The 57,671-nt window shown below is 52.0% G+C and carries 49 protein-coding genes, 1 tRNA gene, 3 rRNA genes, 1 pseudogene and 1 other annotated feature (2 of these 55 only partly in view); of the genes and pseudogenes, 34 read left to right on the plus strand and 20 right to left on the minus strand.

The window, feature by feature from the left end; all coding sequences use genetic code 11:
- Together SK35_RS06155 and SK35_RS06160 are read left to right on the plus strand one after the other, a co-directional pair.
- Nucleotides 1-219, plus strand: a pseudogene (locus tag SK35_RS06155) (tyrosine-type recombinase/integrase) (its annotated part extends 201 nt beyond the left edge of the window); the annotation flags it as partial.
- Nucleotides 212-1,390 carry a hypothetical protein gene (locus SK35_RS06160; RefSeq protein WP_048215753.1) on the plus strand — a complete coding sequence of 393 codons (1,179 nt, stop codon included), beginning with the start codon at nucleotides 212-214 and terminating at the stop codon, nucleotides 1,388-1,390. The pseudogene SK35_RS06155 and the gene SK35_RS06160, both read left to right, overlap by 8 nt.
- 264 nt (nucleotides 1,391-1,654) lie before the next feature.
- On the opposite strand, the gene SK35_RS06165 is transcribed toward SK35_RS06160, so the two are convergent.
- From SK35_RS06165 to SK35_RS06180, 4 genes are all read right to left on the minus strand, one after another.
- Nucleotides 1,655-2,137 (minus strand): OmpA family protein, encoded by a 483-nt coding sequence (locus tag SK35_RS06165; RefSeq protein ID WP_003826447.1) that lies wholly within the window; start codon nucleotides 2,135-2,137, stop codon nucleotides 1,655-1,657.
- A gap of 12 nt (nucleotides 2,138-2,149) precedes the next feature.
- Entirely contained in the window at nucleotides 2,150-3,376 is a 1,227-nt protein-coding gene (gene dgcN / locus SK35_RS06170; RefSeq protein ID WP_003826449.1) for a diguanylate cyclase DgcN, read from the minus strand.
- Nucleotides 3,369-3,887, minus strand: coding sequence for a YfiR family protein (locus SK35_RS06175; protein WP_003826451.1), 519 nt, complete (start codon nucleotides 3,885-3,887; stop codon nucleotides 3,369-3,371). The genes dgcN and SK35_RS06175 overlap by 8 nt, the downstream gene beginning before the upstream one ends.
- 158 nt (nucleotides 3,888-4,045) lie before the next feature.
- Nucleotides 4,046-4,420 (minus strand): DUF2799 domain-containing protein, encoded by a 375-nt coding sequence (locus SK35_RS06180; RefSeq protein WP_048215754.1) that lies wholly within the window; start codon nucleotides 4,418-4,420, stop codon nucleotides 4,046-4,048.
- Nucleotides 4,421-4,635: 215 nt separating this feature from the next.
- Here SK35_RS06180 and aroF point away from each other — a divergent pair, with 215 nt between their 5' ends.
- Together aroF and tyrA are read left to right on the plus strand one after the other, a co-directional pair.
- Nucleotides 4,636-5,706 carry a 3-deoxy-7-phosphoheptulonate synthase AroF gene (gene aroF, locus SK35_RS06185; RefSeq protein ID WP_048215755.1) on the plus strand — a complete coding sequence of 357 codons (1,071 nt, stop codon included), beginning with the start codon at nucleotides 4,636-4,638 and terminating at the stop codon, nucleotides 5,704-5,706.
- Between the two features lie 10 nt (nucleotides 5,707-5,716).
- Entirely contained in the window at nucleotides 5,717-6,838 is a 1,122-nt protein-coding gene (gene tyrA, locus SK35_RS06190; RefSeq protein ID WP_003826456.1) for a bifunctional chorismate mutase/prephenate dehydrogenase, read from the plus strand.
- Nucleotides 6,839-6,934: 96 nt separating this feature from the next.
- Here the strand turns inward: tyrA and pheA are convergent, their stop codons facing one another.
- From pheA to bamD, 4 genes are all read right to left on the minus strand, one after another.
- Nucleotides 6,935-8,095 carry a bifunctional chorismate mutase/prephenate dehydratase gene (gene pheA / locus SK35_RS06195; protein ID WP_003826458.1) on the minus strand — a complete coding sequence of 387 codons (1,161 nt, stop codon included), beginning with the start codon at nucleotides 8,093-8,095 and terminating at the stop codon, nucleotides 6,935-6,937.
- A gap of 22 nt (nucleotides 8,096-8,117) precedes the next feature.
- Nucleotides 8,118-8,243: a sequence feature (Phe leader region), on the minus strand.
- Nucleotides 8,195-8,242 carry a pheA operon leader peptide PheL gene (pheL, locus tag SK35_RS06200; protein WP_100250063.1) on the minus strand — a complete coding sequence of 16 codons (48 nt, stop codon included), beginning with the start codon at nucleotides 8,240-8,242 and terminating at the stop codon, nucleotides 8,195-8,197. (Overlaps the previous feature by 48 nt.)
- Nucleotides 8,244-8,345: 102 nt before the next feature.
- A complete protein-coding gene (gene raiA, locus SK35_RS06205) occupies nucleotides 8,346-8,684 on the minus strand; it encodes a ribosome-associated translation inhibitor RaiA (protein ID WP_003031244.1) in 339 nt (112 codons plus the stop codon).
- A 269-nt stretch (nucleotides 8,685-8,953) separates the two neighbouring features.
- The gene (gene bamD, locus SK35_RS06210; protein ID WP_003826460.1) at nucleotides 8,954-9,691 is read right to left on the minus strand and encodes an outer membrane protein assembly factor BamD; all 738 of its coding nucleotides are present in this window, start codon (nucleotides 9,689-9,691) and stop codon (nucleotides 8,954-8,956) included.
- 131 nt (nucleotides 9,692-9,822) lie between these two features.
- Here bamD and rluD point away from each other — a divergent pair, with 131 nt between their 5' ends.
- The 8 genes from rluD (at nucleotide 9,823) to SK35_RS06250 (ending at nucleotide 21,559) form a co-directional block, all read left to right on the plus strand.
- Nucleotides 9,823-10,803 carry a 23S rRNA pseudouridine(1911/1915/1917) synthase RluD gene (gene rluD / locus SK35_RS06215; RefSeq protein WP_003826464.1) on the plus strand — a complete coding sequence of 327 codons (981 nt, stop codon included), beginning with the start codon at nucleotides 9,823-9,825 and terminating at the stop codon, nucleotides 10,801-10,803.
- A complete protein-coding gene (gene yfiH / locus SK35_RS06220) occupies nucleotides 10,800-11,531 on the plus strand; it encodes a purine nucleoside phosphorylase YfiH (protein WP_008785512.1) in 732 nt (243 codons plus the stop codon). Before rluD ends, yfiH begins: the two co-directional genes overlap by 4 nt.
- Nucleotides 11,532-11,660: 129 nt before the next feature.
- Nucleotides 11,661-14,234: an ATP-dependent chaperone ClpB gene (gene clpB, locus SK35_RS06225; protein ID WP_048215756.1), complete on the plus strand. Its 2,574-nt coding sequence runs from the start codon at nucleotides 11,661-11,663 to the stop codon at nucleotides 14,232-14,234.
- Between the two features lie 443 nt (nucleotides 14,235-14,677).
- Nucleotides 14,678-16,219: ribosomal RNA gene (locus SK35_RS06230) — 16S ribosomal RNA — on the plus strand.
- Between the two features lie 85 nt (nucleotides 16,220-16,304).
- A tRNA-Glu gene (locus tag SK35_RS06235) sits at nucleotides 16,305-16,380 on the plus strand.
- A gap of 221 nt (nucleotides 16,381-16,601) precedes the next feature.
- Nucleotides 16,602-19,508, plus strand: a 23S ribosomal RNA gene (locus tag SK35_RS06240).
- A gap of 100 nt (nucleotides 19,509-19,608) precedes the next feature.
- Nucleotides 19,609-19,724, plus strand: a 5S ribosomal RNA gene (gene rrf / locus SK35_RS06245).
- Together the 16S, 23S and 5S rRNA genes with 1 tRNA gene alongside form the textbook arrangement of a ribosomal RNA operon.
- A gap of 536 nt (nucleotides 19,725-20,260) precedes the next feature.
- Nucleotides 20,261-21,559 (plus strand): MFS transporter, encoded by a 1,299-nt coding sequence (locus SK35_RS06250; RefSeq protein ID WP_008785510.1) that lies wholly within the window; start codon nucleotides 20,261-20,263, stop codon nucleotides 21,557-21,559.
- Here the strand turns inward: SK35_RS06250 and SK35_RS06255 are convergent.
- From SK35_RS06255 to trxC, 5 genes are all read right to left on the minus strand, one after another.
- Complete coding sequence (locus SK35_RS06255) at nucleotides 21,556-21,891, minus strand: YfiM family lipoprotein (protein WP_153687927.1); 336 nt, start codon at nucleotides 21,889-21,891, stop codon at nucleotides 21,556-21,558. The genes SK35_RS06250 and SK35_RS06255 overlap by 4 nt on opposite strands.
- A 32-nt stretch (nucleotides 21,892-21,923) precedes the next feature.
- Complete coding sequence (gene pssA / locus SK35_RS06260; protein WP_003835350.1) at nucleotides 21,924-23,279, minus strand: CDP-diacylglycerol--serine O-phosphatidyltransferase; 1,356 nt, start codon at nucleotides 23,277-23,279, stop codon at nucleotides 21,924-21,926.
- A gap of 114 nt (nucleotides 23,280-23,393) precedes the next feature.
- Nucleotides 23,394-26,054: a bifunctional acetate--CoA ligase family protein/GNAT family N-acetyltransferase gene (locus tag SK35_RS06270; protein ID WP_048215757.1), complete on the minus strand. Its 2,661-nt coding sequence runs from the start codon at nucleotides 26,052-26,054 to the stop codon at nucleotides 23,394-23,396.
- Between the two features lie 36 nt (nucleotides 26,055-26,090).
- Nucleotides 26,091-26,789: a tRNA-uridine aminocarboxypropyltransferase gene (gene tapT / locus SK35_RS06275; protein WP_003835347.1), complete on the minus strand. Its 699-nt coding sequence runs from the start codon at nucleotides 26,787-26,789 to the stop codon at nucleotides 26,091-26,093.
- A gap of 69 nt (nucleotides 26,790-26,858) precedes the next feature.
- Nucleotides 26,859-27,278, minus strand: coding sequence for a thioredoxin TrxC (gene trxC, locus SK35_RS06280; RefSeq protein WP_008785506.1), 420 nt, complete (start codon nucleotides 27,276-27,278; stop codon nucleotides 26,859-26,861).
- Between the two features lie 207 nt (nucleotides 27,279-27,485).
- Here trxC and SK35_RS06285 point away from each other — a divergent pair, with 207 nt between their 5' ends.
- Complete coding sequence (locus SK35_RS06285; protein WP_048215758.1) at nucleotides 27,486-28,565, plus strand: tRNA/rRNA methyltransferase; 1,080 nt, start codon at nucleotides 27,486-27,488, stop codon at nucleotides 28,563-28,565.
- 33 nt (nucleotides 28,566-28,598) lie between these two features.
- Here SK35_RS06285 and ung read toward each other — a convergent pair whose 3' ends face one another.
- Nucleotides 28,599-29,288: a uracil-DNA glycosylase gene (ung, locus tag SK35_RS06290; protein ID WP_008785504.1), complete on the minus strand. Its 690-nt coding sequence runs from the start codon at nucleotides 29,286-29,288 to the stop codon at nucleotides 28,599-28,601.
- A gap of 317 nt (nucleotides 29,289-29,605) precedes the next feature.
- On the opposite strand from ung, the gene grcA reads away from it, so the two are divergent.
- A complete protein-coding gene (gene grcA / locus SK35_RS06295; protein WP_003037563.1) occupies nucleotides 29,606-29,989 on the plus strand; it encodes an autonomous glycyl radical cofactor GrcA in 384 nt (127 codons plus the stop codon).
- A 79-nt stretch (nucleotides 29,990-30,068) separates the two neighbouring features.
- On the opposite strand, the gene eamB is transcribed toward grcA, so the two are convergent.
- The gene (gene eamB, locus SK35_RS06300; RefSeq protein ID WP_048215759.1) at nucleotides 30,069-30,656 is read right to left on the minus strand and encodes a cysteine/O-acetylserine transporter; all 588 of its coding nucleotides are present in this window, start codon (nucleotides 30,654-30,656) and stop codon (nucleotides 30,069-30,071) included.
- Nucleotides 30,657-30,758: 102 nt separating this feature from the next.
- On the opposite strand from eamB, the gene SK35_RS06305 reads away from it, so the two are divergent.
- Nucleotides 30,759-31,655, plus strand: a complete 897-nt coding sequence (locus SK35_RS06305) for a LysR family transcriptional regulator (RefSeq protein ID WP_103015202.1) — start codon at nucleotides 30,759-30,761, stop codon at nucleotides 31,653-31,655.
- Between the two features lie 17 nt (nucleotides 31,656-31,672).
- Here the strand turns inward: SK35_RS06305 and srmB are convergent, their stop codons facing one another.
- Nucleotides 31,673-33,001, minus strand: a complete 1,329-nt coding sequence (gene srmB, locus SK35_RS06310; RefSeq protein ID WP_003835340.1) for an ATP-dependent RNA helicase SrmB — start codon at nucleotides 32,999-33,001, stop codon at nucleotides 31,673-31,675.
- Nucleotides 33,002-33,131: 130 nt separating this feature from the next.
- On the opposite strand from srmB, the gene trmN reads away from it, so the two are divergent.
- Nucleotides 33,132-33,869: a tRNA(1)(Val) (adenine(37)-N(6))-methyltransferase TrmN gene (gene trmN, locus SK35_RS06315; protein ID WP_048215761.1), complete on the plus strand. Its 738-nt coding sequence runs from the start codon at nucleotides 33,132-33,134 to the stop codon at nucleotides 33,867-33,869.
- Here trmN and nadB read toward each other — a convergent pair.
- Nucleotides 33,854-35,476 carry an L-aspartate oxidase gene (gene nadB, locus SK35_RS06320; RefSeq protein WP_003037572.1) on the minus strand — a complete coding sequence of 541 codons (1,623 nt, stop codon included), beginning with the start codon at nucleotides 35,474-35,476 and terminating at the stop codon, nucleotides 33,854-33,856. The two genes, trmN and nadB, sit on opposite strands and share 16 nt — an antisense overlap.
- 263 nt (nucleotides 35,477-35,739) lie before the next feature.
- Here nadB and rseD point away from each other — a divergent pair, with 263 nt between their 5' ends.
- From rseD to acpS, 12 genes are all read left to right on the plus strand, one after another.
- Nucleotides 35,740-35,904, plus strand: coding sequence for a rpoE leader peptide RseD (gene rseD, locus SK35_RS06325; protein ID WP_122973798.1), 165 nt, complete (start codon nucleotides 35,740-35,742; stop codon nucleotides 35,902-35,904).
- Entirely contained in the window at nucleotides 35,901-36,476 is a 576-nt protein-coding gene (gene rpoE / locus SK35_RS06330) for an RNA polymerase sigma factor RpoE (protein WP_003037573.1), read from the plus strand. Before rseD ends, rpoE begins: the two co-directional genes overlap by 4 nt.
- Before the next feature lie 31 nt (nucleotides 36,477-36,507).
- Nucleotides 36,508-37,158 (plus strand): anti-sigma-E factor RseA, encoded by a 651-nt coding sequence (gene rseA, locus SK35_RS06335; protein ID WP_008785497.1) that lies wholly within the window; start codon nucleotides 36,508-36,510, stop codon nucleotides 37,156-37,158.
- Nucleotides 37,158-38,114, plus strand: coding sequence for a sigma-E factor regulatory protein RseB (rseB, locus tag SK35_RS06340; RefSeq protein ID WP_003835334.1), 957 nt, complete (start codon nucleotides 37,158-37,160; stop codon nucleotides 38,112-38,114). The genes rseA and rseB overlap by 1 nt, the downstream gene beginning before the upstream one ends.
- The gene (rseC, locus tag SK35_RS06345; protein WP_003037576.1) at nucleotides 38,111-38,575 is read left to right on the plus strand and encodes a SoxR-reducing system protein RseC; all 465 of its coding nucleotides are present in this window, start codon (nucleotides 38,111-38,113) and stop codon (nucleotides 38,573-38,575) included. The genes rseB and rseC overlap by 4 nt, the downstream gene beginning before the upstream one ends.
- 270 nt (nucleotides 38,576-38,845) lie before the next feature.
- Nucleotides 38,846-40,645, plus strand: coding sequence for a translation elongation factor 4 (gene lepA, locus SK35_RS06350; RefSeq protein WP_003037577.1), 1,800 nt, complete (start codon nucleotides 38,846-38,848; stop codon nucleotides 40,643-40,645).
- Between the two features lie 15 nt (nucleotides 40,646-40,660).
- Nucleotides 40,661-41,635 carry a signal peptidase I gene (lepB, locus tag SK35_RS06355; protein ID WP_003835329.1) on the plus strand — a complete coding sequence of 325 codons (975 nt, stop codon included), beginning with the start codon at nucleotides 40,661-40,663 and terminating at the stop codon, nucleotides 41,633-41,635.
- A gap of 269 nt (nucleotides 41,636-41,904) precedes the next feature.
- Complete coding sequence (gene rnc / locus SK35_RS06360) at nucleotides 41,905-42,585, plus strand: ribonuclease III (RefSeq protein ID WP_003037579.1); 681 nt, start codon at nucleotides 41,905-41,907, stop codon at nucleotides 42,583-42,585.
- The gene (era, locus tag SK35_RS06365; RefSeq protein WP_032937937.1) at nucleotides 42,582-43,487 is read left to right on the plus strand and encodes a GTPase Era; all 906 of its coding nucleotides are present in this window, start codon (nucleotides 42,582-42,584) and stop codon (nucleotides 43,485-43,487) included. Before rnc ends, era begins: the two co-directional genes overlap by 4 nt.
- 200 nt (nucleotides 43,488-43,687) lie before the next feature.
- Nucleotides 43,688-44,398: a DNA repair protein RecO gene (gene recO, locus SK35_RS06370; RefSeq protein ID WP_008785495.1), complete on the plus strand. Its 711-nt coding sequence runs from the start codon at nucleotides 43,688-43,690 to the stop codon at nucleotides 44,396-44,398.
- 15 nt (nucleotides 44,399-44,413) lie between these two features.
- On the plus strand, nucleotides 44,414-45,145 hold the full coding sequence (pdxJ, locus tag SK35_RS06375) for a pyridoxine 5'-phosphate synthase (protein WP_048215762.1): 732 nt from the start codon (nucleotides 44,414-44,416) through the stop codon (nucleotides 45,143-45,145).
- Nucleotides 45,145-45,525 carry a holo-ACP synthase gene (gene acpS, locus SK35_RS06380; RefSeq protein WP_003037588.1) on the plus strand — a complete coding sequence of 127 codons (381 nt, stop codon included), beginning with the start codon at nucleotides 45,145-45,147 and terminating at the stop codon, nucleotides 45,523-45,525. The genes pdxJ and acpS overlap by 1 nt, the downstream gene beginning before the upstream one ends.
- A gap of 106 nt (nucleotides 45,526-45,631) precedes the next feature.
- On the opposite strand, the gene SK35_RS06385 is transcribed toward acpS, so the two are convergent.
- Both SK35_RS06385 and SK35_RS06390 read right to left on the minus strand, forming a co-directional pair.
- Nucleotides 45,632-45,892 carry a YfhL family 4Fe-4S dicluster ferredoxin gene (locus tag SK35_RS06385; protein WP_003037590.1) on the minus strand — a complete coding sequence of 87 codons (261 nt, stop codon included), beginning with the start codon at nucleotides 45,890-45,892 and terminating at the stop codon, nucleotides 45,632-45,634.
- Nucleotides 45,893-45,947: 55 nt separating this feature from the next.
- The gene (locus SK35_RS06390) at nucleotides 45,948-46,796 is read right to left on the minus strand and encodes a MurR/RpiR family transcriptional regulator (protein ID WP_048215763.1); all 849 of its coding nucleotides are present in this window, start codon (nucleotides 46,794-46,796) and stop codon (nucleotides 45,948-45,950) included.
- Between the two features lie 117 nt (nucleotides 46,797-46,913).
- Here SK35_RS06390 and murQ point away from each other — a divergent pair, with 117 nt between their 5' ends.
- The 4 genes from murQ (at nucleotide 46,914) to tadA (ending at nucleotide 50,385) form a co-directional block, all read left to right on the plus strand.
- On the plus strand, nucleotides 46,914-47,807 hold the full coding sequence (gene murQ, locus SK35_RS06395) for an N-acetylmuramic acid 6-phosphate etherase (RefSeq protein ID WP_048215764.1): 894 nt from the start codon (nucleotides 46,914-46,916) through the stop codon (nucleotides 47,805-47,807).
- Between the two features lie 9 nt (nucleotides 47,808-47,816).
- Complete coding sequence (locus tag SK35_RS06400) at nucleotides 47,817-49,181, plus strand: PTS transporter subunit EIIC (protein WP_008785492.1); 1,365 nt, start codon at nucleotides 47,817-47,819, stop codon at nucleotides 49,179-49,181.
- A gap of 3 nt (nucleotides 49,182-49,184) precedes the next feature.
- The gene (gene yfhb / locus SK35_RS06405; protein WP_048215765.1) at nucleotides 49,185-49,820 is read left to right on the plus strand and encodes a phosphatidylglycerophosphatase C; all 636 of its coding nucleotides are present in this window, start codon (nucleotides 49,185-49,187) and stop codon (nucleotides 49,818-49,820) included.
- A 100-nt stretch (nucleotides 49,821-49,920) separates the two neighbouring features.
- Complete coding sequence (tadA, locus tag SK35_RS06410) at nucleotides 49,921-50,385, plus strand: tRNA adenosine(34) deaminase TadA (protein ID WP_229235875.1); 465 nt, start codon at nucleotides 49,921-49,923, stop codon at nucleotides 50,383-50,385.
- 40 nt (nucleotides 50,386-50,425) lie between these two features.
- Here the strand turns inward: tadA and mltF are convergent, their stop codons facing one another.
- Nucleotides 50,426-51,976: a membrane-bound lytic murein transglycosylase MltF gene (gene mltF, locus SK35_RS06415; RefSeq protein ID WP_008785489.1), complete on the minus strand. Its 1,551-nt coding sequence runs from the start codon at nucleotides 51,974-51,976 to the stop codon at nucleotides 50,426-50,428.
- Between the two features lie 257 nt (nucleotides 51,977-52,233).
- On the opposite strand from mltF, the gene purL reads away from it, so the two are divergent.
- The gene (gene purL, locus SK35_RS06420; RefSeq protein WP_048215766.1) at nucleotides 52,234-56,121 is read left to right on the plus strand and encodes a phosphoribosylformylglycinamidine synthase; all 3,888 of its coding nucleotides are present in this window, start codon (nucleotides 52,234-52,236) and stop codon (nucleotides 56,119-56,121) included.
- Between the two features lie 649 nt (nucleotides 56,122-56,770).
- Nucleotides 56,771-57,671, plus strand: the 5' portion of a protein-coding gene (gene qseE / locus SK35_RS06425) for a two component system sensor histidine kinase QseE/GlrK (protein ID WP_103286014.1). It continues 530 nt past the right edge of the window; the window shows 901 of its 1,431 coding nt (coding positions 1-901); it begins with the start codon at nucleotides 56,771-56,773; its stop codon lies off the right edge, out of view.

Here is a 57,671-nt window from a genome sequence, read left to right on the forward strand (position 1 = left end):
GTGTTGGCTGAAGGGCAGAAGACGCACGTGCTACGTCATACTTTTGCGAGTCATTTTATGATGAATGGAGGTAATATCTTGGTACTCCAACGGATTCTTGGCCATGCAAACATAAGAGAGACGATGCGATACGCACATTTTGCTCCTGATCATCTTGAAGAAGCTGCTCTTCTTAATCCGATATCACTATACAGGCATGAGGAAATTACAAGTGAGTAGTAAGGCAAACTGCGTTTTTTGTGGGCGTAAACCTGAAAAGAAAAGTAGAGAACATATTATTCCACAATGGTTGATAAAAAAAACAGGAGATCCAAAGAGACAGGCTTTTTTTGGGATGCCCATTTGTGATCGTGATGAAGAGGGTGTGTATACTAAAATAAATGCACCAAATTCTGATAATGTCGATACGAAAGGACGCGTATTTTCATTTGACAACTTCACGTTTCCTGCTTGTGAGAAATGCAATGGTGATTATTCTAATCTTGAAGCTAAAGTTAAAGATGTTTATGAACGCATGTCTGATAATAAGTCTATAGACAGAGAGCAAATTAATTTATTCCTTGACTGGATGGATAAAGTAAGAGTCGGTGTGTGGCTGGGGTTGCGTCAATTAGATAAGAATGTTGCTGATATTGAGCCAAATTTTGCCATTTCTCATCGTATGGGATGTTATGACAGAATTTTAATGATTAAACGTTTTGAAAATCAACCGCAAGGTGTGAATTTTATAGGTTCAGAAAATTTTTCCTTTGCAATTATGCCAAGCGTTTTTTGTCTTAGGATTAATGATTTATATTTCTTTAATGTCTCATCGATGTTTTTGGTTTCACATGGATTAGGCTTTCCTTATATAGACGGGATGAAATTAGATAACAACAGTGATAGGTTGATTGTGGATCCACTCCCAGGAAAAGAAAAAATTACCCAGCCTATATTTGGAAGAGATGTGTGGGGAGGTGCTGTATGTATAATTCAACCAATGTTCAAAAATTCTTTGGTTGAGGAAAATGCTGATAGTGAACTTTCAAAATTATATGAAACAGATTACATCCTAGAAAACAGCTTGGAACCTAAAGAAGGAAAAGGTGCCATATTCATTAGACAAGTTGATGGAAGTGTTAAAAAAATGGAGGTTGATGAGGGGTTAAAGATTGATTATTCAAAAGGGGCAAAAGACCCACGCCATGATCCCATAAGAGTTTATATAGAAGTACTGAATTGGCAGAATTATCTCATAAAAGAACAACTTCAAAATATGAATCTTGACTTATTATCTGAAGAGCAAAAAGCGTATGTCAACGAAAAGTATGGTTTCGCTCAACGTACAAATGATGTGCTCATACAGCATGCTCAGAATTCTTTGTATAAGGATATGATGCTTTCTTGGTAAGAAGGGTGTCCACATTCTGTCCACGCAGCATGTTTTTGGTTGCACTTGATTGCACTAGAGATACATATAACTAACTGTTTATAATCAAAAATTTATGATTATCAATGGTGTCAGGTAAAAGCGTCTTAACTAAGATTCGCGCAAGCGACATCCTGTTAGAAAAGGGCTGGCCGAAAGGCTGGCCCTTTTTTTATCCCGACGTTTACTCTTTTGTTCTTTATGGCAATGGAAGGACTGCGCGGCGCGCAGCCAGTTGGGGGACGATTATGGTGTCGTGATCACGACCGCCACGCGGCGGTTTTCAGCGCGACCTTTTGATGTCTGGTTGCTGGCAATGGGATATTTCTTCCCGAGTCCCTGAGTAGTCAGGTTGGTGCGGGGAATATTAGCGCCCTGCGCCCAGGCATCGGCAACGACATTAGCGCGTTTGAGTGACAGAGCTTCGTTATAGCTGTCTTCACCGTAGTTATCAGTATGACCATCCAGGCGAGCATGATTTAGCCCGGTAGCTGCCAGTTTGGATGCCATTTCCTTGATCTGTTTTTCACTTTCAGGACGGAGTTTATAGTCATTTTTGTCAAACAGGATAGTGTCAGACAGGCCGAGAGACCAGTCTCCTGATGCTTCAGTAAATCCGTATGATTTCATGGCTGCAATTTGCTCTGGGGTAAATTTTCCCTGAGGTGCCTGACAGCCAGCCAGAATCAGTAAAAGCAGAAGAAACGGGGATAATAAACGTTTTAGCATGTGTGTAATTCCTTATTTTTTAATAATGCGTTCAGAACGCAAATGTTTAGCCTGATACATATTTTGATCGGCAAGTTCTTGTAATTTTTCGGCAGAAGCATGTTCCCACGTCAGCGCAAACCCAATACTGAGCGTCATGCTTGCCAGATGACCATTATGCAGGTCAAAAGGTCGGTTAAACTCTTGTGACAGTGCCGCGCAGATCCGCTGAACCTCATATTCAGAATGAACGCTGTACAGCACCATAGCGAACTCATCGCCGCCAAGTCTGTATGGGTAATGGCGACTCCCCCCAAACTCGGATAACCTTTTTGCGACTTCAATCAGGACCCGATCCCCCGCTGCGTGGCCCCAGGTATCATTAATAAATTTAAAATTGTCGCCATCAAGGAATAATAATGCCGAGCTGCTGTGGGCGGCATCATCATTCATTAGGGCATTTATGCTGCTGCGAAATGCGGCGCGATTTGCCAGACCCGTCAGAGGATCATGTAGTGCAGTACGCAACAGCTGAGCGTTTTTTGCCTGCAGTTTAAGTTGCCACTCCTCCATCTCGTCCAGCAAACTATTAAAGTCCAGGGCGAAGAGATGAAACTCTTCAATGCGTTCCTCTGATACGCGCCGTGAAAAGTTACGGTTGGTACGAACATCATGTACCACCTCGGTAATGTTTTGCAGTGCATCCACAACGCCATTGTGTAAATAGCGAGTGAGCATTAATGCAATTCCGGATGCCAACAGAATGCACCCGGTAAGGACGGCCAGCGACAAATAGATGAAATGACTGATAACGCTATCGCGCGCAGTCAATCGTACTTCACCGATGACGTTGCCATTGTGCAAAATCGGCTGAGTGACCGGTTGTGGGAACAGCCAGTGGCTGATCATCCCGCTGATCTTTTCAGTGGTATCCTGCGCGTTATAGCGCCAGGTGGCGATCACCTTCTGGTTTTTATTACGAACTTCTGCAACGGAAAATTGCCCCTGCTGACCCAGTGCCGCCAGCGTTTCAGTTGCTGCAACACTATCAGAAAAGACTAATGCAGCTTCGAGCGTACGGGTCATGGTAGCGGCAGTCAGATCCAGATTCTTTTGCGCATACTGTCTTAATGCCAGCACGGAAGAAATGCTGAGCAGCAGCCAGATCAGCATCATGGTTACCAGAACGCTGATTATGCTGATACGCCGTAATGTTCGCTTAAACGTCGGGCGTGCTATGGGAGAATGGCCCTTATCCATGCTTATTATTCCGTGCAAGCATCAATACGTCTGGACTGACCCTTACGCCGCTGCGTGAAAGGGAATCCATATTTACGGAAAATCTCACATCTTCGTCTTTAATTATGAGGCAAAAGGCGCTGCCAATAACGCATTCGGGGTTCTGTTCAGCAATTAATAACAATGCCTTAGTCGGATATTTATTCTTTAATTCCACCTGATAAGTAGGGGATTCTTTTCCAAAATAAAAACCGTCACACTGCGAAACTAATATTTCTTGTTCCGTACGGATGATGACGGGAAGATAGGGTAATGCGCCTGCACTGGTATCTTTCAGGACACTGGAAAAACGCGATGAAGAGAAAATACACAGTTTTGGGGGCCCGGAAAGTGCAGGCCAGCGTGTATAACTGACGATGCCGGAAACCATAGCGCGTACCGATTTTGCTTCTTCCGTAACGCTTTGGGCATACAGCGGTAATCCGGTCAGGAGCAGTGCCAGTAGAAGTATGAGTCGGTAAGAATAGCTCATGAATAGTTACCTACCAGCGTTTGCTGTAAAACGTCGAAATACATTCAAGATTGTTTGCAACAAAATAACATTATTTTCCTAAGCCGTCATTATTCCTGGAATAATGCTATTGGTGATTTAAGTTAAATCCTAATGGTTTATAAAATATAAACCATTGTTTAATTTAACCTTATCGAGGCAGCACCCTCGTTTGCCCCTTGCTGCCAGGCGCTGTGTAACTGGTCAACATTTTCGACAGTATCGCAACTGGGCGGAAAAGTTTTCCCGGTCAGGCCTCTGGCATAAACAAAATCCTGCTGGCAGGTTTTACGTTGTCCCTCGGCGTAACCCTTAAGGTATTCCGTACGATCGACGTCGGGGTCATTGTAGTTGTCGGCAAGCGTTTCATTATCTTTAACGGCATAACCCGAAATGGCATCTTGTATCCCGGCGTCGTACCAGTCGGTACCAGTCCAGGTAGGGGCATAGGTGTAGGGGTCTATCTGACATCCGCTAAGAAGTAATAGAAACAAGATGCTGATGAGTTGCTTCATTGCCTGTGCTCCTTCGTTTTTTTAAGCATAGTGGATCTGAAAATTCAGTGGTGTAAATTTAAATGTACATTTGCAAGGGCTGTTTTTGCCTTGAAATAACATAATGTAAATTAAAATTTACGGATTGTGGATTGAAATCTTTACCTGTTGTGATATCGTTATTTCCTCCTCGCTGAGGATCAACTATCGCAAACGAGCTAAACAGGATCACCATCATGCAAAAAGACGCGCTGAACAACGTACATATTACCGACGAACAGGTTCTGATGACTCCGGAGCAGCTGAAAGCTGAATTTCCGCTGAGCCATGAGCAAGAGGCGCAAATCGCCCAGTCGCGTAAAACCATCTCAGATATTATCTCCGGTCGCGATCCGCGCCTGCTGGTCGTATGTGGCCCATGCTCCATTCACGATCCTGAAATGGCTATTGAGTATGCTCGTCGATTTAAAGCCCTTGCCGCAGAGGTCAGCGATAGCCTCTACCTGGTGATGCGCGTCTATTTTGAAAAACCCCGTACCACTGTCGGCTGGAAAGGGTTAATTAACGATCCTCATATGGATGGCTCTTTTGATGTTGAAGCAGGTCTGAAAATTGCGCGTCAGCTGCTGCTTGAACTGGTAAATATGGGACTGCCGCTGGCAACTGAAGCGCTGGATCCAAATAGCCCGCAATACCTGGGCGATCTGTTTAGCTGGTCCGCAATCGGTGCCCGTACTACGGAATCGCAGACTCACCGTGAAATGGCTTCCGGTCTTTCGATGCCGGTTGGCTTTAAGAATGGTACCGACGGTAGCCTGGCGACCGCCATTAACGCCATGCGTGCGGCTGCGCAGTCGCACCGCTTTGTCGGTATTAACCAGGCCGGGCAGGTTGCACTGCTGCAAACACAGGGGAATCCGGACGGTCACGTGATCTTGCGCGGGGGTAAAGCGCCGAACTACAGCCCGGCAGATGTCGCCCAGTGCGAAAAAGAGATGGAGCAGGCGGGACTACGACCTTCTCTGATGGTAGATTGCAGTCATGGTAATTCAAATAAAGATTACCGCCGTCAGCCTGCCGTGGCTGAATCCGTGATTGCACAAATCAAAGATGGCAATCGCTCGATCATTGGCTTGATGATTGAAAGTAATATTCACGAAGGCAACCAGTCTTCCGAACAGCCGCGCAGCGAAATGAAATACGGCGTATCCGTAACTGACGCCTGCATTAGCTGGGAAATGACGGATGCGCTGCTGCGTGAAATTAGCCAGGATTTAAGCGGCCAGCTGTCGGCGCGTGTAGCATAAGAGGTTGGTTATGGTTGCTGAATTGACCGCATTACGCGATCAAATTGATGAAGTCGACAAGGCGTTGCTGGATTTACTGGCACGCCGCCTGGAGCTGGTTGCCGAAGTAGGTGAAGTAAAAAGCCGCTTTGGGCTGCCGATCTACGTGCCGGAGCGGGAAGCCTCTATGCTGGCCTCTCGTCGCGCGGAAGCGGAAGCCCTTGGCGTGCCGCCGGACCTGATTGAAGATGTGCTACGCCGCGTTATGCGTGAGTCCTACTCCAGTGAGAACGACAAAGGGTTTAAAACGCTTTGTCCTTCTCTGCGGCCGGTGGTGATTGTCGGCGGCGGCGGTCAGATGGGGCGTCTGTTCGAAAAAATGCTCACCCTGTCAGGTTACCAGGTGCGGATCCTGGAACAGCAGGACTGGGATCGCGCGCCGGAGATCGTCTCTGATGCCGGCATGGTGATCGTCAGCGTGCCGATCCACGTCACCGAGCAGGTGATCGCCAAACTACCGCGTCTGCCGTCTGACTGCATCCTGGTGGATCTGGCTTCGGTGAAAAATGGTCCTTTACAGGCGATGCTGGCTGCACATGATGGCCCGGTGGTGGGGTTACACCCAATGTTTGGTCCGGACAGCGGCAGTCTGGCCAAGCAGGTCGTCGTTTGGTGTGACGGACGTCAGCCGGAAGCTTATCAGTGGTTTCTGGAACAGATTCAGGTGTGGGGTGCGCGACTACATCGGATCAGCGCCGTTGAACATGACCAGAACATGGCGTTTATTCAGGCACTGCGTCACTTTGCGACCTTTGCTTACGGTCTGCATTTAGCGGAAGAGAACGTTCAACTGGAGCAGCTGCTGGCGCTCTCTTCGCCGATTTACCGCCTTGAACTGGCGATGGTTGGCCGTCTGTTTGCCCAGGATCCGCAGCTCTATGCCGATATTATTATGTCGTCTGAGAGCAACCTTGCGCTGATTAAACGCTACTACCAACGTTTTGGCGAGGCGATCGGTTTACTGGAGCAGGGCGATAAGCAAGCGTTTATCGACAGTTTCCGTAAGGTGGAGCATTGGTTTGGCGATTATGCGAAACGCTTCCAGAGTGAAAGCCGTACTTTGTTACGCCAGGCGAATGACAGCCGTCCTTAATTAAGATGCCGGATGGCGGCTTCGCCTTATCCGGCCTTCAAAAATCGTATGAATCGTAGGCCGGATAAGCGTAGCGCCATCCGGCATTGTCAAACGTTAGCTCGGATCGACTGGCACCACGTTCTCACTTGGATAGCATCCCAGTACTTTCATCGAACGCGTAATCTCACCCAGCTCTTTCAATGCTTTTTGCATCTGGGGCGACTCCAGGTTGGCCTGGATATCAAGATAAAACATCTCTTCCCACGGATTGCCGTGAATCGGGCGTGACTCCAGTTTAGTCATAATCAGATTATGGTTACGCAGCACCAGCAGCGCCTCAACCAGCGCACCGGCTTGTTGCCCCGTCGCCATCAACAGGGTTGTTTTTGCCGGAACCTGATCGGAAACATTGATTGCTTTGCGTGCCAGCACCACGAAGCGGGTGATGTTTTGCGACTGGTTAGCCTCAATATGCTCGAGAACCTGCAATCCATACAGTACGCCTCCGGCTTCGCTCCCCAGGGCCGCCACGCGCGGTGAGTTAGCCTGCGCAACTTTTTCCATCGCCGCAGAGGTGCTTTCAGTGTACTCAATCTTCCAGTGCGGGTAGCGATTCAGGAATTTGCTGCACTGCTGGAACGGCTGCGGATGGCTATATACCGTTTCAATAGTCTCAAGATCCGTCGTGCCAGACACCAGTACACAGTGGTCTATCGTAATGGTCATCTCGCCAACGATAGACAGGCTGGTGTGCTGCAGCAGGTCGTAAACGTCGTTAATCCCACCGGAGCTGGTGTTTTCAATCGGTACCACAGCATAGTCAGCCTGTCCGGTTTCGACCTGATTAAAGATATCGGCAAATTTTGCGCAGCCGCTTTCAATAAATTGTTCAAAATGGCGGGCAGCGTATTGACGTGCTGCGAGGTGAGAATATGACCCTTTTGGCCCAAGGAAGGCCACGCGCGCGGAGTGTGGGTTAATTTTGTTCAGGTGCTGCTGGAGCAGTGCCTGTTGAGTCAGGACGGAGTCTTCGATTATGAGCTGGAACAGGCGAGTAATGTAGTGAGCATCAAGATGATGTGCTTTGCCAAGCTGAATGAGTCGGTCCAAAAGGTCACGTTCACGGTCGATATCACGAACCGGACGATGCGAAAGCAGTTTGGCTTTACCAACTTCTACGGCCAGTCCACGTCGCTCAGCCAGCAGGGCCAGTAATTTTTCATCCAGCGTGCTGATCTTATCGCGCAGCGCCAGCAATGGGTTTTCCGATGTCATAGTGTTGCCTTTCTTGTTATCAATAAAAAAGGCCTCCCGTTGTGGGAGGCCTTATTGTTCGTCTTCGCATTCTTTATCACACGACGAAACGCCTCCCATTCAGGGGAAGGTAAAAAAGAATGCGAAGAAGAACGGGACAAGTTTCATGTAATTTTCCTTTGGCTACGTCAGTAAAGTACCCGTACTGTTTTCACCCTGTCAACAAAAAACGCGCCCGAAGGCGCGTTGGCGATACACTCAATGTAAGGGACTACTCTTCTTCTGCTTCGACGAAGTTGGCGTCTTTAACTGAAGTTGTTGCACGACGGGCTTCGCCTTTGTGCTGCACTTTATTGAGCTGCCGTTCCAGCTTGTTGATCAAATCGTTAATTGCTGTGTACATATCCTCGTGTTTTGCGCTGGCGACCAGATGTCCGTTCGGTGTATTGATGGTGGCATCAGCAATGAAACCCTGTGGCTCCTTAGACAGAATGATATGTGGATTAATCAGATGAGTTTGCCATTTTTCTAGTTTGGCGAGACGGTCTGCGACATGCTGGCGAATTGCCGGAGTAATTTCCATTTGTTTACTGGTAATGTTCATTGTCATAAATTTTACCTCTTGTCTTTCCCGTCTTGGTGATTCCAGCATACCGTTCCTAATGTCAAAATGTGTGATACGAATCACATTATTTTGTCGCTTTTTGTCAAGAAAACCTTTTTGTGAGGCACCGCAGGAACAGGCGATTTTTTACTTGAGGAATACCTGAAAGCAGGCCATATTTGATGGGATGCGTCGGAGCTAAACCGCTTCAGTTGTGGCGTTAACGGATAAAAAAACGGCAGCCCTTGGGCTGCCGTTTTGCATTCTGAGGCAAATCAGGTATTGCTGCTGTTGGCGGCAATGATTTTCGCGACTTTTTCAGCCTGCGCATTCATCTGCATCTGGCGATAAGCGTTTTCCATCAACGGCAGGGCATTACGTGTTGCCTGAGTATCCGGGTAGTCGCGCAGCATGCCTTCCACACGGTTTACCACGGCAACCCATGCGCCGCGGGCAGTGTAGTATTCTGCAACGGAGTATTCATACTTCGCCAGGCGGTCTTTCAGGAACACCAGACGTTTGGTGGCGTCAGTGGTGTACTGGCTATTCGGATACCCACGCACCAGTTTGGAAAAGTCATTAAACGCAGCTCGGGCATGTTGCGGATCGCGATCGCTACGATCAACACCAAAGAATCCTTGCAGTGCGCTATCATCCAACGCCATATTGGTCAGGCCACGCATATACATGACATAATCAATGTTAGGGTGTGTCGGGTTAAGACGGATAAAACGATCGATGGCAGCCTGAGCAAGTGGCAGATCGGCGTTTTTGTAGTAGGCGTAGATGAGATCTAATTGCACCTGCTGAGAATACGGTCCAAATGGATAACGGTTATCCAACGCTTCCAATTGCGTTATTGCCTGTTTCCAGTTACCGTCCTGCAGCTTTTGCTGAGCAGTCGCGTAGATTTCATTTGGCGGATTATCGGGCACCTCTTCCTTTGAACCAGAGCAACCCGCCAAAAACAGGCTCAACGTGGCTGCTGCCACCAGATATTTCATGCGCGTCATGACGTTTTGACTTTCCTCAAAATGTAATACGGGAGATTCTCTGTTCCTGCTCCCGGTTAAGACCAGCTACAATAGCACACTATATTAAACGGCAAAGCCGTAAAACCCAACGTTAAACGAAGAAGCAGTTTATGGCACAACGAGTAGAACTCACCGCAACAGTCTCCGAAAATCAGCTCGGTCAACGCTTAGATCAGGCTTTGGCCGAATTGTTCCCTGATTATTCGCGATCGCGCATAAAAGAATGGATCCTCGACCAGCGCGTACTGGTAAATGACCAACTTTGCGATAAACCGAAAGAAAAAGTGTTGGGTGGAGAGCGTGTCTCCATCAATGCAGAAATTGATGAAGAGGTTCGTTTTGAACCTCAGGATATCCCACTGGATATCGTTTATGAAGATGACGATATTCTTGTCATCAACAAACCCCGTGACCTTGTAGTGCATCCGGGCGCCGGGAATCCCGATGGTACGGTATTGAATGCGTTACTGCATTACTACCCGCCAATCGCGGATGTTCCTCGTGCAGGTATCGTGCACCGTCTGGATAAAGACACGACCGGATTAATGGTGGTGGCAAAAACGGTTCCGGCGCAAACACGTTTGGTGGAGTCGTTGCAGCTGCGCGAAATTACCCGTGAGTACGAAGCCGTGGCAATTGGTCACATGACTGCTGGCGGAACCGTTGAGGAACCGATTAGCCGTCACCCGACCAAGCGTACGCATATGGCGGTACACCCAATGGGGAAACCGGCGGTAACGCACTATCGCATTATGGAACACTTCCGTGTGCACACGCGTCTGCGGTTGCGTCTGGAAACCGGACGTACGCACCAGATCCGCGTGCACATGGCACATATCACTCATCCGCTGGTGGGCGATCAGGTTTACGGCGGTCGTCCACGTCCACCGAAAGGCGCTTCTGACGAATTTATCTCCGTACTGCGTAAGTTCGACCGTCAAGCGCTGCACGCGACCATGCTGCGTTTGTATCACCCGATTTCCGGTATCGAAATGGAATGGCATGCGCCGATCCCACAAGATATGGTGCAGTTGATTGAAGTGATGCGCGCTGATTTCGAAGAACATAAGGATGATATTGCCTGGCTATGAGTAAGCTAATTGTCCCGCAGTGGCCGATACCGCAAGGTGTCGCGGCGTGTAGTTCTACCCGTATTGGCGGAGTCAGTATGCCGCCTTACGATTCGCTGAATCTGGGCGCCCATTGCGGCGATAACCCGGAGCATGTTGAAGAGAACCGCAAACGACTGTTTGCTGCGGGCAATCTGCCGTCAAAGCCAGTCTGGTTGGAGCAGGTCCACGGTAAGGATGTCCTGAAACTGACCGGCGAGCCTTACGCCTGCAAACGCGCAGATGCGTCGTACAGCAACACGCCGGGCACCGTGTGTGCGGTGATGACCGCTGATTGTTTGCCGGTGTTGTTTTGCAATCGTGCCGGAACGGAAGTTGCTGCGGCCCATGCGGGTTGGCGCGGATTATGCGCCGGCGTGCTGGAAGAGACGGTGGCGTGTTTTGCCGACAAACCTGAAAACATTATTGCCTGGCTAGGCCCGGCGATAGGTCCAAACGCGTTTGAAGTTGGACCAGAAGTCCGCGAGGCGTTCATGACGAAAGATCCGCAAGCGGACCTTGCATTTGTACCGCGCGGCGATAAGTATCTGGCGGATATCTACCAGCTTGCGCGCCAGCGTCTGTCCAGTGTCGGAGTCGAGAACATCCACGGTGGCGACCGTTGCACCTTCAGCGAAAGTGAGACGTTCTTCTCTTATCGTCGCGACAATACCACGGGTCGTATGGCAAGTTTTATTTGGCTGATATAACCTAAAGAATCAAGACGATCCGGTACGTGTAATTTTCTTTTCACATAATTCAGGTCATTCACCTTGAATAATTGAGGGATGACCTCATTTAATCTCCAGTAGCAATTTTGACCTGTTATGGGAGGAGTTATGCGTCTGGATCGTCTTACTAATAAATTCCAGCTTGCTCTTGCCGATGCCCAGTCACTCGCATTGGGGCACGACAATCAATTCATCGAACCACTTCATCTAATGAGCGCCTTGCTGAATCAGGAAGGGGGATCGGTACGTCCTTTATTAACGTCTGCTGGCATTAATGCTGGCCAGTTACGTACAGCCATTGACCAGGCTTTGAGCCGTTTGCCCCAGGTAGAAGGTACCGGTGGCGATGTGCAGCCTTCTCAGGAACTGGTGCGTGTACTGAATCTTTGCGACAAGCTGGCGCAAAAACGTGGGGACAACTTTATTTCGTCAGAACTGTTCGTTCTGGCGGCGCTTGAGTCACGCGGTACGCTGACCGACTTATTAAAATCAGCAGGCGCGACGACCGCCAATATCACTCAGGCAATTGAACAAATGCGTGGAGGTGAAAGCGTGAATGACCAGGGGGCTGAAGACCAACGTCAGGCCTTGAAAAAATATACCGTCGATCTGACTGAACGTGCCGAACAGGGCAAACTCGATCCGGTCATCGGCCGTGATGAAGAAATTCGCCGTACCATTCAGGTGCTGCAACGTCGTACTAAAAATAACCCGGTGTTAATCGGTGAACCCGGTGTCGGTAAAACCGCCATCGTTGAAGGGCTGGCCCAACGCATCATCAATGGTGAAGTGCCGGAAGGCTTAAAAGGCCGTCGTGTACTGGCGCTGGATATGGGCGCGCTGGTGGCTGGGGCCAAATATCGTGGTGAGTTCGAAGAACGTTTAAAAGGTGTGCTGAACGATCTCTCGAAACAGGAAGGCAACGTCATTCTGTTTATCGACGAATTGCATACCATGGTTGGGGCGGGTAAAGCCGATGGCGCAATGGACGCCGGGAACATGCTGAAACCAGCACTAGCTCGCGGGGAACTGCACTGCGTAGGCGCAACAACGCTTGATGAGTATCGCCAGTACATCGAAAAAGATGCGGCGCTGGAACGTCGTTTCCAGAAAGTGTTTGTGGCTGAACCTTCAGTGGAAGACACCATCGCAATCTTGCGTGGCCTGAAAGAACGTTATGAACTGCACCATCATGTGCAGATTACTGACCCGGCGATTGTTGCGGCTGCTACGCTGTCTCATCGCTATATTGCCGATCGTCAGTTGCCGGATAAAGCTATCGACCTTATTGACGAAGCGGCATCCAGCATTCGTATGCAGATTGACTCCAAGCCGGAGGAACTCGACAGACTCGACCGCCGTATTATCCAGCTCAAACTGGAACAGCAGGCATTAATGAAAGAGTCTGATGAGGCAAGTAAAAAACGTCTCGATATGCTCAACGAAGAGCTGGACGACAAAGAACGCCAGTATTCTGAGTTAGAGGAAGAGTGGAAAGCTGAAAAAGCTTCCCTCTCGGGAACGCAAACTATCAAGGCTGAGCTGGAGCAGGCAAAAATCGCCATCGAACAGGCGCGCCGCGTTGGCGACCTGGCGCGGATGTCTGAACTGCAGTACGGCAAAATTCCTGAACTGGAAAAACAGCTGGAAGCAGCCACCCAGTCTGAAGGCAAAACCATGCGTCTGCTGCGCAATAAAGTCACCGACGCAGAAATTGCGGAAGTGCTGGCGCGCTGGACGGGGATCCCTGTTGCTCGCATGCTGGAAGGCGAACGAGAAAAACTGTTGCGTATGGAGCAGGAGCTGCACAGCCGCGTGATTGGTCAGAACGAAGCGGTGGAAGCCGTTTCTAATGCCATTCGTCGTAGCCGCGCGGGCTTGTCCGATCCGAATCGTCCGATTGGTTCATTCCTGTTCCTTGGTCCAACCGGTGTCGGTAAAACCGAACTGTGCAAAGCGCTGGCAAACTTTATGTTCGACAGTGACGATGCAATGGTGCGTATCGATATGTCCGAGTTTATGGAGAAACACTCCGTGTCTCGTTTGGTCGGGGCACCTCCGGGATATGTCGGTTATGAAGAAGGTGGGTATCTGACGGAAGCAGTACGTCGTCGTCCTTACTCCGTCATCTTGTTGGATGAAGTGGAGAAAGCGCATCCGGATGTGTTCAACATTCTGCTGCAGGTGCTTGATGATGGTCGTCTGACTGACGGACAGGGGAGAACGGTCGACTTCCGTAATACGGTTGTCATCATGACCTCGAACCTGGGGTCCGATCTGATCCAGGAACGCTTCGGTGAGTTGGATTACGGTCACATGAAAGATATGGTGCTGGGCGTCGTGAGCCATAACTTCCGCCCGGAATTCATCAACCGTATAGATGAGGTTGTCGTATTCCATCCGCTGGGTGAGCAGCACATTGCTTCTATTGCTCAGATCCAGTTGCAGCGTCTGTACAAACGTCTGGAAGAGCGTGGCTATGAAATACATATTTCTGACGAGGCGCTTAAACTGCTGAGCGCGAATGGTTACGATCCGGTGTATGGCGCGCGTCCATTGAAACGTGCTATCCAGCAGCAGATCGAAAACCCGCTGGCGCAGCAAATTCTGTCTGGTGAACTGGTTCCGGGCAAAACGATTCGTCTGGAAGTGAATGACGATCGCATAGTGGCAGTGCAGTAAGTCACAAAACAACAATAAACGGGCCCTGCGGGGCTCGTTTTTGTATAAAATCCAGGCATAAATGAGCGTGTTGATTGAAAAGTAATCGCTTGATAAGTTTTTTATATTTTTAACTTGTCAGCCTGAAATAACTCCCTATAATGCGCCTCCACTGACACGGAACAACGGATTACAAGCCGCCGGGTCAGCGGAGTTCCACTGAGAACTCCGGCGAAGAAAGCGAAATTAAATGCTTGACTTCGTAGCGGGATGGCGTAATATGCACACCCCGCGCCGCTGAGAAAAAGCGAAGCGGCACTGCTCTTTAACAATTTATCAGACAATCTGTGTGGGCACTCGAAGATACGGATTCTTAACGTCGCAAGACGAAAAATGAATACCAAGTCTCAACGAGTGAACACGTAATTCATTACGAAGTTTAATTCATTGAGCATCAAACTTTTAAATTGAAGAGTTTGATCATGGCTCAGATTGAACGCTGGCGGCAGGCCTAACACATGCAAGTCGAACGGTAGCACAGAGGAGCTTGCTCCTTGGGTGACGAGTGGCGGACGGGTGAGTAATGTCTGGGAAACTGCCCGATGGAGGGGGATAACTACTGGAAACGGTAGCTAATACCGCATAACGTCGCAAGACCAAAGAGGGGGACCTTCGGGCCTCTTGCCATTGGATGTGCCCAGATGGGATTAGCTAGTAGGTGGGGTAACGGCTCACCTAGGCGACGATCCCTAGCTGGTCTGAGAGGATGACCAGCCACACTGGAACTGAGACACGGTCCAGACTCCTACGGGAGGCAGCAGTGGGGAATATTGCACAATGGGCGCAAGCCTGATGCAGCCATGCCGCGTGTATGAAGAAGGCCTTCGGGTTGTAAAGTACTTTCAGCGAGGAGGAAGGCGTTGTGGTTAATAACCGCAGCGATTGACGTTACTCGCAGAAGAAGCACCGGCTAACTCCGTGCCAGCAGCCGCGGTAATACGGAGGGTGCAAGCGTTAATCGGAATTACTGGGCGTAAAGCGCACGCAGGCGGTCTGTCAAGTCGGATGTGAAATCCCCGGGCTCAACCTGGGAACTGCATCCGAAACTGGCAGGCTAGAGTCTTGTAGAGGGGGGTAGAATTCCAGGTGTAGCGGTGAAATGCGTAGAGATCTGGAGGAATACCGGTGGCGAAGGCGGCCCCCTGGACAAAGACTGACGCTCAGGTGCGAAAGCGTGGGGAGCAAACAGGATTAGATACCCTGGTAGTCCACGCCGTAAACGATGTCGACTTGGAGGTTGTGCCCTTGAGGCGTGGCTTCCGGAGCTAACGCGTTAAGTCGACCGCCTGGGGAGTACGGCCGCAAGGTTAAAACTCAAATGAATTGACGGGGGCCCGCACAAGCGGTGGAGCATGTGGTTTAATTCGATGCAACGCGAAGAACCTTACCTACTCTTGACATCCAGAGAACTTAGCAGAGATGCTTTGGTGCCTTCGGGAACTCTGAGACAGGTGCTGCATGGCTGTCGTCAGCTCGTGTTGTGAAATGTTGGGTTAAGTCCCGCAACGAGCGCAACCCTTATCCTTTGTTGCCAGCGATTCGGTCGGGAACTCAAAGGAGACTGCCAGTGATAAACTGGAGGAAGGTGGGGATGACGTCAAGTCATCATGGCCCTTACGAGTAGGGCTACACACGTGCTACAATGGCATATACAAAGAGAAGCGACCTCGCGAGAGCAAGCGGACCTCATAAAGTATGTCGTAGTCCGGATTGGAGTCTGCAACTCGACTCCATGAAGTCGGAATCGCTAGTAATCGTGGATCAGAATGCCACGGTGAATACGTTCCCGGGCCTTGTACACACCGCCCGTCACACCATGGGAGTGGGTTGCAAAAGAAGTAGGTAGCTTAACCTTCGGGAGGGCGCTTACCACTTTGTGATTCATGACTGGGGTGAAGTCGTAACAAGGTAACCGTAGGGGAACCTGCGGTTGGATCACCTCCTTACCTTAAAGAACCTGCCTTTGTAGTGCTCACACAGATTGTCTGATGAAAAGTAAATAGCAAGGCGTCTTGCGATTGAGACTTCAGTGTCCCCTTCGTCTAGAGGCCCAGGACACCGCCCTTTCACGGCGGTAACAGGGGTTCGAATCCCCTAGGGGACGCCACTTGCTGGTATGTGTGAGTGAAAGTCGCCGACCGAAGTATCTCAAAACTGACTTTCGAGTCACGTTTGAGATATTTGCTCTTTAAAAATCTGGATCAAGCTGAAAATTGAAACGACACACTGTTTCATTTCTCCGTAATAAGAAATGAAAAGCGGTGTGTTCGAGTCTCTCAAATTTTTGCAAGTCGATGATGAATCGAAAGAAACATCTTCGGGTTGTGAGGTTAAGCGACTAAGCGTACACGGTGGATGCCCTGGCAGTCAGAGGCGATGAAGGACGTGCTAATCTGCGATAAGCGTCGGTAAGGTGATATGAACCGTTATAACCGGCGATTTCCGAATGGGGAAACCCAGTGTGATTCGTCACACTATCATTATGTGAATACATAGCGTAATGAAGCGAACCGGGGGAACTGAAACATCTAAGTACCCCGAGGAAAAGAAATCAACCGAGATTCCCCCAGTAGCGGCGAGCGAACGGGGAGCAGCCCAGAGTCTGAATCAGCATGTGTGTTAGTGGAAGCGTCTGGAAAGTCGCACGATACAGGGTGAAAGTCCCGTACACAAAAGTGCATGTGTTGTGAACTCGAAGAGTAGGGCGGGACACGTGGTATCCTGTCTGAATATGGGGGGACCATCCTCCAAGGCTAAATACTCCTGACTGACCGATAGTGAACCAGTACCGTGAGGGAAAGGCGAAAAGAACCCCGGCGAGGGGAGTGAAAAAGAACCTGAAACCGTGTACGTACAAGCAGTGGGAGCACCCTTTGGGGTGTGACTGCGTACCTTTTGTATAATGGGTCAGCGACTTATATTCTGTAGCAAGGTTAACCGAATAGGGGAGCCGAAGGGAAACCGAGTCTTAACTGGGCGTTAAGTTGCAGGGTATAGACCCGAAACCCGGTGATCTAGCCATGGGCAGGTTGAAGGTTGGGTAACACTAACTGGAGGACCGAACCGACTAATGTTGAAAAATTAGCGGATGACTTGTGGCTGGGGGTGAAAGGCCAATCAAACCGGGAGATAGCTGGTTCTCCCCGAAAGCTATTTAGGTAGCGCCTCGTGAATTCATCTTCGGGGGTAGAGCACTGTTTCGGCTAGGGGGTCATCCCGACTTACCAACCCGATGCAAACTGCGAATACCGAAGAATGTTATCACGGGAGACACACGGCGGGTGCTAACGTCCGTCGTGAAGAGGGAAACAACCCAGACCGCCAGCTAAGGTCCCAAAGTCATGGTTAAGTGGGAAACGATGTGGGAAGGCACAGACAGCCAGGATGTTGGCTTAGAAGCAGCCATCATTTAAAGAAAGCGTAATAGCTCACTGGTCGAGTCGGCCTGCGCGGAAGATGTAACGGGGCTAAACCATGCACCGAAGCTGCGGCAGCGACACTATGTGTTGTTGGGTAGGGGAGCGTTCTGTAAGCCGTTGAAGGTGTATCGTGAGGTATGCTGGAGGTATCAGAAGTGCGAATGCTGACATAAGTAACGATAATGCGGGTGAAAAACCCGCACGCCGGAAGACCAAGGGTTCCTGTCCAACGTTAATCGGGGCAGGGTGAGTCGACCCCTAAGGCGAGGCCGAAAGGCGTAGTCGATGGGAAACAGGTTAATATTCCTGTACTTGGTGTTACTGCGAAGGGGGGACGGAGAAGGCTATGTTAGCCGGGCGACGGTTGTCCCGGTTTAAGCATGTAGGCGGAGGTTCCAGGTAAATCCGGTACCTTTTAACGCTGAGGTGTGATGACGAGGCACTACGGTGCTGAAGTAACAAATGCCCTGCTTCCAGGAAAAGCCTCTAAGCATCAGGTAACACGAAATCGTACCCCAAACCGACACAGGTGGTCAGGTAGAGAATACCAAGGCGCTTGAGAGAACTCGGGTGAAGGAACTAGGCAAAATGGTGCCGTAACTTCGGGAGAAGGCACGCTGATATGTAGGTGAAGTGATTTACTCATGGAGCTGAAATCAGTCGAAGATACCAGCTGGCTGCAACTGTTTATTAAAAACACAGCACTGTGCAAACACGAAAGTGGACGTATACGGTGTGACGCCTGCCCGGTGCCGGAAGGTTAATTGATGGGGTTATCCGTAAGGAGAAGCTCTTGATCGAAGCCCCGGTAAACGGCGGCCGTAACTATAACGGTCCTAAGGTAGCGAAATTCCTTGTCGGGTAAGTTCCGACCTGCACGAATGGCGTAATGATGGCCAGGCTGTCTCCACCCGAGACTCAGTGAAATTGAACTCGCTGTGAAGATGCAGTGTACCCGCGGCAAGACGGAAAGACCCCGTGAACCTTTACTATAGCTTGACACTGAACACTGGTCCTTGATGTGTAGGATAGGTGGGAGGCTTTGAAGTGTGGACGCCAGTCTGCATGGAGCCATCCTTGAAATACCACCCTTTAATGGCTGGTGTTCTAACGTAGACCCGTAATCCGGGTTGCGGACAGTGTCTGGTGGGTAGTTTGACTGGGGCGGTCTCCTCCTAAAGAGTAACGGAGGAGCACGAAGGTTAGCTAATCCTGGTCGGACATCAGGAGGTTAGTGCAAAGGCATAAGCTAGCTTGACTGCGAGAGTGACGGCTCGAGCAGGTGCGAAAGCAGGTCTTAGTGATCCGGTGGTTCTGAATGGAAGGGCCATCGCTCAACGGATAAAAGGTACTCCGGGGATAACAGGCTGATACCGCCCAAGAGTTCATATCGACGGCGGTGTTTGGCACCTCGATGTCGGCTCATCACATCCTGGGGCTGAAGTAGGTCCCAAGGGTATGGCTGTTCGCCATTTAAAGTGGTACGCGAGCTGGGTTTAGAACGTCGTGAGACAGTTCGGTCCCTATCTGCCGTGGGCGCTGGAGAATTGAGGGGGGCTGCTCCTAGTACGAGAGGACCGGAGTGGACGCATCACTGGTGTTCGGGTTGTCATGCCAATGGCATTGCCCGGTAGCTAAATGCGGAAGAGATAAGTGCTGAAAGCATCTAAGCACGAAACTTGCCCCGAGATGAGTTCTCCCTGACCCTTTAAGGGTCCTGAAGGAACGTTGAAGACGACGACGTTGATAGGTCGGGTGTGTAAGTGTAGCGATACATTGAGCTAACCGATACTAATGAACCGTGAGGCTTAACCTTACAACGCCGAAGATGTTTTGGCGAAGAGACAGACACAAGATTCAGTTTGATTACAGATTACATCGACATGCCCAGGAGGTGTGTTGATAAACAGAATTTGCCTGGCGGCTGTAGCGCGGTGGTCCCACCTGACCCCATGCCGAACTCAGAAGTGAAACGCCGTAGCGCCGATGGTAGTGTGGGGTCTCCCCATGCGAGAGTAGGGAACTGCCAGGCATCAAATAAAAGCGAAAGGCTCAGTCGAAAGACTGGGCCTTTTGTTTTATCTGTTGTCTGTCGGTGAGCGCTCTCCTGCCCAGGACAAATCCGCCGGGAGCGGATTTGAACGTTGCGCAGCAACGGCCCGGAGGGTGGCGGGCAGGACGCCCGCCATAAACTGCCAGGCATTAATTTAGTGAAGAAGCCCATCCTGACGGATGGGCTTTTTTGCGTCTGTGCGGCGTGCCGCCTTATCCGGCCTACAGGGGCCGGGCTGAACGTATTTTGTAGGCCTGATAAGCGCAGCGCATCAGGCAACGCGGCAGTACATTGCCGGATTCGACGTAACAGCCTTAATCGACCAACAAAAGCACACTGTCTCGATCTACTACACGGCTCTCTCCCTCGAACATATCTGAATCCTTTCTCTGCTAATTAAAATCGTGATCTTTACCGCACAATAAGATATAACAATTATATAACATTCCATTCACCAAAAAACACACGACCATCATTGATAAATTCACGCGATTGTTGGCAGGGGTACAATTCTAATGGCTGATAGTAGTGTAACTGAGAACGGGGCGCTGGCAGACGGCGATACCCGCCGTCGTATATGGGCGATTGTCGGAGCATCATCAGGGAATCTGGTCGAATGGTTTGATTTCTATATCTATTCATTCTGCTCTCTTTATTTTGCTCATATCTTTTTTCCATCAGGAAATACCACCACACAACTCTTACAAACCGCCGGCGTTTTTGCCGCTGGCTTCTTGATGCGACCAATTGGAGGCTGGCTGTTTGGCCGTATCGCGGATAAGCACGGGCGTAAAAAGTCAATGTTGCTGTCCGTTTGTATGATGTGCATGGGATCGTTGGTGATCGCTTGTCTACCGGGATATGAAACTATCGGTACCTGGGCGCCTGCGCTATTACTGCTGGCAAGGCTATTCCAGGGGTTATCTGTCGGTGGTGAATACGGAACCAGCGCGACCTATATGAGTGAAGTCGCCGTTGAAGGTAAGAAAGGTTTTTATGCTTCATTCCAGTACGTAACGTTAATCGGCGGACAGTTACTGGCATTACTGGTTGTGGTCATATTACAGCACACGTTAGAAGACTCAGCGCTCAGAGAGTGGGGTTGGCGTATTCCATTTGCGTTGGGCGCCGTGCTGGCTATTGTTGCGCTATGGCTGCGTCGCCAACTGGATGAAACCTCGAAACAGGATGTTCGCGCGCTGAAAGAAGCGGGTTCCCTGAAAGGTCTGTGGCGTAATCGCAAAGCTTTTGTCATGGTGCTTGGTTTTACCGCCGCGGGATCATTGTGTTTTTATACGTTCACAACCTATATGCAGAAGTACCTGGTTAATACAGCCGGTATGCATGCCAACGTAGCCAGTGGGATTATGACGGCGGCACTGTGTGTGTTCATGCTGGTACAACCGCTGTTCGGCGCCTTGTCTGATAAAATTGGCCGACGTACTTCAATGCTGTGTTTTGGCGCGTTGGCCGCGATTTTCACCGTTCCCATTCTGACAGCATTGCAAAGCGTAACATCCCCGTATATGGCGTTTGCTCTGGTGATGTGTGCTCTGCTAATCGTCAGTTTCTATACGTCAATTAGCGGTATTCTGAAGGCCGAAATGTTCCCGGCACAGGTACGCGCTCTAGGGGTCGGCTTATCTTATGCGGTGGCCAATGCGTTGTTTGGCGGTTCAGCCGAATATGTCGCGTTGTCCCTGAAGTCTGTCGGTATGGAAACGACATTCTTCTGGTACGTCACTGCGCTGGCAGTCGTTGCGTTTTTAGTATCGCTAATGCTGCATGGGAAAGGGAAAGGTCTGCGTCTCTAGTAATGTGCCAGTTGCCAGACCGCATAGCCGGTAGATGCGCCTGCAACATCCCAGGCGAAGTCCTTCCAGCTCCAGCCGCTCCCAGCGGGACGGCTGTCCCACAGCTCTTTTGACGCGCCCAGACTGACTGAGAACATCAGGCCGATAGCCGCACTGCGATCGCGGCTGTTGCCCTGATGTTGGGCATATTCATTGCCGGCTGCGGCAAGCATGGCGGAGGCGATGAAGTGTTGAGCTTTGTCTTGCCCGCTCCACTGGTCGTTAGCCATATGGCTGCAGCCCGAAATGGCAAGGATACTGGTAAGAATGAACAGGCGCACCGTTGCCTCCATATGAAAAACCCCGTCACTGGACGGGGTCTTGATTACAGAATACGGCTAATTAATCTGTCGATACGAATACGGCGTAGTCGACGGATGAGCTTACGCACTTTGACTGGATAGTCAGCAATGCTTTGCAGGTCGCGATAGTGCTTAACGACGGTAGTATGCGTACGGATAAGCTCCAGCTCTTTATCGCGCTGAGGGGTGAGCTCTTGCTTAGGATCGTGAATAAGGATGGCGTTTTCCAGATCCAGACGCCAGGCGCGAGGGTTAAGGTTGTTGCCGGTGAGCAGCATCCATTTATCATCAACCCACATACCTTTCAGATGATAGGTGTTGTCATCATCTTTCCATAGGCGTACGACCAGCTGGTCGGTATTCACGTAATACTGCAATCTGCTCAAGAAACGGCGCAGATTGATTTCATACAGATAAGGCAGCGCACCGATGATCTTGAATGGCTCATCTTCCGGGATGAAAAAGTCGTTGGCGGTTTTATCACCGACAATGATTTCAACCTTTTTCCCTTCACGCAGCAGTTGAATGATATTGCGCACCAGTATGGCGGGAAGGTTGAAATAAGGGGTACAGATTGTAAGCTTGTGCTCCGCGCAGGGCATAAGATGGAAAATGGTCTTATTTAACAGACTGGATTTCCCAAGGCCCACCAGAGGCGTAACCGAAAGCTGTTCGTTATCAGCATCACCCTGAAAATGGAATGACGCATCGCGCAGTTCCTGACGGTACAGGCGGATGTCGTTTTTAATTTCTGGGCTTTTAGGGCGGTTGATATCATCAAGACGGTTAACGCCGCGACCGTTCATCAGGTTTTGCGTCACCCAATCGAACATGATATCGGCCATTTGCGCGTTGCGAATCAACTGATAACGGTCATAGCGATATTTATCATGCTGATGCAGGTAAACATCGTTCAGACTGGCCCCGCTGTACAGGACGCTGTCATCAATGATAAAGCCTTTGAAATGCAGGACGCCAAGCGCTTCACGGGTGTTAATCGGGACACCGTAGACAGGAATATCGATACCAGGGTTTTCTTGCGCCATTCGGCAATACCAATCAGCATTGGTATTGGATGCCGCAGCACCAATACGACCGCGCTGGGCTCGGTGCCAGTCGACAAGCACCCGGACATCCAGCTCAGGACGCTGCCGTTTTGCCGCATAGAGAGCGTCAAGTATGCCTTTACCACCGTCATCCTGTTCCAGGTACAGCGCAATAATGCAGATCCGTCGCGTCGCGCTGGCTATTTTTTCCAGCAGAGTCTCCCTGAAATTAGCGGGAGCATAAAAGAAATCTACATCATCAACTGACTGAGAAATCTTGGGTAGTTGGGCAAGGTGTTGTTGATGTTTATTACGCTTAAATTTTGACAACATCACAGTGCATTTCTTCTCTGTTCATTGAAGGGTCCTCTGTGCTATGCAGACGACATAAGCGGGCAATGATACCACCAGTACCCATTAATGTGGTCAACATTTCCAGTACCTTACTCACGATTCCTCACATTGGGCCAGATTAAGCGTTAACCCAACAATTCCCTCTTCGAACTGGACGTCAACAACAAACCCGAGCTTTCGGGCCAGGGCGACCATCCCACGATTGTTCGGCATCGTAATACCATTCAAACGTATAAGTCCGTGATCTCGAGTATAGGCAATTAATTTTTCCATCAATCGGCGACCCAGTCCAAGCCCTTTGAGATCGGAACGAACCAGTACGGCAAACTCAGCGTCTACGTTATCAGGATCCGAGATTGCTCGCGTTACGCCGAGGATCTCTTCGTGATTATCTTTACAACGCACCGCAACAAAGGCCATTTCCCGATCGTAGTCGATCTGCGTCATATTAGCTAAATCTTCGTGGGTAAATTCGTTGATCTCACTGAAATAGCGATAATAAAGATCTTCTTTTGTCACCTGAGAAATGAACTGCTGAAGATGAGGTTCATCCTCCGGCAAAATGGGGCGGAACAGACAGCGCTCGCCGTTCTTCAACTCCACCCACTCTTCAAGCTGATGAGGGTAGGGACGTACAGCCAGTCTGCTTTCGTTATCTCCCGTGAAAGGGGCAATATCCAGCGTAACGTCCAGCGCGGTAAATTCTCCGGCCGAGGCCAGCAGCGGATGAATATCCAGACGCTGAATTTCCGGGCAATCGACGATCAGGTTGGAGACCTGCACCAGAAGTTGGCTCAACCCGGCGATATCCAAAGGGCGCAGTGCGCTGCGCGCGCGGATCTTTTTATTTTTGATCCCCTGGATCACCAGATAACGCGCCAGATTCATGTTCAATGGCGGCAATGCCACCACGGCTTGCTCTTCCGGTCGCCACTCAACACCACCTTCACCCAGCATAATCAACGGGCCAAATACCGGGTCGTGTTCAACGACAACGCGAAGCTCCTGAGCGCCGGCGCGATTCGCCATACTTTGCACTAATAAGCCGTGAATGCGTGCCTGCGGCCAGGCCATTTTTACCCGATCGAAAATTGCATTGGCGGCCTGCTGCACTTCAGTGGCTGTACGCAGGTAGAGCATCACCCCCTGAACTTCTGATTTATGCGGAATATCAGGAGAACGCAGCTTGAGCGCCACCGGGTAGCCGATTTGCTCCGCGATGTGTACGGCTTCCGCGCTGTCGCTGGCGATCCACGTTGGCAGCGTGTGTAAGCCATAAGCCTGTAAAATCGGCTGCACTTCATGGGTATCAAGCGATGTCGCTCCTTCAGCAATCGCCCGCTGTAACAGATTATGCGCTTCGGCGGTGTTGGAGGTCAGGCTGTCAGGCAGCGCAGGCGTTTCCCGTAGCTGCTTCTGGTTTCGCCGATACTCCACCATATGCATAAATGCGGTGATGGTACCTTCCGGCGTGCGGTAGGTGGGCAGTCCGGCTTCGCTAAACAGTCTGCGGGCTTCCTGAGAGGAAAACTCTCCGCACCAGTTGGTCAGCAACGAGACGAATTTTCCTCGGGGGTGATGCTTTACCGCTTCAATCAATGCCAGTGCGCTTTCGGTTCCGGGAGCGGCTGCGCTGGGTGAATGAATCACCATCAGCGCGTCAAAATCCTGGCTGGCGAGCAAAATATCCAGCGTCTTAACGTAGTGTTCGCTGCTGGCGTCATCACGCAGATCCAGCGGGTTGGCGATATCAACATGTTCAGGCAATGCATCGCGTAATTTCTGGCAGGTGTCTTCACTCAACGTCGCCAACTTGCCATTTTTTGACCACAGTTCATCTAATGCCAGTGCGGCAGGCGCGGCCCCATTGCTGATGATCATCAGCCTGTCGCCACGTAGTGGACGCATGTGGCTCAGGGTTTCGACCGCCGAAAACAGCTCGTGAGTGTCTTGCACGCGTAATAAACCGGCACGCTGAATAGCGGCATCCCACGCAGGGTCCATCCCGGCGCTGGTATGCAGTAAACGCTGCGCCGCTGGACTACGACCGCTCTTAATCACCAGAATAGGTTTATTGCGCGAGGCGCTGCGGGCGGCGGAAACAAAGCGTCGGGCATCACTTAAATGTTCGAGATACAGCAATATCGCGCTGGTTTTGCTGTCGCGCGCCAGGTAATCCAGCAGCTCATCAACGTCGATATCCTGGCTATCACCCAGCGCGATAAAGTAAGAAAAGCCCATTTCTCTCTGCTGTGCCCAGTCGAGTATGGTGTTGGATACGGCGGCGGATTGAGAGATAAAAGCCAGCTTGCCGCGCTTAATCGGGACGGGGGAAAAGCTGGCGTTAAGCCCTTGCCAGGGCGCGAGAAGTCCCAGGCTGTTGGGGCCCAGCAAACGTATGTTGTAGCGTGATGCGCAGGCCAGCAGCTCTGCGTGCTGCGCCGCGGGAGCTGAGAGAATAATGCAGGTTTTACAGCCTTTCTCGCCAAGCGCTTCGAGTAACGCCAGGTTACGGCTGGCATTGGTGCACAACACGGCGAGATCCGGGCTAAAGGGCAGGCTGTTGATATTGGGCCATGCCAGTACGCCCAGCACCGCTTTCCATGCGGGCGTCACCGGTAAAACAGGCCCATTGAAACCGCCGGCAAGCAGGTTACGCATCATCAGGTAACCCGCGCGATTAGGCTTCATTGACGCCCCAATCACCGCAATGGATTTCGGTCGCAGTAGTGCTTCCAGACCACGCTGACTCATATCGGCTTCCTTAATGACACCAGTGACCGAATGATTTTAAACGTTTTCTGATGAATCTGCTGTGACGCTTCCCTGATGTTGAGTTTTTCCTGCCAGGTAGCGGGTTTTAAAGCGAGTGAAATGATCGCTTAACCCTTCTGCGGCTTGCGTATCTCCCGCCAGATCCAACAAGGCGATGGCCACTTCGGCAGTGCAATATTGCCCTTCAGCGTGAACGCCACGCAGGTGGTAAGCTGAAAGGCGTGATAAATCAACGGAGATCACCGGTAGGTTATCGAGGTACGGGCTTTTGCGGAACATTTTACGCGCCTCAGGCCAGGTACCGTCGAGCATGATAAACAATGGTGGCTTACCGGCTGGTGGCGTGAAAATCACTTCACGCTCTTCACCCGCATAGGAGGCCGGGAATACAACCATCGGCTGGTAATCTGGATTTTTCACCAGTTCCAACAGCGCCTGCGGCGGCTCGGTGCGTGACCACTGAAAAGCCGTGGTATCGGGCAGAATATCAGCAATCAAACGCCCCGTGTTGCTGGGCTTCATCGGCTCGGTATCAAACATCACCAGACAAAAGCGACTTTTTGCCTCAGAGGGTGCCAGCGTTGCGCACAAGCAGAGTTTCTGCGGCAGCAGGCAGCGCTGACAGCGGCGGACGCGATTACCTCGGGCAAGGAAAGGACGCGTGGCGCGCGCGAGGCGCTCAGCGCGTAACTGAAGAACAGCGTTATCGGTCATGGGGAAACACGTTGAAAAACGCTATTGTCGCAGAGGTGAAAACGGGGCACAAGATGCGCCCCGTATAGATTATAATGATTCGTTAAGCCAGCTATCAAACGGGGCTTTTGGTACAGCGCCGTTAAGCATGTCGACGATTTCCCCTTTTTTGAAAATCATAATGGTCGGAATGCTGCGGATACCGAAACGGGCGCTGAGTTCACGCTCGGCTTCCGTATTCACTTTAACAAAACGCACTTTACCGCTACGCTCTTCCGCGACATCTTCAAAAATCGGGGCGAAGTTACGACATGGACCACACCAGGGGGCCCAAAAGTCAACGACCACCGGGAGATCGTCTTTTAACAGTTTATCCAGTGTCTCACCGGTCGCATTGATCACCTCCCCATCAAACAGGTCGTGACCACAGCGTCCGCATTTAGCCGCTTCCTGGACACGATCGTCGGGGATGCGGTTGATAGCCTGGCAGCTGGTACAAACGGTATTCATAACTAACCTCTGGATGAGTGGAGTGGACTTCACGGCAGGAACGCCAGTATGTTTCTATTATGTTACATATTATCGGGGAGTCTGTTCTAAACAACAATGCGTTTTATTCAATGAGTACAATAGTCCTTAGCTTTTAAATGAAATAATGGCTAACGACGTGCACATCGGGTAATCTGCGCGCTTCGCGCAGAGCAGGTGGAGAAAAACATGAGCGACGAACTGAAGAACAAAAACGGCAAGGTCAAAGTGATGTACGTCCGCAGTGACGATGACTCGGATAAACGCACCCAAAATCCACGTACTGGCAAAGGCGGTGGTCGCCCCGGTACTTCCCGAGCCGAAGGCGGTCGTCGCCCTGCCCGTGATGACCGAAAGGGTCCGAACAGCGAACGCGGTCGTGAACGTGGTCGTGACCGCGATGTAGAACGTGACCGCAGACGTGAAGATTCACCGTGGCGTACCGTGTCCCGCGCACCGAATGATGACGCAGCGGATAAAGCCGATCACGGCGGTATTAGCGGTAAGAGCTTTATCGATCCTGAAGTATTACGCCGTCAGCGTGCGGAAGAAACCCGCGTTTACGGTGAGAATGCCTGTCAGGCTCTGTTCCAGAGTCGTCCGGACGCCATCGTCCGCGCCTGGTTTGTTCAGAGCATAACCCCGCGCTTTAAAGAAGCATTACGCTGGATGGCGGCAAACCGCAAAGCCTATCACGTGGTTGACGAAGCCGAGCTGGCGAAAGCCTCTGGCACTGAACACCATGGTGGCGTCTGTTTCCTGATCAAAAAACGTAACGGTACTACCGTTACGCAGTGGGTCGGTCAGGCAGGGGCGCAGGATTGCGTGCTGGCACTGGAAGATATCGCTAACCCGCATAACCTGGGCGGCATGATGCGTAGCTGCGCCCACTTCGGTGTGAAAGGCGTAGTGGTTCAGGATGCGGCGCTGCTGGAATCAGGTGCGGCCATCCGTACCGCTGAAGGTGGTGCAGAGCACGTTCAGCCGATTACCGGCGACAGCATTGTTGATGTGCTGGACGACTTCCGCCAGGCGGGTTACACGGTTGTGATGACCTCAAGCGCGAAAGGCAAACCGCTGTTTACTACCACGCTGCCGGAAAAAATGGTGCTGGTATTAGGGCGTGAGCGTGAAGCTCTGCCAGAAGCAGCATGCTCAGCCGACGATTTGTGCATAGCGATTGACGGCACTGGCAAGGTAGAAACGCTCAACGTTTCTGTGGCAACAGGCGTGCTGCTCGCGGAGTGGTGGCGTCAGAACAAAGCCTGATAATAAAAATGCCAGCGAATCGCTGGCATTTTTTTACTCGCTTTCTGCGGGTAATACCGGCATCCAGTCAATTGGCTTTTCACCTCGTTGTTCCAGCCATTCATTCGCCAGTACAAAGTGATTGCAGCCAAAGAAACCGCGATGCGCAGAGAGCGGTGATGGGTGGGGCGCTTTCAACACATGGTGACGCTGCGTATCAATAATCGCGCCTTTCTTCTGTGCGTGAGAACCCCAGAGCAGGAAAACCACGCCTTCCCGATGTTGGTTAATCAGGCTGATGACTTTATCGGTAAATGTTTCCCATCCAAGGCTGGCGTGAGAATGCGCCTGACCGGCGCGGACGGTGAGTACGGTGTTGAGTAACAGTACCCCCTGGCGTGCCCAGCTTTCCAGATATCCGTGCGTTGGGCGCGTGAAACCTGGAATCGTTGCCTCCAGCTCTTTGTACATGTTCAGCAACGAGGGGGGAGTGGCAATGCCGGGGCGAACAGAGAACGCGAGACCGTGTGCCTGGCCTGGACCGTGGTAAGGATCCTGACCCAGGATAACGACTTTCACGTCACCAAGCTCGGTAAAGCGAAAAGCGTTAAACACATCTTTTTGCGGCGGATAAATTGTCATACCTGACTGACGCTCGCCGGCAACAGTATGCAGTGTGTTAACAAAATAAGGCTGCTGTTTCTCTTCAGCCAGCACATCGTGCCAGGTTAATTCGGTGGCCATCTCGCTCTCCTGCGAATTTTCAATCCCCCTAGCTTAACTGCTTCTTTCGACGTCGCAAAATTCTGTACGTTACTCAATGGTCTACCCCTTAAAGATAGTTGAAAATTTATGTAAAAAGTTTAGCTGCGCACATAGCGTAAGTTGATGTAAAACAATAAAATCAACCTATCACCACTTTTCATGTGTGGTTTTTATTGATTTAAATCAAAGATTCAAGGGTGTGTGAGGGGTATATATACACTCAAGCAACAATGGTTTTACCAATTGGCCGGATGACGGCCAACCGAGATCAAATAATTTTGCCGGGGAGGCATCAAATGATTACAGGTATCCAGATTACTAAAGCTGCAAACGACGACCTGCTGAACTCTTTCTGGCTGCTGGACAGCGAAAAAGGCGAAGCTCGCTGCATCGTTGCGAAAGCAGGTTTCAATGCTGATGAAGTCGTTGCAGTCAGCAAACTGGGCGAAATCGAATACCGTGAAGTACCGGTAGACGTACAGCCGGAAGTCCGCGTGGAAGGTGGTCAGCACCTGAACGTGAACGTTCTGCGTCGCGAAACGCTGGAAGATGCAGTTAAGCATCCGGAAAAATATCCGCAGCTGACCATCCGTGTTTCGGGTTATGCAGTGCGTTTCAACTCTCTGACCCCAGAACAGCAGCGCGACGTTATTGCTCGTACCTTTACTGAGAGCCTGTAAGGCTCACGGGGAATAACCCCGTTTAGCAGAGAATCAAAAAGCGGAAGATGCCAGTGCGTCTTCCGCTTTTTTGCATCTGTTAGTAAAAGATCCTCACCGCGCAATACACCAACAGCAGCGCCAGAATGATATTCAACTGTCGACCGTAATGGCGAAAAACGCGCTGAAAAAGATGGCCCGCCAGCGCCCAGCAGGCATTCCCGAAGGTGCCTATCAGCGCTAACAGAATACTTACCCCAATCAGCCAGTGGGCGTCCTGAGTGTACGGTAATACAAACGTGGATAACGCGGTAATGCCGTATAAAATGATTTTCACGTTAACAAACTGCAAGCCAAAACTTGCCCAGAAGCTAATCGGCTCTGACTGCAATCGAGCGTTCGAGGTCGGGCTGGTGGCGATCTTCAGCGCCAGCCACAGGATATAAGCGGCCCCAGCCCAACTAAGCCAATGGATGATGGCTGGATCCATGACCGCCAGTGAAAATGAAATCCCGGCGCACATCAGCATGACGATTAAAAAGCCCAGACTCATTCCGGCCAGTACGCGTGTACTCTGACGAAAACCGTGTGACGTCGCGGCACTGAGCGCAAGGATGTTGTTTGGTCCGGGAGTTAGCGCGGTAATCAATGTATAGGTCCAGAATGCACTTAAAAGGGTGGGGGTCACTTGTTATCTCCTCTGTTTTGATAGACAGTACCCGAGATAAAACATTTAAAAAAATGAATGTTTTTGCATTCTGGATTCGATATTTTCGATGGGTTGATGCGGATGGATTTACGTCGGTTTATTACGCTAAAAACGGTGGTGGAAGAGGGCTCATTTCTGCGGGCATCACAAAAACTGTGCTGTACGCAATCAACGGTTACCTTTCATATTCAACAGCTTGAGCAAGAGCTTTCGGTGCAGTTGTTTGAAAAAATTGGTCGCCGGATGTGTCTCACCAGTGAGGGAAAACGGCTGATGCCGCTTATCCATGACCTGACGCGCGTGATGGCATCGATTCGACAGTCGGCACATCAGGATGCGCAGCCGAGCGGCGATCTACGTGTCGCAACAGGCGAAACGCTGCTGGCGTATAAAATGCCGCAGGTTTTACAGCGATTTAAACAACGTGCGCCTCATGTGCGGTTGTCTTTACAGTCGCTCAACTGTTATGTCATTCGCGATGCGTTGCTCAGTGACGAGGTCGATCTGGGGGTCTTTTATCGGGTGGGTAATGACGATGCCCTGGAGTTGATGCCGCTTGGCGATCAGTCACTGGCATTAGTTGCTTCGCCACTGCTTCAGCACGTTGATTTTACTCAGCATAACCAGCACATTCCCTGCAGTTTTATCATTAATGAGCCGCAATGTATTTTCAGACAACGCTTCGAGGGGCTATTGCGTAAACGACAGATTACGCTGGAAAATACCATTGAGTTATGGAGCATTGAAAGCATTAAGCAGTGTGTATCGGCAAATCTTGGGATCAGCTTTTTACCGCGTTTTGCCGTCGAGAAGGAGTTACGTTCAGGGGCGTTGATTGAATTACCGTTCAGTGAACAACCTGAGTTAATTACGGCATTGTGTGGTTATCATGCCGGAAAAGTCGTTAGTCCGGCGATGCGGGTGTTTCTTGAGTGCATTGAAGAGAGTTTTGCATCACGTGAAAAAATGCCGGGCTAAATGGCCCGGCATTCGGTTTACTCTTTGTCGGACTGCTGGGTAGCAGCTCCGCTCGGCTTACGACGTTTGCCGATATTTTTGGCGTCGCGGTGACGTTTTTTCACCCGCGGCTTCTCTTTCTCTTTCGCCTTTTTCTCAGCGCGCTTCGCCAGCACTTTCTTGGATGGCTTACCGTTAGATTTCTCACTTGGCGCGCGCGTGGTTGGACGCAGTTCGTCAATGACGCGAGCTTTCAGCGGTTCGTCAATATAGCGGCTCGCTTTGCCGAGCAGCAGGTGGTCGTGCGCTTCAACCAAAGAGATCGCAGTGCCTTTACGGCCAGCACGACCGGTACGGCCAATACGGTGCAGATAGGCATCGCCACTGCGCGGCATGTCGAAGTTAAACACGTGGCTGACGTCAGGAATATCGATCCCGCGAGCGGCGACGTCGGTTGCTACCAGCACGTTCACACGACCATCGGTCAGGCGTTTGATCGCTTCGTTACGTTTGTTCTGCACCATCTCGCCTTCGAGATAGCAGTTATTAATGCCCGCCTGGCGCAGCCAGCCTGCCAGCTCGTGCACACGCTCACGTTTGCGTACGAAGACAATCGAGCGAGTCGCTTCCGGCTGTTTTAACAGGTGGATCAGCATGGCAGTTTTGTGCTCGATATCATCGGCACGGTAGTAAAACTGATGGATCTTCTTGCGTTCACGGGTGGACGGATCCGCTGAGACTTCGACCGGGTCTTCCAACAGACGCTCGGCAAAATCTTTAATCGCATCGCCTTCCAGCGTGGCGGAAAACAGCATGGTTTGTTTACGCCAGCGTGTTTCACCGGCGATATGCTCGATGTCCTGGGCAAAGCCCATGTCCAGCATACGGTCTGCTTCATCGAGAATTAGCGTTTCAACCGCATGGCAGTCGAAGTTTTCTTCTTTAATGTATTGCAGCAGACGACCCGTGGTGGCGACCACGATGTCCTGGTTTTCGCTAAAGACTTCCATGTGGTTCATGTAAGCCACGCCGCCGGTAATCGTAGCGATATCCAGATGTGTATTCTTCGCCAGCTCACGAGCGTGTTCGGCAACCTGCATCGCCAGTTCGCGCGTTGGAGTCAGGATTAAAATGCGCGGCGGACCAGATTTCTTGCGCGGGAAGTCGAGCAGGTGCTGCAACGCTGGCAGCAAATATGCCGCCGTTTTACCGGTGCCTGTCGGCGCAGAACCGAGTACATCACGGCCATCGAGCGCAGGCGGAATGGCGGCAGCCTGAATGGCGGTCGGGCGAGTGAAACCTTTTTCCTGGAGGGCATCCAGAAGGCTTTCATCGAGTTCAAGTTCGGAAAAAGTCGTTACAGTCATGTTCTACCTCTGAGTGGGGCGCTGATTATAGACGTTACGGCTGCAATCTTCATCTGTTTGTATGGATATACCTTCTCAGGTATTGTTTTTATCCTATGTTATCGTTTTTTTTCCAGGAAGGTTGTTCTTCATGCCCCAGTCTACATCCGTACTGAGACGTAATGGATTTACTTTTAAGCAGTTTTTTGTGGCACACGATCGCTGTGCAATGAAAGTCGGAACAGACGGCATTTTATTGGGGGCCTGGGCCCCCGTTGCGGGCGTAAAGCGGATCCTGGATATTGGTACCGGGAGTGGCCTGTTGGCGCTGATGTTGGCCCAGCGCACTGATGAAAACGTCATCATTGACGCCGTGGAGCTTGATGTCGATGCCGCGCAGCAGGCGCAGGAGAACATCGCGCAATCTCCGTGGATGCATCGCGTGAGTGTTCATACAGAAGATGCGCAGCAGTGGATACCGCGTCAGACCGTGCGTTTTGATTTGATAATCAGCAACCCCCCCTATTATGAACAGGGCGTGGAATGTGCTACACCGCAGCGCGAGCAGGCGCGCTATACCACCACGCTCGATCACCAGGCGTTGCTTACGCTGGCGGCGGACAGCATTACGGAAGAAGGTTTTTTTTGTGTAGTGCTGCCGGAACAGATTGGGAACGCGTTTACCCAGCAGGCATTAAGTATGGGCTGGCATCTGCGATTACGTACGGATGTAGCAGAAACGGAAGCCCGACTACCGCATCGGGTATTGCTGGCATTCTCCCCGCAGGCCGGGGAGTGCTTTAGCGACAGGCTGGTGATTCGTGGGCCAGACCAACGTTACTCTGAAGGTTACACGGCGCTGACCCAGGCGTTTTACCTGTTTATGTGATGACTTAGCGGCGAGAGAATGGACGGGCCGGCTTCTGGAAGCTGCTCTGGGTAATCCAGCGTGTAGTGCAGGCCCCGACTCTCTTTGCGCATCATTGCGCAGCGGACAATCAACTCGGCAACCTGCACCAGGTTACGCAGTTCCAGCAAATTGTTCGACACGCGGAAATGGGCGTAATACTCGTCGATTTCCTGTTGCAGCATGGTGATACGGCGCAGAGCGCGCTCCAGGCGCTTGGTCGTACGCACAATACCGACGTAATCCCACATAAACAGCCGCAGCTCATGCCAGTTATGCTGGATAACAACCAACTCATCCGGATTTTCTACCCGGCTTTCATCCCAGCCCGGGAGCGTGCTAACGCCGCGAGCATAAGGCATGCGCCTGTCGATATCTTCAGCCGCGGACCAGCCATAAACCAGACACTCCAGCAATGAGTTCGATGCCATCCGGTTGGCACCATGCAGGCCGGTGTAACTCACCTCGCCGATCGCATACAGCCCGTCGACATCGGTACGGCCAAAGTCATCCACCATCACACCGCCGCAGGTATAGTGCGCGGCAGGCACGATGGGAACCGGCTCTTTGGTTAAATCAATGCCCAATCCCAGCAACTTTTCATAAATCATCGGGAAATGCTGACGAACAAATTCTTCCGGCTTATGGCTGATATCGAGGAACATGCAATCTGCACCAAGGCGCTTCATTTCATGATCAATGGCGCGGGCGACAATATCGCGGGGAGCCAGTTCTCCACGTTCGTCAAAATCGGGCATAAAGCGTGAACCGTCCGGGCGCTTCAGGTGCGCGCCTTCGCCGCGCAGCGCTTCGGTCAGCAGAAAATTGCGCGCCTGCGGATGATACAGCGCTGTCGGGTGAAACTGGTTAAACTCCAGGTTGGCGACGCGGCATCCTGCGCGCCAGGCCATTGCAATTCCGTCACCCGAGGAAATATCCGGATTGGTGGTGTATTGATACACCTTTGACGCGCCGCCGGTGGCCAACACTACCGACTTCGCATGGCAGGTTTCGACGGCTTCTTTATTACGATTCCAGATCCATGCGCCGACAACCCGACGCGTTCCCGGCAGACCGATTTTATCGGAGACAATCAGGTCGACGGCGTTGCTACGCTCAAGAACTCGGATATTGGGGTGATTTTGTGCCTGGCTGACGAGTGTGGTTTCGACTTCTTTGCCGGTAGCATCCGCAGCGTGCAGGATGCGTCGATGGCTGTGACCGCCTTCACGGGTCAGGTGATAGCTCTCTTCGCCGTTAGGCTGAACCTGTGTATCAAATAAGACGCCCTGATCGATAAGCCATTGAACGCAGGTGCGGGCATTGCTGGCGACAAATTCAACCGCATGGCGATCGCACAGCCCGGCCCCGGCAATCAGCGTATCTTCAACGTGGGAGTCGATACTGTCGGTTTCATCGAAAACCGCGGCAATACCCCCCTGGGCATAAAATGTCGAGCCTTCGCTGACCGGCCCTTTGCTCAGGACAATAACCTGATGTTTTTCAGCCAGGCGCAGCGCCAGTGAGAGTCCGGCAGCTCCGCTGCCAATGATCAGCACGTCACAGGATAATTCAGGAGTCGTATTCATGATGTTTGTTTAATTTACTAAACAGTGTTTGGTCACCATAGCACCACATTGCGCGATACTGCACGTTTTATTTTTAAATGTGTTGCAATGACTAAACATGAAAGAAAAGCATGATGAGGGCGAAATAGGCATAAATATTTTGTGAAGCAGGCCGTTAGCATCAGATTATGTGATGAAATAAAGTGCCCGTTGGGTTACTCTGCAAGCGGTGAAATGGGCATTTCTGTACAGATAGTGCGTTGATCGGGTTATGTAGACTTATAATGAGAGATAAGACCTGTCTACAACATGACAAACAAAAAACAATGCGTAACGGAACTTTACGAAACTTGAGCACTCTAAGCATTTGCTTGCTCATAGTGAAGCTGATGGAGTGGCGTTTCGAAAGCGCGTGGAAATTTGGTTTGGGGAGACTTTACCTCGGATGAGCGAGCAGTTAACGGACCAGGTCCTGGTAGAACGGGTCCAGAAGGGAGATCAGAAAGCCTTTAACCTACTGGTAGTGCGCTATCAGCATAAGGTGGCGAGTCTGGTTTCTCGCTATGTACCGTCGGGTGATGTACCCGATGTAGTACAAGAAGCATTTATCAAAGCCTATCGTGCGCTGGACTCGTTCCGGGGAGATAGTGCTTTTTATACCTGGCTGTATCGTATTGCAGTCAATACAGCGAAGAATTACCTGGTCGCTCAGGGGCGTCGTCCACCTTCCAGTGATATTGATGCGATTGAAGCAGAAAATTACGAAAGTGGCGGAGCACTGAAAGAAATTTCGAACCCTGAGAACTTAATGTTGTCAGAAGAACTGAGACAGATAGTTTTCCGAACTATTGAGTCCCTCCCGGAAGATTTACGCATGGCAATAACCTTGCGGGAGCTGGATGGCCTGAGCTATGAAGAGATAGCCGCTATCATGGATTGTCCGGTAGGTACGGTGCGTTCACGTATCTTCCGAGCGAGGGAAGCTATTGATAATAAAGTTCAACCGCTTATCAGGCGTTGACGATAGCGGAATACTGGAAAAGGTATTAGGCATGCAGAAAGAGAAACTTTCCGCTTTAATGGATGGCGAAACGCTGGATACTGAGTTACTCAAAGAGCTAACTCACGACCCGGAAATGCAAAAAACCTGGGAGAGTTATCACCTGATTCGCGATTCCATGCGAGGTGATACCGCCGACGTTCTCCATTTCGATATTTCCGCCCGCGTAATGGCCGCCATCCAGGATGAGCCAGTACGTCAGACGGCGCCATTGATTCCTGAGGCCCAGCCAGCACCGCACCAGTGGCAGAAAATGCCATTCTGGAAGAAAATGCGTCCGTGGGCCGCGCAGCTTACCCAAATGGGTGTGGCCGCGTGCGTATCACTTGCAGTTATCGTTGGCGTCCAGCACTATAATGGGCAATCTGAAACGTCCCAGCAGCCCGAAACACCGGTATTTAATACATTACCGATGATGGGTAAAGCCAGTCCGGTTAGCTTGGGTGTACCTTCTGACGCGACGGCCAGCGGCGGTCAACAACAGCAGGTACAGGAGCAGCGTCGTCGTATTAATGCCATGTTGCAGGATTACGAATTGCAACGTCGACTGCACTCTGAACAGCTTCAGTTTGAGCAGGCCCAAACACAGCAAGCCGCTGTGCAGGTGCCAGGAATTCAAACTTTAGGAACGCAATCGCAGTAATGAAGCAACTTTGGTTTGCCATGTCACTTGTGGCTGGTAGCCTGTTCTTCTCTGTAAACGCCTCGGCCAATCCTGCGTCCGGGGCGTTGTTGCAGCAGATGAATCTGGCCAGCCAGTCGCTAACCTATGAGCTGTCATTTGTCAGCATCAATAAGCAGGGTGTTGAATCCCTACGTTATCGTCATGCCCGCCAGGATAACCGTCCACTCGCGCAACTATTACAAATGGATGGACCGCGCCGGGAAGTGGTGCAACGCGGCAACGAAATTAGCTATTTTGAGCCTGGCCTCGAACCGTTCACGCTGAATGGCGATTATATCGTTGACTCTCTGCCATCCCTGATTTACACCGACTTCAAACGCCTTGCTCCCTACTATGATTTTATCTCAGTAGGCCGCACCCGTATTGCCGATCGGCTCTGTGAAGTGATCCGCGTTGTGGCGCGTGACGGCACCCGTTACAGCTATATCGTTTGGATGGACACGGAGACCAAACTGCCGATGCGTGTCGATCTCCTCGATCGTGATGGCGAAACGCTGGAACAGTTCCGTGTAATCTCCTTTACCGTGAATAACGGTGTTAGCGACAGCATGCAGACGTTAGCAAAAGCGAATTTACCACCGTTGCTGTCGGTTCCTGCGGGTGAGAAAACCAACTTCAACTGGAGTCCGTCGTGGTTGCCACAAGGTTTCAGTGAGGTCTCAAGCAGTCGACGTCCGCTGCCGACGATGGATAACATGCCGATTGAATCACGCCTTTATTCTGATGGCCTGTTTAGTTTCTCCGTGAACGTAAACCGTGCGACGCAGAACAGCGCCGATCAACTGCTGCGTACCGGCCGTAGAACAGTCAGCACCAGCGTGCGTGATAATGCGGAAATTACGATAGTGGGCGAGCTTCCACCACAAACGGCGAAGCGTATCGCGGACAATATCAAGTTCAGGGCCGCACAATGATCAAAGAGTGGGCAACAGTCGTTTCCTGGCAAAATGGTCTGGCGACGGTCAGCTGTGATGTGAAAGCGTCATGTAGCAGCTGTGCTTCCCGGGCCGGATGCGGGAGCCGCGTGCTGAACAAACTGGGACCACAGACCACACACACTATCGTGGTGCCCTGCGACGAACCCTTGACCCCAGGTCAAAAAGTTGAACTGGGCATTGCCGAAGGTAGCCTGTTGGGATCGGCGATGCTGGTCTACATGTCTCCGTTGGCGGGGCTGTTTCTTTTCGCAGCGCTGTTCCAGGTGCTGTTTGGTTCCGATCTTGCGGCATTAAGCGGCGCAGTGCTGGGGGGCGTGGGCGGATTCCTGATTGCTCGTGGATACTCTCGTAAGCTTGCTGAACGCGAAGCCTGGCAGCCGGTCATTCTAAACGTTGCTCTCCCACCCGATCTTATTCGCGTCGAAACCCAGCAGTGATATCTTTGCCTGATGGCGTTGCGCTTATCAGGCCTACAGCGTGCTCAGATGCAGGCGTAGGCCGGATAAGGCGTTTATGCCGCCATCCGGCAAAAGTTTCACCGACTTTGCAAGGTTGTTTCCAGTTCCCGCTATCCTTGCTCTATGAACGTTTCCTCGCCTCAGCGTTGTAGTGTAGAATGCGGCGTTTCACTTAAACAGACGTTAAGCTCAGATCAGCGACTTCTCAGAGCCTGCTCCGGCGGGCGTAAGGCACAATAATTACACTATATGAAGAACATACGTAACTTTTCAATCATAGCTCACATCGACCACGGTAAATCGACGCTGTCTGACCGTATTATCCAGATCTGCGGTGGCCTGTCTGACCGTGAAATGGAAGCGCAGGTTCTCGACTCGATGGATCTTGAGCGTGAGCGCGGTATTACTATCAAAGCGCAGAGCGTGACGCTCGATTTCAAAGCATCTGATGGTGAAACCTATCAGCTTAACTTTATCGACACCCCGGGCCACGTTGACTTCTCGTATGAAGTTTCCCGCTCGCTTGCTGCCTGTGAAGGCGCATTGCTGGTGGTTGATGCCGGACAGGGCGTAGAAGCGCAGACCCTGGCTAACTGCTATACCGCCATGGAAATGGATCTGGAAGTAGTACCGGTACTGAATAAAATTGACCTGCCAGCCGCCGATCCTGAACGCGTGGCAGAAGAGATCGAAGATATCGTTGGTATCGATGCGACGGATGCCGTTCGCTGCTCGGCGAAAACCGGCGTTGGCGTCACTGACGTTCTTGAACGTCTGGTACGCGACATTCCGCCGCCGGAAGGCGATCCGGAAGGCCCTTTACAGGCGCTGATCATCGACTCCTGGTTCGATAACTACCTTGGCGTGGTGTCACTGGTGCGTATTAAAAACGGCACCATGCGTAAAGGCGACAAAATTAAAGTGATGAGCACCGGTCAGGTCTATAACGCCGACCGTCTGGGCATCTTCACGCCAAAACAGGTTGACCGTACCGAGCTGAAATGCGGCGAGGTAGGTTGGTTGGTTTGTGCGATTAAAGACATCCTCGGCGCACCGGTTGGCGATACCCTGACGCAGGCGCGTAACCCGGCAGACAAACCGCTGCCAGGCTTTAAAAAAGTGAAGCCGCAGGTTTACGCTGGTCTGTTCCCGGTGAGCTCTGACGACTATGAAAACTTCCGTGACGCGCTTGGCAAACTGAGCCTGAACGACGCCTCCCTGTTCTACGAACCGGAAAGCTCTACCGCGCTGGGCTTCGGCTTCCGTTGTGGCTTCCTTGGTCTGCTGCACATGGAGATCATTCAGGAACGTCTGGAGCGTGAATACGATCTGGATCTGATCACCACCGCGCCGACCGTAGTCTACGAAGTCGAAACCACGGCGAAAGAGACTATCTACGTCGATAGCCCGTCCAAGCTGCCGCCGCTGAACAACATCTACGAACTACGTGAGCCAATCGCTGAGTGTCACATGCTGCTGCCGCAGGCTTACCTTGGCAACGTCATCACCCTGTGTATCGAGAAGCGTGGCGTCCAGACCAACATGGTTTACCACGGTAACCAGGTGGCGCTGACGTATGAGATTCCGATGGCGGAAGTCGTACTCGATTTCTTTGACCGTCTGAAGTCGACCTCTCGCGGCTATGCGTCGCTGGACTATAACTTCAAACGCTTCCAGGCGTCTGATATGGTGCGTGTTGATGTCCTTATCAACAACGAACGTGTCGATGCACTGGCGCTGATTACCCACCGCGACAACTCCCAGAGCCGTGGCCGTGAACTGGTTGAGAAGATGAAAGATCTGATCCCTCGCCAGCAGTTTGATATCGCGATCCAGGCGGCCATTGGTACGCACATCATCGCGCGTTCAACGGTTAAGCAGTTGCGTAAAAACGTTCTGGCGAAATGCTACGGTGGCGATATCAGCCGTAAGAAAAAGCTGCTGCAAAAACAGAAAGAGGGTAAAAAGCGCATGAAGCAGATCGGTAACGTCGAACTGCCGCAGGAAGCGTTCCTCGCCATTCTGCATGTCGGTAAAGACAGCAAATAATCTTAAGGAGTTGGCATGGCGAACATGTTTGCCCTGATTCTGGTGATTGCCACACTGGTGACGGGCATTTTATGGTGCGTAGATAAATTCATCTTCGCGCCAAAGCGCCGGGAGCGTCAGGCAGCAGCGCAAGCTGCTGCAGGTGATTCACTGGATAAAGCTACGCTGAAAAAAGTGGCACCTAAGCCAGGCTGGCTGGAAACCGGGGCGTCCGTTTTCCCGGTACTGGCGATTGTGCTGGTGGTGCGTTCATTTATCTATGAACCATTCCAGATCCCGTCAGGTTCGATGATGCCGACGCTGCTTATCGGTGACTTTATCCTGGTGGAGAAATTCGCCTACGGGATTAAAGATCCGATTTACCAGAAAACGTTGATCGAAACCGGTCATCCGAAACGCGGTGATATCGTGGTGTTTAAATACCCGGAAGATCCGCGTCTGGACTACATTAAACGTGCTGTCGGTTTACCGGGAGACAAAGTAACGTACGATCCAGTGGCGAAAGAGGTGACTATTCAGCCAGGATGCCGTTCCGGTCAGGCGTGTGAAAACGCGCTGCCGGTAACGTACTCTGATGTTCAGCCAAGTGATTTTGTACAGACCTTTGCTCGTCGTAACGGCGGTGAAGCGACCAGCGGCTTCTTTGAAGTTCCGCTGAACGAAACGAAAGAGAACGGTATTCGCCTTTCTGAGCGTAAAGAAACGCTGGGTGAGGTTACGCACCGCATTCTGACCGTGCCGATTGCGCAGGATCAGGTGGGGATGTATTACCGTCAACCTGGTCAGCCGTTGGCAACCTGGATCGTTCCGCCGGGACACTACTTCATGATGGGTGATAACCGTGATAACAGCGCGGACAGCCGTTACTGGGGATTTGTACCGGAAGCGAATCTGGTTGGTAAAGCAACCGCTATCTGGATGAGTTTTGATAAGCAAGAAGGTGAATGGCCGACCGGTGTGCGTTTAAGCCGTATTGGTGGCATTCACTAATCACCGATAATCGTTCACGTTGTCGTCATTACGGCGGCAGCGTGAATTATTTCTCGGATAAATTCCCGCAGACTAACGACATCCCTTGTCGTTGTGTATAGAATATTCCCCCGAAGTTTTAGGTTGGCACCGACAGGTTGCCACGGCACACGAAACAGCGTTGGTTTGTATATAAATGCATGCAGGCGAAGCCAGATGGCTCAGCGAAGTGCGTATATCAGGTCTGTTTCGTGTGCTGAATTGTTGACGCATTCATTTATTGGTATCGCATGAACCCCATCGTAATTAATCGGCTTCAACGGAAGCTGGGCTACACTTTTAATCATCAGGAGCTGTTGCAGCAGGCATTAACTCACCGGAGCGCCAGCAGCAAACATAACGAGCGTTTAGAATTTTTAGGCGACTCTATTTTGAGCTTTGTTATCGCTAATGCGCTGTATCACCGTTTCCCGCGTGTGGATGAAGGTGATATGAGCCGCATGCGCGCGACGCTGGTTCGCGGCAATACGCTGGCTGAATTAGCCCGTGAGTTTGACCTCGGTGAATGTTTACGTTTGGGGCCAGGTGAGCTGAAAAGCGGCGGCTTCCGTCGTGAATCAATCCTGGCGGATACCGTTGAAGCTTTGATCGGCGGCGTCTTCCTCGACAGCGATATTCAAACCGTTGAGCAATTGATCCTGAACTGGTATCAAACTCGTCTGGATGAAATTAGCCCAGGCGACAAACAAAAAGATCCGAAAACGCGCCTGCAGGAATATTTGCAGGGTCGCCACCTGCCTCTGCCGTCTTATTTGGTGGTGCAGGTCCGTGGTGAAGCACACGATCAAGAATTTACTATCCACTGCCAGGTCAGCGGCCTGAGTGAACCGGTGGTTGGCACAGGTTCGAGCCGTCGTAAGGCTGAGCAGGCTGCCGCCGAACAGGCGTTGAAAAAACTGGAGCTGGAATGAGCGAAGAGAAAACTTACTGCGGATTTATTGCTATCGTCGGTCGCCCGAACGTCGGCAAATCCACCCTGTTGAATAATCTGCTTGGGCAGAAGATTTCTATTACCTCACGTAAGGCTCAGACAACACGTCACCGTATTGTTGGCATCCATACCGAAGGCGCGTATCAGGCGATTTATGTTGATACCCCGGGTCTGCATATGGAAGAAAAACGGGCTATTAACCGCCTGATGAACAAAGCGGCGAGCAGCTCGATCGGTGATGTTGAACTGGTTATTTTCGTTGTCGAAGGCACCCGCTGGACGCCGGACGACGAAATGGTGCTCAACAAGCTGCGTGATGGCAAAGCCCCGGTTATTCTGGCCGTCAACAAAGTCGACAACGTTCAGGAAAAAGCCGATCTGCTGCCACACCTGCAGTTCCTGGCAAGTCAGATGAACTTCCTTGATATCGTACCGATTTCTGCCGAAACCGGCTTGAATGTCGATACCGTTGCGGGCATCGTGCGTAAGCATTTGCCGGAAGCTATTCATCACTTCCCGGAAGATTACATCACCGACCGTTCTCAGCGCTTTATGGCCTCTGAAATCATCCGTGAAAAGCTGATGCGTTTTCTGGGTGCTGAACTGCCGTACTCCGTTACCGTGGAGATTGAGCGTTTTATCTCTAACGAACGCGGTGGCTACGACATTAACGGCCTGATCCTCGTCGAACGTGAAGGGCAGAAGAAGATGGTTATTGGCAACAAAGGGGCCAAGATTAAAACCATCGGCATCGAAGCGCGTAAAGACATGCAGGAGATGTTCGAAGCGCCCGTTCACCTGGAACTGTGGGTGAAAGTGAAATCCGGCTGGGCCGATGACGAACGCGCGCTGCGCAGCCTCGGTTACGGCGACGACCAGTAGTTTTAATACTCTATGGCTTTCGAGGTGCAGGACAAAACACATAGTGTTTTGAACAGCGCTTGCGCTGGCTCCGAAGGAGCGAGGCCAGAGGCAGAGTCACGCGGCAAGTCCGTGAATCCCCGGGAGCCTACTCTCGTAAGTGACTGGGGTGAACGGGCGCAGCCAACGCACCTGCAACTTGAAAGACGACGAGTATTATGATGGAAGGATGGCAACGCGCTTTTGTCCTGCACAGTCGCCCCTGGAGCGAAACCAGTCTCGTGCTGGACGTCTTCACGGAAGAGTCGGGTCGCGTGCGCCTGGTGGCTAAAGGCGCACGTTCCAAACGCTCCAATCTTAAAGGCGCACTCCAGCCTTTTACCCCGTTGTTGCTTCGCTTTGGTGGACGTGGTGAGGTCAAAACCTTGCGCAGCGCCGAAGCCGTTTCTCTGGCACTCCCCCTTAGCGGAATCACGCTGTACAGCGGCTTGTATATTAACGAGCTTATCTCGCGCGTACTCGAATACGAAACCCGTTTTTCTGCACTCTTTTTCGATTACCTGAACTGCATTCAGGCGCTGGCTGGCGCGACGGGTTCGCCAGAACCTGCGTTGCGTCGCTTTGAGCTAGCCTTACTTGGTCATCTGGGGTATGGCGTCGATTTTACCCACTGTGCGGGCAGCGGCGAGCCGGTAGACGACACCATGACCTATCGCTACAGGGAAGAAAAAGGGTTTATCGCAAGCGTAGTGATTGATAATGCCACCTTTACCGGACGCCATCTGAAAGCACTCGAATCGCGGGAATTTCCGGATGCTGATACGCTTCGCGCCGCGAAACGCTTTACCCGCATGGCGTTAAAGCCGTATCTTGGTGGTAAGCCCTTAAAGAGCCGCGAATTATTCCGGCAGTTTATGCCGAAGCGAAAATAAAAAACGAGGATTGTCATGGCCGAATTACTGTTAGGCGTCAACATTGACCACATTGCCACTTTACGTAATGCACGCGGTACCGCATATCCGGACCCGGTTCAGGCAGCGTTTATCGTTGAACAGGCGGGCGCGGACGGTATTACCGTACACCTGCGTGAAGACCGTCGTCATATCACTGACCGTGACGTACGTATTTTGCGCCAGACGCTGGATACACGCATGAATCTGGAAATGGCAGTCACCGAAGAGATGCTGTCGATTGCCGTTGAGACTAAGCCGCATTTTTGCTGCCTGGTGCCGGAAAAGCGTCAGGAAGTTACCACTGAAGGCGGGCTGGACGTCGCCGGTCAGCGTGACAAGATGCGCGATGCCTGCAAACGCCTGGCGGACGCAGGCATTCTGGTTTCGCTGTTTATCGATGCCGATGAAGAGCAGATTAAGGCCGCTTCGGAAGTTGGCGCACCGTTTATTGAAATTCACACTGGCTGTTACGCCGATGCGAAAACCGACGCAGAACAGGCCAGCGAACTGGCGCGTATCGCCAAAGCGGCAACCTATGCTGCAAGTCTTGGCCTGAAGGTGAATGCGGGTCACGGTCTGACGTATCACAATGTTAAAGCTATCGCGCGTATCCCGGAAATGCACGAGCTGAATATTGGCCATGCCATTATTGGACGTGCGGTGATGAGCGGCCTGAAAGAGGCCGTAGTAGAAATGAAGCGCCTGATGCTGGAAGCGCGTGGCTAATGGCGATTCTGGGATTAGGTACGGATATCGTGGAGATTGCCCGCATCGAAGCGGTGATCTCCCGTTCCGGCGACCGCCTGGCAAGACGTGTGCTCAGCGACAACGAATGGGCAATCTGGGAAACGCATCAGCAGCCGGTGCGTTTTCTGGCGAAGCGTTTTGCAGTCAAAGAGGCGGCAGCAAAAGCCTTTGGCACGGGTATTCGCAATGGGCTGGCATTTAATCAGTTTGAAGTCTTTAACGACGAACTTGGTAAGCCGCGTTTGCGATTATGGGGAGAGGCGTTAAAACTGGCGGAAAAACTCGGCGTTGCGCACATGCATGTGACGCTGGCCGATGAGCGTCACTACGCCTGCGCCACGGTGATTATCGAAAGTTAGATTCAGGACGATGCCGGATGGCGACGCGTAGTGTCTTATCCGGTCTACGGGTTATGCGTTTGTTGCAGGGGCAGGGTAGGGGCTTCATCGCCAGATGGCGACGCGGCTAAAGTTTATCGGCGTGGTGCATCAGCACAAACTTATCCCACAGCTGCTCTTCTGTTTCGACATGCGCCGGATCTTTCAAAATAGTATTGGGGATCGGGCACACTTTCTGGCAGGTTGGCGTGTCGTAATGGCCTACGCATTCCGTACACTTGTCGCTGTTAATCTCGTAAATGCTATCACCCATCGAAATCGCCTCATTCGGGCATTCGGGCTCGCACATATCGCAATTGATACACTTTTTAGTGATTAACAGGGCCATCAGGAAACTCTCAAAACATCACAAATCGGGCGGGCATTATACGCGCATTCTTTGCTCAGACCAGTTTTTTTACCAGTGCTTCGCTGTGGCGAATACGTTCCGGGGCATGCTCCAGATCCTGCTGCACCAGCGCCATAAACAGTAAATCGGTGAGCATCATTTGCGCGTGGGTGGAGGAAATCGCTGCGCTGCGCGTGGCCTGCTCTTCGGCAATGGTGTACAGACAATGACTTGCCCGTTGCTGCAGGGCGTTCGGTGTAAATCCGGTGATGGCGAGGATTTTCGCGCCGGTACGCAGCGTTTCATCTGCCGCCAGATTAAGTTCGCGGCGCTCACCGGTGTACGAAATAGCCAGCAACAAATCGCTTGGTGAAAGCGCCTGCACCGTCGCCAGCAGGGCGTGCATATCACGTTCGACTACCGCGTTAAAACCAATCTTCAACAGCTTCCAGGCAAAGTTTTGTGCTACCAGACCCGATGCACCAATCCCGGTCACGATAATGCGGCGGGCTGAACGCAGCATCGTGACGCTCTCCATCAGTTTCTCTTCGCTGTTGACGTCCAGCGTCGCATGCATCGCCGCCACGTTCTCTTTAATCAGTTTCTCGCCTACCATTCGCATCGGGTCGTCACCGCGAATCTGATTATGTACCGGAATGGAATGGGGATTAGGATTGCTGGCCAATGCTTCGCTAATCGCCAGTTTGAGTGCCGGGAATCCTTTAAAGCCCATCTTTTGCGCGAATTTTACCACGCTGGACTGGCTGACGCCCGCTTCAAAGGCCAGCTGTTGTGAACTGAGATGACGCGCAGTATCCGGCTGAGCAAGAAGATAATCCGCAAGTTTTTTATCGCTTTGCGCGAGATCCGGATAACGCTGACGAATGCGAATTAAACAGTTCATGCTTTCTCCTGGCGAAAATGTGATGGCGATTACAAAACAAAATATCACTCGCCTTAGTGAATATAATATTCCATTATGACAGATTATTATGAATTAAAAATTCCTAAGGAACAAAAAATGAATCTCGGTGCGTTAGTTTCAGAAACCCGCAATCCTCAGACCATGGATCTGGATGCGCTCTCCACTCTGGAGTTGGTTCATCGTTTTAATCAACAGGATACGCTGGTAGCTGAAGCAGTAAAAGCAACTCTTCCTGAAGTTGCGCGTGCGGTCGATGCGGCAGCTGACGCGCTAAAAGCCGGTGGACGCATTATTTACATGGGAGCAGGAACCAGCGGGCGTCTTGGGGTGCTGGACGCGTCTGAATGCCCGCCGACTTTTGGCGTCCCGCACGGTCTGGTGGTTGGGCTGATTGCCGGGGGACCGGGCGCTTTGCTGAAGGCAGTAGAAGGCGCAGAAGATAACCCGCAGCTAGGCGAAGACGATCTGCGTGAGCTTAATCTTACCGCACAGGATCTGGTGGTGGGGCTGGCAGCTTCTGGTCGCACGCCGTATGTAATTGGCGGGTTGAAATATGCGCGTTCGGTGGGCTGTACAACGGCGGCTATTTCTTGCAATCCAGATTCCCCTATCGCGCATGAAGCGGATATTGCCATTTCTCCGGTAGTGGGGCCTGAGGCGCTGACCGGGTCAACACGACTGAAATCCGGCACCGCGCAAAAGCTGGTGCTCAATATGATCTCCACCGGCGCGATGGTGAAATTTGGCAAGGTGTACCAGAACCTGATGGTGGATATGCAGGCAACCAACGTCAAACTGGTCGATCGGGCGTGCCGTATGGTGGTTGAAGCCACCGGTATTGCGCGGGCTCAAGCTGAAACGCTGCTGAAGCAGACGGATTATGATGTTAAGCCAGCTATTTTAATGGCGCTCACCGGCCTGGATGCCGCTGCCGCCCGCGAAAAGCTTGCCGCTCACCAGGGTTTTTTACGCGCGGCGTTAGAACACTAAGAGGTGTATATGGATAAGACGGCGTTGCTGGCCAGCGACATCCTGCTGGGCGTTGGCGGAGAGAACAATATTCTGCGTCTGGAAAACTGTATGACCCGTGTCAGGGTGGAAGTTCAGGATGACGGGCAGATCGATATTCCCCGCCTCAGGCAACTGCCCGGCGTTAGCGGCTACGTGAAGCAGGGCGCACAGCACCAGATTATTGTCGGCCCCGGTAAAGCTGCCAAAGTGGTGGATGCCATGCGTTCCCTGATTGCCGATGGCGGCGAGCGAGCAGGTGCCAATGATATTGAGCGCACCAAGTCAGAAGCCAAAGCGAAGTACAAAGCGCCGATGAGCGATGCGCTGCGCAAGCTGGCAAACGTCTTTATCCCTCTTATTCCGGCGTTTATCGCCTCCGGTTTGATTACCGGCATTATTAACATCCTTAAGCGCCCGGATATCGTGGGGGATTTTGCGACCCACTATCCAAATATGCTGGGACTGATGGGCATATTTGGCAGCGCCGTGTTTGCCATTATGAATATTCTGGTCGGGGTGAATACCGCCAAAGTTTTCGGTGGCTCCCTGGCAATGGGCGGGGTGATGGCGGGGATCCTTTCCAGCCCTCAACTGGCGCAAATTACCCTGTTTGGCGAAGCGTTGCAGCCGGGGCGCGGTGGGGTGATTGCGGTATTGCTGGTGGTTGCGCTGATGTGCTGGATCGAACGTAAATTCCGCACGCTGTTGCCGGAATCACTGGAGCTTATCCTTAACCCGCTGCTAACCACCATCATTACCGGTGTCATCGCGATTGTGGCGCTGCAACCGCTTGGCGGATGGATTTCTGAATCTATCGCTCACGGCGCATCCTGGGCTATCGATCGCGGCGGTTTTCTGGTCGGTGCTGTGCTGGCAGGAACCTTCCTGCCGTTGGTGCTCACCGGACTTCATCAGGGATTGGTGCCCATCCACGTTGAGCTGGTTCAGGCGCACGGTTATAACGCGCTTTTTCCGATCCTGGCGATGGCGGGCGTTGGGCAAATAGGTGCTGCGATCGCGGTTCTGATGAAAACCCGTAATGCGCGGCTAAAGAAAGTGATCAAAGGGGCGCTACCGGTCGGACTGCTGGGGATTGGCGAGCCGCTGATTTTTGGCGTAACGCTGCCGTTGGGTAAGCCGTTTATCGGTGCTTGTCTTGGCGGCGCGGTAGGTGGGGCGCTGATTAGCTACTGGAAGGTGGCGACGGTCATCACCTTTGGCATCTCCGGATTACCGCTGGCACTGACGATTGTTGCCGGAAAAGTGATGTTCTATCTGTTAGGCTATCTGGTAGCAGTTATCGCCGGGTTCCTGTTTACCTGGCTATTGGGATTCACTGATCCAGAGGAATAAGGTTTGACCAATCACCAGCGCCGCGTTGTCTTTTTTGATTTGGATGGCACGTTACACCAGCAGGATATGTTCGGTAGTTTTATTCGTTATCTGCTGCGTCGCCAGCCGCTGAATGCGTTGCTTGTGCTGCCTTTGTTACCGGTGATTGCGCTGGCGTTGCTGATAAAAGGACGTGCCGCCCGCTGGCCAATGAGCCTGCTGTTATGGGGATGCACTTTTGGGCGCAGCGAAGCGCGTCTGAAAGCGCATCAGGCCGACTTTGTGCGCTGGTTTCGCAGTAACGTGACGGCGTTTCCGCTCGTGCAGCAGCGGCTGACAACCTACCTGTTAAGCTCCGACGCTGATATCTGGCTTATTACCGGCTCTCCGCAGTCACTGGTCGAGCAGGTTTACTTTGATACTCCATGGCTACCGCGAGTCAATCTGATCGCCAGCAAAATGGCGCGGGGATACGGCGGCTGGGTACTGACTTTGCGCTGTCTGGGCCACGAGAAAGTGACACAACTGGAACGCCACATTGGCACGCCGCTACAGCTTTACAGTGGCTATAGTGACAGTAATCAGGACAATCCTCTGCTCTCTTTTTGCCAGCATCGCTGGCGCGTCACGCCGCGCGGAGAGCTTCAGCAACTCGAATAGCTAACGCACATGCAATTTGAAGTATGACGTGTATAATGCGCCCGCTTTGATTACTGGAGTTACCCCTTTGTCAGATGTTGAATTTAGCCACGAATACTGGATGCGTCATGCTTTAACGCTGGCTAAGCGCGCCTGGGATGAGCGTGAAGTCCCGGTGGGTGCGGTATTGGTACATAACAACCGAGTAATTGGCGAAGGCTGGAACCGCCCTATTGGACATCATGATCCGACTGCCCACGCTGAGATTATGGCGCTTCGTCAGGGCGGCCTGGTGCTGCAAAACTACCGCCTGTTAGATGCCACGCTGTACGTCACTCTGGAGCCGTGCGTAATGTGCGCTGGCGCGATGGTGCACAGCCGTATCGGTCGGGTCGTTTTTGGTGCGCGCGATGCGAAAACGGGCGCTGCCGGGTCATTAATGGATGTACTGCATCACCCTGGAATGAATCATCGGGTTGAAGTGACAGAGGGGGTACTGCGGGATGAATGTGCCACGTTGCTCAGTGATTTTTTCCGCATGCGCCGGCAGGAAATCAAGGCCCTGAAAAAATCCGCTAATCAGTAACTCTCAGCCTGATGGCAGTGCGCTTATCAGGCGTACAAGACTACTTCTCCTCTTTTTTATGCGGTGAAAACAGCAGGGAAGGGGAGTGCGTCAGGTAGTTTGACGACGTTTGAGACAGAAACGCCGAAAGCGGGAATTTCTCTTTACCTAATAGTTCTGCGGGCGTCACCGTCGGGTAATCCTGCGCCAGTTGCTGCGTTTCTAGCGCCTGTTTTTCTTTCTCTTGCAGATATCCCACCAGGCTAATTTGGTACTTACGGATATTTTCCACATAGGCGTAAGCTTCGTGGCCGCGCGCATAGCCATAGGTCAACTTGTTATAATACGGTTTTTGGCTGAGCAGCGGTAATCGCTGTTTTACGTCAGACCAACTGTTCGGATTGCCTTTGGTTTTCACCGTCAGCGCCCGCGCATCCAGCATGTGTGCATAACCCATGTTATAGGCTGCAAGGGCAAACCAGATGCGTTCTCCTTCGGGGACGGTATCCGGTACTTTACTCATCATATCCTGCAAGTATCGCGCGCCGCCGCTGATACTCTGTTCAGCATCGGTACGGTCGGTCAGCCCGAGACTTTGAGCAGTATTTTTGGTCAGCATCATCAGTCCGCGTACGCCGGTTGGAGAGGTGGCCTGCGCGTCCCAGTGTGATTCCTGATACGAGATAGCGGCCAGCAGTCGCCAGTCTATCTCTTGCGCATATTTCTCAAACAGCGGCTTGAGGTCCGGCAACACGCTGTCTACGGCGCGTAAAAAGGAGCGGGTATCAACATAGTCAAAATCATCGCCATGCCCGAGATATTTCTCTTCCAGCCGTGCCAGAGAACCGTCTTCATTCATGGTGTTGAAGAAATCCAGTAGGGCGGCAGACAGCGTGTTGTCATCGTCCAGCCGACTAAACCATGTCACCGGTTGTTCGTCAGAGACGTCGAGCGCTACGGCCAGCTCAGGATGCACGCGTTGATATAAGCTGATGGCAACAGAATCGGCAATGGTGTAATCCAGCTTTCCGGCGATTACATCATCAAGCAGTTCGGTGGTGCCCTTTTTGTCATCGACTTTCCAGCTCAGATCGGGAAATTTTTTCTCTTTTAGCTGCTGGAGGTCATTAACCACCACATGCCCAGGGGCGATAGTCAGTTGGTTTTCGTTCACGGTGGCAAGCGTGCGCGGGCGGTATTGCCCAACCCGGTACACCAGCTGTTGTGAAACCGAATAATAGGTCGGGCCGGGCTGGTAATTTTTCACCCGCTCGCTGTTATAGACCAGACCTGCGGCTAACAGGTCGGCATTGCCGTTATCCAGGTCGTCAAAAAGCTGGCTGATGTTCTGGCGTACGGTAACTTTTAACTTCACGCCTAAGTAGTCGGCAAATTCCTGGGCCAGTTCATAATCCAGGCCGAATTTTTTGCCGTTGAGGGTCGCGTAAGTTAACGGTGAGTCGATGGTACTGACGCGCAGCTCTCCCCGCGACTGAATGGCGGCGATACGATTTTCGGCTTTACCGAACCAGGGAATAGATGGCCAAAGGGCCGCTGCCAACAACAGCGTCAATATGCCGATGAACAGATAATTAATCTTTAATTTTTTCAATTAGTTAATTCTCTGAACCGTACGTTGTCTCTGTCTGCTGTGGTGTTGATTAAGAAGTGAAGTCGTCATTAATGAACGGCATTTTGCTTAAACTTGCGTCAGTTGGCAACTTATTCAGAAATCTGACCGCATTTGATGATAAGTGACGGTCGTGATTTTATTTCGACGCAAACGGTTTCGTCGGCGCGGTAGATTCTTTATAATGACGCCCGTTTCCCCCACTTGGGCACACCGAAAGCTTAGAAGACGAGAGACTTATGATGGAAATTCTGCGTGGTTCACCTGCACTGTCTGCATTCCGTATTAACAAACTGCTGGCACGTTTTCAGGCTGCCAACCTCCAGGTCCACAACATTTACGCCGAGTACGTCCATTTTGCCGATCTGAATGCACCGTTAAATGAAGATGAGCACGCGCAGCTTGCACGCCTGCTGAAATATGGTCCTGCTCTGCAAAGCCACGCCCCGGAAGGCAAACTGCTGCTGGTTACGCCTCGCCCAGGCACCATCTCCCCGTGGTCTTCTAAAGCGACTGATATTGCCCACAACTGCGGTCTGCACCAGATTAGCCGCCTGGAACGTGGCATTGCCTGGTATGTAGAAGCCTCTACGCTGACCGCTGAGCAATGGCAGATGGTGGCCGACGAACTGCACGACCGCATGATGGAAACGGTTTTCTCTGCGCTGAACGATGCCGAAAAACTGTTTGCCCATCACCAACCGGCGCCGGTCTCCAGCGTTGATCTACTGGGTGAGGGACGTCAGGCGCTGATCGACGCTAACCTGCGTCTGGGTCTGGCGCTGGCGGAAGACGAAATTGACTATCTGCAGGATGCGTTCACCAAACTGGGACGTAACCCGAACGATATTGAACTATACATGTTTGCGCAGGCCAACTCTGAGCACTGTCGCCACAAGATTTTTAACGCCGACTGGGTTATCGATGGTAAACAGCAGCCGAAGTCGCTGTTCAAGATGATCAAGAATACCTTCGAAACCACGCCGGACCACGTGCTGTCTGCCTATAAAGACAACGCTGCGGTAATGGAAGGCTCTGAAGTGGGCCGCTATTTTGCCGATCACAAAACTGGCCGCTACGATTTCCATCAGGAACCAGCCCACATCCTGATGAAGGTTGAAACTCACAACCACCCGACGGCCATCTCTCCGTGGCCAGGTGCTGCAACCGGCTCCGGCGGCGAAATCCGCGACGAGGGCGCAACAGGTCGCGGTGCAAAACCGAAAGCCGGGCTGGTGGGTTTCTCCGTTTCCAACCTGCGTATTCCTGGCTTTGAACAGCCGTGGGAAGAAGACTTCGGTAAGCCGGACCGTATTGTTACCGCGCTTGATATCATGACCGAAGGTCCGCTGGGCGGCGCGGCATTTAACAACGAATTTGGTCGTCCGGCGCTGACTGGCTACTTCCGTACCTATGAAGAAAAGGTCAACAGCCATAACGGCGAAGAGCTGCGCGGTTACCATAAACCGATCATGCTGGCAGGCGGGATCGGTAACATCCGTGCCGATCACGTGCAGAAGGGCGAGATCGTCGTTGGCGCTAAGCTTATCGTCCTCGGCGGCTCGGCAATGAACATTGGCCTTGGCGGCGGGGCAGCCTCCTCTATGGCTTCCGGCCAGTCTGATGCCGATCTTGATTTCGCTTCCGTACAGCGTGACAACCCGGAAATGGAACGTCGTTGCCAGGAAGTTATCGACCGTTGCTGGCAGATGGGTGATGCGAACCCGATTCTGTTTATCCATGACGTTGGCGCGGGTGGACTGTCTAACGCTATGCCGGAGCTGGTAAGCGATGGTGGTCGCGGCGGTAAGTTCCAGCTGCGCGATATCCTCAGCGATGAGCCGGGTATGAGCCCGCTGGAAATCTGGTGTAACGAATCCCAGGAACGCTACGTGCTGGCGGTTGCTGCCGATCAATTGCCGCTGTTTGACGAACTGTGTAAGCGCGAGCGCGCGCCGTATGCGGTGATTGGTGAAGCTACCGAAGAACAGCATCTGACCTTGAGCGACAGCCACTTCGACAACCAGCCGATCGACATGCCGCTTGATGTGCTGCTGGGTAAAACACCGAAAATGACCCGCGATGTGCAGACGCTGAAAGCCAAAGGCGATGCCCTGAATCGTGGTGAAATCTCGATTGCAGATGCGGTTAACCGCGTGCTGCATCTGCCGACTGTCGCGGAGAAAACGTTCCTCGTGACCATCGGTGACCGTACCGTTACCGGCATGGTTGCGCGTGACCAGATGGTTGGTCCATGGCAGATCCCGGTCGCTAACTGCGCGGTCACTACCGCAAGCCTCGATAGCTACTACGGCGAAGCGATGTCTATCGGCGAACGCGCGCCGGTTGCACTACTGGACTTCTCTGCCTCTGCGCGTCTGGCGGTCGGTGAAGCGCTGACCAACATTGCGGCAACGCAGATTGGTGACATCAAACGTATTAAGCTGTCGGCAAACTGGATGGCGGCTGCGGGTCACCCTGGTGAAGATGCTGGCCTGTACGAAGCAGTAAAAGCCGTTGGGGAAGAGCTATGCCCGGCGCTCGGCCTGACCATTCCAGTGGGTAAAGACTCTATGTCGATGAAAACCCGCTGGCAGGAAGGTAACGAGCAGCGTGAAATGACCTCGCCGCTGTCGCTGGTGATTACCGCCTTTGCCCGCGTAGAAGATGTGCGCCACACCATTACCCCGCAGCTGTCTACTGAAGACAACGCCCTGCTGCTGATTGACCTCGGTCTTGGTCACAATGCGCTGGGCGCTACGTCGCTGGCGCAGGTTTACCGTCAACTGGGCGATAAGCCTGCCGACGTGCGTAACGTTGAGCAACTGAAAGGCTTCTACGATGCGATTCAGGCGCTGGTCGCTACGCGTAAGCTGCTGGCCTACCATGACCGTTCTGACGGCGGTCTGCTGGTTACGCTGGCGGAAATGGCCTTCGCCGGTCACTGCGGTATTGACGCTGATATCCACTCTCTGGGTGAAGATCGTCTGGCGGCGCTGTTTAACGAAGAACTGGGTGCGGTGATTCAGGTTCGTGCTGCTGAGCGTGAGGCGGTGGAAGCGATTCTGGCTGCCCACGGCCTGGCAGACTGCGTACACTTCCTCGGTAAAGCCGTTGAAGGTGACCGCTTCAACCTGACCGCTAACGGCCAGCCGGTGTTTAGCGAAAGCCGTACAACCCTGCGTATGTGGTGGGCGGAAACCACCTGGCAGATGCAGCGTCTGCGTGACAATCCGGAATGCGCCGATCAAGAACACGACGCTAAAACCAACGATGCGGACCCTGGTCTCAACGTTAAACTGTCGTTTGATATCAACGAAGATGTTGCCGCTCCGTACATCGCCACCGGTGCGCGTCCCAAAGTGGCCGTACTGCGCGAGCAGGGCGTGAACTCCCACGTTGAAATGGCAGCAGCCTTCCACCGTGCGGGTTTCGAAGCCATCGATGTGCACATGAGCGACCTGCTGGGCGGACGTATCGGCCTGGGTAACTTCCAGGCGCTGGTGGCCTGCGGCGGCTTCTCTTATGGCGATGTGCTCGGCGCTGGTGAAGGTTGGGCGAAGTCGATTCTGTTCAACAACCGCGTCCGTGATGAGTTCGAAACCTTTTTCCATCGCCCGCAAACGCTGGCACTCGGCGTGTGTAACGGTTGTCAGATGATGTCTAACCTGCGTGAGCTGATCCCAGGAAGCGACCTGTGGCCGCGCTTTGTACGTAACCACTCCGATCGTTTTGAAGCCCGCTTCAGTCTGGTCGAAGTGACGCAAAGCCCATCCTTACTGCTTGCTGATATGGTGGGTTCGATGATGCCGATTGCCGTTTCTCACGGTGAAGGTCGTGTGGAAGTGCGTGACGGTGCGCATCTGGCTCAGCTTGAGAGCAAAGGTCTGGTGGCGCTGCGCTACGTTGATAACTTCGGTAAGGTGACCGAGACCTATCCGGCTAACCCGAACGGTTCGCCGAACGGTATTACTGCAGTGACCACTGAAAATGGTCGCGTCACCATTATGATGCCGCACCCGGAACGTGTGTTCCGTACCGTGAGCAACTCCTGGCACCCGGAAAACTGGGGCGAGGATAGCCCGTGGATGCGTATTTTCCGCAACGCGCGTAAACAGCTCGGTTAATTCGCTCAATAGTCATCAAGCCCCTCTTCGCGAGGGGCTTTTTTTTGTCTGCCGGATGAAACCCGCCTGATGACGCTACGCTTATCAGGCCTACAGGGAAAATGCGGTTGTAGGCCGGATAAGGCGTTCACGCCGCCATCCGGCAATAAACTCAGCGCTTGCACCTAAAAGTAAAGTGTCGGGAAATGCCGACATGGACAGGGTTGTGGTGTCGTCAAAAAGAGACGTTTAATTATTTGATTTAATAGGGATTTGTTTTTAAATGCTGCAAGTGTTGCTGATTGGCGACAGAGAGAACAAAAAACAGCCAGAATTGTTATTTGTGAAAATAATAATATTTTTCATACTTATCATTGTGTTAATAAAGTGTTTTGAATATTGGCACAGATGCTGCATAATATTAACCAGTGGCTCATTCACCTTCTTATGTCAGCCCCTTCGGGACGTGCTACATAAACTTCGAATGACGCACAACAAGGTGCCTGCCGTCCAACATCTGATATTAGCATTGCTCATATCAACCTCCGGGCGAAACGTCGAGTTAGGCACCGCCTTATTCCACAACAAAGCCGGGTTAATCCCGGCTTTGTTGTATCTGGCGTTCCCCTCAGTTAGCATCAATCTATTCCTGTCCATTGAGAGTAACGCCTTGAAGCGCTGGTCAGTTTTTCCCCGATCTTTACGTCAATTGGTGACGTTGGCCTTCTTGCTTATCCTGCTGCCGTTGTTAGTTCTGGCCTGGCAGGCATGGCAAAGTCTGAATGCCCTGAGCGCGCAGGCTGCGCTGACAAACCGCACCACGCTGATTGATGCCAGACGCAGCGAGGCGATGACCAACGTCGCGCTGGAGATGGAGCGCAGCTATCGGCAATACTGCGTGCTTGATGACCCAACATTGGCCAGGGTCTACCAAAGCCAGCGTAAACGCTACAGCGACATGCTGGATGCGCATGCGGGGGTGTTGCCGGATACCAAGCTCTACCAGGCGTTGCGTCAGGATCTTAACGATCTCGCGCAGTTGCAGTGTAAAAACAGTGGTCCTGACAGTGTGTCGGCTGCACGGCTGGAAGCGTTCGCCAATGCCAATACCGAGATGGTGCAAGCGACGCGTACCGTGGTCTTTTCTCGTGGGCAGCAGTTACAGCAGGAAATAGCCGAACGCGGGCAGTTTTTTGGCTGGCAGGCACTGGTGCTGTTTCTCGTCAGCCTGGCGATGGTCTTGCTGTTTACCCGCATGATTATCGGTCCGGTGAAGGGCATTGAACGGATGATCAACTGTCTGGGAGAAGGGCGCTCGCTGGGGGATAGCGTATTATTTACCGGGCCGCGGGAATTGAGATCCGTGGGGCAGCGTATCATCTGGTTAAGCGAACGCCTCTCCTGGCTTGAGTCGCAACGGCATCAGTTTTTACGCCATCTTTCCCATGAGCTGAAAACACCGCTGGCGAGCATGCGCGAAGGTACCGAATTGTTGGCCGATCAGGTGGTTGGCCCGTTAACACCGGAGCAAAAAGAGGTGGTCGGTATTCTGGATGACAGCAGCCGTAACC

The sequence above is a fragment of the Citrobacter sp. MGH105 genome, assembly GCF_001037485.2.
Classification (GTDB): Bacteria; Pseudomonadota; Gammaproteobacteria; order Enterobacterales; family Enterobacteriaceae; genus Citrobacter; species Citrobacter portucalensis.

Excerpts from the sequence above, each read along its gene's own strand:
- SK35_RS06165 (WP_003826447.1), bottom strand. The coding sequence starts at position 2,137 with ATGCTAAAACGTTTATTATCCCCGTTTCTTCTGCTTTTACTGATTCTG.
- dgcN (WP_003826449.1), bottom strand. The coding sequence starts at position 3,376 with ATGGATAAGGGCCATTCTCCCATAGCACGCCCGACGTTTAAGCGAACA.
- SK35_RS06175 (WP_003826451.1), bottom strand. The coding sequence starts at position 3,887 with ATGAGCTATTCTTACCGACTCATACTTCTACTGGCACTGCTCCTGACC.
- SK35_RS06180 (WP_048215754.1), bottom strand. The coding sequence starts at position 4,420 with ATGAAGCAACTCATCAGCATCTTGTTTCTATTACTTCTTAGCGGATGT.
- aroF (WP_048215755.1), top strand. The coding sequence starts at position 4,636 with ATGCAAAAAGACGCGCTGAACAACGTACATATTACCGACGAACAGGTT.
- tyrA (WP_003826456.1), top strand. The coding sequence starts at position 5,717 with ATGGTTGCTGAATTGACCGCATTACGCGATCAAATTGATGAAGTCGAC.
- pheA (WP_003826458.1), bottom strand. The coding sequence starts at position 8,095 with ATGACATCGGAAAACCCATTGCTGGCGCTGCGCGATAAGATCAGCACG.
- raiA (WP_003031244.1), bottom strand. The coding sequence starts at position 8,684 with ATGACAATGAACATTACCAGTAAACAAATGGAAATTACTCCGGCAATT.
- bamD (WP_003826460.1), bottom strand. The coding sequence starts at position 9,691 with ATGACGCGCATGAAATATCTGGTGGCAGCAGCCACGTTGAGCCTGTTT.
- rluD (WP_003826464.1), top strand. The coding sequence starts at position 9,823 with ATGGCACAACGAGTAGAACTCACCGCAACAGTCTCCGAAAATCAGCTC.
- yfiH (WP_008785512.1), top strand. The coding sequence starts at position 10,800 with ATGAGTAAGCTAATTGTCCCGCAGTGGCCGATACCGCAAGGTGTCGCG.
- clpB (WP_048215756.1), top strand. The coding sequence starts at position 11,661 with ATGCGTCTGGATCGTCTTACTAATAAATTCCAGCTTGCTCTTGCCGAT.
- SK35_RS06250 (WP_008785510.1), top strand. The coding sequence starts at position 20,261 with ATGGCTGATAGTAGTGTAACTGAGAACGGGGCGCTGGCAGACGGCGAT.
- SK35_RS06255 (WP_153687927.1), bottom strand. The coding sequence starts at position 21,891 with ATGGAGGCAACGGTGCGCCTGTTCATTCTTACCAGTATCCTTGCCATT.
- pssA (WP_003835350.1), bottom strand. The coding sequence starts at position 23,279 with ATGTTGTCAAAATTTAAGCGTAATAAACATCAACAACACCTTGCCCAA.
- SK35_RS06270 (WP_048215757.1), bottom strand. The coding sequence starts at position 26,054 with ATGAGTCAGCGTGGTCTGGAAGCACTACTGCGACCGAAATCCATTGCG.
- tapT (WP_003835347.1), bottom strand. The coding sequence starts at position 26,789 with ATGACCGATAACGCTGTTCTTCAGTTACGCGCTGAGCGCCTCGCGCGC.
- trxC (WP_008785506.1), bottom strand. The coding sequence starts at position 27,278 with ATGAATACCGTTTGTACCAGCTGCCAGGCTATCAACCGCATCCCCGAC.
- SK35_RS06285 (WP_048215758.1), top strand. The coding sequence starts at position 27,486 with ATGAGCGACGAACTGAAGAACAAAAACGGCAAGGTCAAAGTGATGTAC.
- ung (WP_008785504.1), bottom strand. The coding sequence starts at position 29,288 with ATGGCCACCGAATTAACCTGGCACGATGTGCTGGCTGAAGAGAAACAG.
- grcA (WP_003037563.1), top strand. The coding sequence starts at position 29,606 with ATGATTACAGGTATCCAGATTACTAAAGCTGCAAACGACGACCTGCTG.
- SK35_RS06305 (WP_103015202.1), top strand. The coding sequence starts at position 30,759 with ATGGATTTACGTCGGTTTATTACGCTAAAAACGGTGGTGGAAGAGGGC.
- srmB (WP_003835340.1), bottom strand. The coding sequence starts at position 33,001 with ATGACTGTAACGACTTTTTCCGAACTTGAACTCGATGAAAGCCTTCTG.
- trmN (WP_048215761.1), top strand. The coding sequence starts at position 33,132 with ATGCCCCAGTCTACATCCGTACTGAGACGTAATGGATTTACTTTTAAG.
- nadB (WP_003037572.1), bottom strand. The coding sequence starts at position 35,476 with ATGAATACGACTCCTGAATTATCCTGTGACGTGCTGATCATTGGCAGC.
- rseD (WP_122973798.1), top strand. The coding sequence starts at position 35,740 with ATGAGAGATAAGACCTGTCTACAACATGACAAACAAAAAACAATGCGT.
- rpoE (WP_003037573.1), top strand. The coding sequence starts at position 35,901 with ATGAGCGAGCAGTTAACGGACCAGGTCCTGGTAGAACGGGTCCAGAAG.
- rseA (WP_008785497.1), top strand. The coding sequence starts at position 36,508 with ATGCAGAAAGAGAAACTTTCCGCTTTAATGGATGGCGAAACGCTGGAT.
- rseB (WP_003835334.1), top strand. The coding sequence starts at position 37,158 with ATGAAGCAACTTTGGTTTGCCATGTCACTTGTGGCTGGTAGCCTGTTC.
- rseC (WP_003037576.1), top strand. The coding sequence starts at position 38,111 with ATGATCAAAGAGTGGGCAACAGTCGTTTCCTGGCAAAATGGTCTGGCG.
- lepA (WP_003037577.1), top strand. The coding sequence starts at position 38,846 with ATGAAGAACATACGTAACTTTTCAATCATAGCTCACATCGACCACGGT.
- lepB (WP_003835329.1), top strand. The coding sequence starts at position 40,661 with ATGGCGAACATGTTTGCCCTGATTCTGGTGATTGCCACACTGGTGACG.
- rnc (WP_003037579.1), top strand. The coding sequence starts at position 41,905 with ATGAACCCCATCGTAATTAATCGGCTTCAACGGAAGCTGGGCTACACT.
- era (WP_032937937.1), top strand. The coding sequence starts at position 42,582 with ATGAGCGAAGAGAAAACTTACTGCGGATTTATTGCTATCGTCGGTCGC.
- recO (WP_008785495.1), top strand. The coding sequence starts at position 43,688 with ATGGAAGGATGGCAACGCGCTTTTGTCCTGCACAGTCGCCCCTGGAGC.
- pdxJ (WP_048215762.1), top strand. The coding sequence starts at position 44,414 with ATGGCCGAATTACTGTTAGGCGTCAACATTGACCACATTGCCACTTTA.
- acpS (WP_003037588.1), top strand. The coding sequence starts at position 45,145 with ATGGCGATTCTGGGATTAGGTACGGATATCGTGGAGATTGCCCGCATC.
- SK35_RS06385 (WP_003037590.1), bottom strand. The coding sequence starts at position 45,892 with ATGGCCCTGTTAATCACTAAAAAGTGTATCAATTGCGATATGTGCGAG.
- SK35_RS06390 (WP_048215763.1), bottom strand. The coding sequence starts at position 46,796 with ATGAACTGTTTAATTCGCATTCGTCAGCGTTATCCGGATCTCGCGCAA.
- murQ (WP_048215764.1), top strand. The coding sequence starts at position 46,914 with ATGAATCTCGGTGCGTTAGTTTCAGAAACCCGCAATCCTCAGACCATG.
- SK35_RS06400 (WP_008785492.1), top strand. The coding sequence starts at position 47,817 with ATGGATAAGACGGCGTTGCTGGCCAGCGACATCCTGCTGGGCGTTGGC.
- tadA (WP_229235875.1), top strand. The coding sequence starts at position 49,921 with ATGCGTCATGCTTTAACGCTGGCTAAGCGCGCCTGGGATGAGCGTGAA.
- purL (WP_048215766.1), top strand. The coding sequence starts at position 52,234 with ATGATGGAAATTCTGCGTGGTTCACCTGCACTGTCTGCATTCCGTATT.